The organism is Brevibacillus porteri (assembly GCF_003013475.1).
Lineage (GTDB): Bacteria > Bacillota > Bacilli > Brevibacillales > Brevibacillaceae > Brevibacillus > Brevibacillus porteri.
The window spans coordinates 1-57,671 of the sequence record NZ_PXZO01000023.1; the positions used below are offsets into that span (position 1 = coordinate 1).

Below are 57,671 nucleotides of genomic sequence, written 5' to 3' on the forward strand. Positions count from 1 at the left end.
TTCGACTCTGACACGCCAGCATGGGGGATTCACTGGCCGTCTCCACTAAAAAAAGGGACCGTCGAGCCAAAGCCACCCTACGGGCGGAAGATTCTCAGGGAAGAAGTGTTCGACAAGCGGGTCCCCTTTTTGAAGTTCCGACTGGGTTCGCGGTGTCAAGGTCTACGAGCCCTGTGCTTTTTCTTCTCACCAGCTTTGTTTGTTCATCGGTACCTTTTAAAATCTTTCCTATATGAAAATAAAAAAGAGTCCAGATCTTGTCTGAACTCTTCTTCTCTTCATTATCTTACAGTCCAAAGGAAACGAACTTGGTTTCCAAATACTCATCCATTCCGTATCGGCCACCTTCACGGCCGATTCCGCTTTCCTTGAATCCGCCAAACGGCGCTTGCGTCTGCGTAGGAGAACCATCATTGATCCCTACGATTCCGTATTCGAGGAGCTCAGCCATACGGAAGCAACGCTGATTATCGCGGGTGTACACATAAGCAGCCAAGCCGTAACGTGTGTCGTTTGCCATCTGTACAACATCCGCTTCCTCTGTAAAACGCACGAGTGGAACGACTGGACCGAACGTTTCCTCAAAGGAGATTTTCATATCCGTTGTAACGCCAGCAATCAAGGTCGGTTCGCAATAGAAGCCCTTCGCATAATCACCTTCAAGCAAACGATTTCCGCCGTATACCACTTGCCCGCCTTTGTCCTTGGCGTCCTCGATATGCTCGAGCACCTTGTTCAAGGCACGCTCGTTCACCAGTGGACCGATCTCTGTCTCTTTCTGGCGACCATCTCCTACCTTCGCACGCTTCAGACGCTCTATCAGTTTTTCTGTGAACGCATCTGCGACATCCTCGTGGACGTACAGGCGGTTCGTGCAAATGCACATTTGACCGGAGTTGCGGAATTTGCTCTCAAACAGACCTTTTACGGCTGCATCCAGATCGGCATCCGGGAATACGATGAACGGTGCGTGACCACCAAGCTCCATGCTGACGCGCTTCACTTGCTTCGCCGCGCCCTCCATCAGCAGCTTGCCGACACGAGTGGAGCCTGTAAATCCGATTTTGGAAAGCTTCGGATTGTCGACGAACTCTTTCCCAATCGATTCAGGATTTCCAATGACGAGGTTTACGACGCCTTTTGGAAAACCAGCCTGCTCAATCAGCTCAAACATACGAATCGCAGACAGCGGCGTGCTTTCTGCTGGCTTTAAAACCACCGTGCAGCCCGCAGCCAATGCCGGAGCGATCTTGCGTGCAACCATGTTCACCGGGAAGTTCCACGGGGTAATCGCCCCTACCACTCCTACAGGCTGACGCAGCACCATGATGCGCTTGTTTGCAACGGAGGATGGGATCGTTTCTCCGTTGACACGCTTGGCTTCTTCTGCGTACCAGACAAAGTTATCAGCGGCACCCAGCACTTCGCCTTTTGCCTCGCCCAAAGGCTTGCCCATTTCAGCAGAAATGATGCCCGCTAGTTCATCCCGATTGTTTTTCACCAGCTCGGACAAGTTGTACAAATATTTGGCGCGCTCGCGAGCAGTCAGTCGAGACCAGCTTGCAAATGCCTGATGAGCAGCGTCGATGGCCTTGTTGGCATCACGACCATCGCCGAAGGTTACTGTTCCAACCGTTTCGCCTGTAGCAGGATTCGTAATCTGAATGGACTCGCCACTCTCGGCAGTCACCCATTCTCCATTAATAAACATTTGCTTGTACTCTCCCATGACATTCGCTCCTCTCAATCTCTCTCAATAGATTGGTTTTAGGGCCTCAAACGGATTTTTGCAGTGCCGGCAATACAAAATACTTCGACAAGCAGCAGGGCCAAACAAATTTTCCATTTTTGTATACGGGGAATCACAGTAGGGACATGCCACTTCCCATGTATCTCCCTGTTTGAAGTCAAGCGGTGGCGGCGCGATGCCAAAGCTTTTCAGCTTATCACGAGCATCCAAGGCGATACGATCAGATGTCCAGGCTGGATCATAGACAAACGCTACCTGAACCTGATTGATTCCTTCTACCTCCACCAGCTTTTCTGTGATGTTCTTCTTCATGATCTCGAGTGCCGGACAGCCGACAAAGGTAGGGAGCACCTCGACGTGTACGACGTCTGCCTCGACGCGCACTTTGTGAATCATCCCCATCTCTACCATGCTGATCACCGGAATTTCGGGATCTGTTACTTGCTGCAGCAGTTCCCAGCATGTCGCTTCAAGCCCTTCATGCAGTTGCAATTCTTCTTGCGCCATGAGAGAATCACTCCTTTTACCAGCCTGCAGCCGGATCAATGCGATACACTTCAGACAAGGTAGCCAAAGCTTGCACCAGATCAGCAGTATGTTCACCGTGACGACCGCGCTCTTGTGGAACTCCTGGCTCACCCTGCCATTCGAGTCCTGCTTTTTCGAAAATGTCTTTGGTCAGTGTCAGCCATTTTTGTTTCAGTTGCTCTTCTTCTGCAATCAGGCCAAATTGAACGATATCGACCTGATTTGGTCCAAGATGAGGCAGCTCCCCGGCATCCTTCCAAACTTTTGCAATGGCTGCCTCCAGCCTCTGACGCGCATCAGGCGTACTGTTCGCCAGTTGCTTCAGCCAAACTTGCCAGTGCATCAGATGATAGCGATGCTCTGTCATCATTTTGCGACTAACCAGCGCGAGTGGTGCGTATGACGACTGCGCAAGTGCCTCCAAGCGAACCTGCTTGTATAAGCCGTACACATAGCTGCGAACAATCGCATAAGCCCAATCGTAATGAGGATGATCGTTGTATTCGCCGTCGCCGTTTTTACGCTCTACCAAGATCGCATTGGAAAACGCCTTCACCTCGCGCAGCTGTGCGAGATCGTCTGCTTTTCCTACTCCTAGTTGCTCCAGCATTTCATAAAACATCACGGCATGGCCCATCATGTCCTGGGACATCGAAGAAAAGGCCACATCTTCTTCAATATGCGGAGCAAGCCCAAGCCATTCCGATCCACGATAAGCCAATATAAAATCGTCATCAGCAAGCTGGAACAACAGGTCGGTTAAGGCTTTTGCGAATGCCGGGTTTTGTTTTGCTACTTCCACTGTTTCTACATGTAAAATGTCGCCCATGATTGTATCCCTCCTGCTTAACTGCCGTTGCCTGCATGCTTCTGTTTTTCTTCGTACTGCTCGCGATGGTGACGCCATCTCGACTGCAAGTCGCCGTATCCTTTGGTCTCCCGATAACTCTTGTTGTCGAGTCTTTCCAGGAAAGGACGCTCCTCTGGCGGTAGTCCAAAAATGTCGTCGCGCTTGACTACCCACAAATTAAAACAAGGCTCGCGGCGCAAGAAATTTTCCCTCGCCATGCTCAATGCGACTTCTTTATTGGGTGCCAACAAACTGAACTGTTGGACGAACGGAGCATTTACGCTTTTTTGGCTGAATACTTCATATATGAAAAAGTTTTCGTTGCTCATCCACATTCACCTACCCTACTTGTCGGCCGTACGACATGATCGCGTCACGCACCCATTTGGTTTCTTCATAAGACATTACCCGAAGATTCAGACGGTGAGCGGAGCGTGGTCCGTTCCCCTTGACGATTTGCTTGAACTCTTCCCAGTCAGGCTGTTGGTAGACCCATTTGTCTTCTGCCTCGTCGAAGTAAATCGTATCGTCTGGAACTGTGAAGCCAAGGTGAAAAATACGCGGCAAATACTTTTTCAGGAATACTTGGCGCAATTCTTCATTCGTCTGTGTACGAATCTTGTAGCGCATGTTGGATTCCTGATTGCTCGTAATGTTGCCGTTTTCCGGCGGTCCGAAAAACATCAAGAGCGCTGGCCACCAACGATGGATAGCATCTTGCAGCATTTGGCGCTGTTCATCGGTGCCTTCTGCCAACTCCAAGACGATGCTCTCCCCGTGTTGGGCGTGGAACTTTTCTTCCGCACAGATCCGATGCAGAGCACGGGCGTAAGGTGCATAAGATGTATCGAGGGACATCGATTGCGTAATGATAGCCGCGCCGTCAACCAGCCAGCCAATCACACCAGCATCAGCCCAAGTAGGCGCCTCCATGTGGAATACATTGTGAAATTTCAGTCTTTTTGTAAACAAATCATTCAGGATATCCTCGCGCGTCTTGCCCAATGGCTCAAGCAAGTCTTCTGCGACGCGAAGCAGCAATTGACCATGCCCCATCTCGTCCTGGACCTTCGCCATAATTGCCAGCTTTCTGCGCAGTGTCGGCGCCTTCGGTACCCATTCTTTTTCCGGCAAGGCACCCATGATCTCACTGATGCCATGCATCGAAATCAGCTTGATCAACTGGTTGCGATAGTCGTCTGGCATCCAATCGTCTGCCTCTATTTTTTCCCCGCGTTCGATTCTCGCTAAAAACGCTTCCAACTTTTCGTTTTCAGTCAGATCGGCATGTTCGAGCCTCATTTGCATGGAGAACGCCCTCCTTTTATCAGATATGCATTATGTTAAAATTATAATACGTTTTTATAACGCAATAATAACATAACGTCATACGTTTTTGCAATACGCTTACATTGAGACTCTACTATTCTCCGCGCCCAGTTATTTCTGCTGCCTTTTTCAATTGCTCGGCCATTTGCCGCAGCTCCTGCATGACTGCATCCAGCTCCTGTATTCGCGTTGACTGCTGCTCGCTGTGATTCATCGTCTTCTCCATTTCGCCCGTTACTGTCCCGACGAGTGCATTCATTTCATCTAATAGCTGGAAAATACCTTTCGCTGAAGTAGCGGTCGTCTGGGAAAGCTGACGAATTTCCTCTGCGACCACGGAAAAGCCGCGACCAGCAGCACCTGCCCGTGCCGCTTCGAGGACGGCATTCAAGCCGAGTACATTGGAGCGCGTCGAGATATTGCGGATCAATTCGTTGATTTGGGTCGTTTCTGCAATTTTCAGCCCTAATTGACCAGCTGCATCACTCAGCGTGTGGCTAGCTTGTGCCAAATTGTCCGCGTCCTTTGCCAGACTTTCTGTATGCTGTGCGATATTTTCCAGCGCGTCCGTCAAGTTTTGAGCCAAACCGTGCAAACGATCCTCTTGATCGGTCGTCACGCCTGTCGCCAAGCAACCAACTACACGCCCGTTTTCGACAAGCGGATAACCGACTGCGATATAAGGAATGCCGTAGAGCTCTTTGGAAATCTTCTTCACGACCCGCTTGCCCTCTTTTACCGCCGTCGCATTGATACTCCCCGGGCGCAATTCGTCTCCTACTCGAATCCCCAGGTTCAAGCCCTGTGCCGGATAATAGGCGAGAAACTTCTCTTTGTCGGTGACTCCTACCATACATTCAGACAAAAACGCCTTTTGTAAAATCGGTGCGACCATTAAGACGCTATTCAGCAATTGAGACATGCATGATCCTCCTACCCTTGTGATGAAAACAACGATTCCCCCCGCATTCTTCTTCACGACGCGGAGGGAACTAACTTCTTTCTCTTATTTAACGAGCTGGAATTTTCCATCCTTCACTTCAACCATGATCATGCTGTCTTCTGTCAGACCGTTATGATCATCAGCCGTGAACTTGAATTCTCCGGTTACCCCTACGTATTTCGCCTTTTCCAATACTTCGCCCAGTTTAGAGGTGTCGCCGCCAGCTTGCTTCAAGCCCTCCACGAGCAGATTCAAGCCGTCGTATCCGTATCCCGCGAAGCCGTCTGGCTGTGTATTGTAGGCAGCTTGATAACCATCCACGAATTTTTTGATGATGGCAGATTGCGGATCGTCTGCCGCTACTTGTTCAGGAATGAGCAGTTTTCCAGCTACCATCAGGACACCCTCACCTGCGTCTCCAATCAGTTCGAGGAATTTGCTATTCGCAGAGCCATGGCTGCTAATGATCGGAATAGTGAGGTTCAGTTGCTTGGCTTCCTTCACAATCGTAGCGGGTCCAGGATTCGTACCTGCCACAATCAGTGCCTGCGCATCAGTCCCTTTGATCTTGGTCAATTGGGAGCTCATGGACGGATCTTTTGTGCCGTACTTTTCTTCGGCTACAATCGTGATGCCGTATTCAGGCGCATATTTTTGCAATTGCGTGGTCCAGCCACTTCCATATGGATTGCTGTCATTGAGCGTAGCAATTTTCGTAATGCCTTTTTCCTTCAAATATTTGAAGATGCGCTTCGTTCCGTGTACGTCCGTGTGCGGCGTTTTGTAGATGCCTGCACGAACTGGATTGGTGATTTGGTCTGCCGCTGCCATCGAGATCAGCGGGAGCTTTTCTGCTGCGGCATACTCAGCCATCCCGAGAGACGGACCACTGCCCGAGGAACCGAGTACAGCTACGACCTTTTCTTTCGAAGCGAGCTTTTTGATTGCTTTTACTGCTTCCGTATTGTCAGACTTGTCGTCTTCAAAAATGACTTCCAACGGTCGACCCTCTACTCCGCCAGCGCCGTTGATTTCTTTTACCAACAACTCTACCGCTTGCTTCTCTGGTACGCCGAGCGGACTGTTCGGACCAGTCAGCGAGAAAATAGCGCCGACCTTGATCGGGTCCTTGCTGGCGCCACCAGTGCCCGACTCTGCCGCTGGCGTAGCGCCGCCTCCACAGGCACTCAAGAAAACGAGCGAAGCGACTGCTGCTGGAAATAGCCATTTTTTGAATGTTCGTTTTTTCATGGGTGTACCCCCTCAAATGTATGTGTCTATCTTAGTCAAACTGCTATTGGCTACACTGCCTCGTGGGAGCTTCCCAAATAAGCAGATTGCACACGCGGGTCATTGCTAATCTCGTCTGCCTTCCCTTCCAGCATGACGGTTCCTGTACTGAGTACGTAAGCCCGGTCGGAAATAGCGAGCGCTGCGCGAGCATTTTGCTCGACCAACAGCACCGTGGTGCCCCACTCCGAGCGAATCTCCTGCACAATCGTCAGGATTTCTTTGGCAATCAATGGAGCCAATCCTAGCGAAGGCTCGTCCAACAAGAGAAGCTGCGGTCGAGACAAGAGCGCTCTGCCAATGGCGAGCATCTGCTGTTGCCCCCCGGAAAGCGTTCCCCCGAGCTGCCATTTCCGCTCTGCCAAAATGGGAAAACGTTCATACACCGTCTCCATTTCTTTGGCAATTTCCTTTTTGCTCGTCTTGGGCATCCGATGCGAAGCACCCAGCCACAAATTGTCCTCTACGGTCAGCGTCGAAAAAATTTGTCTGCGCTCCGGTACATGCGCCATGCCCCGCGGTACTACCAGCTCCGCAGGAACACGCGTAATGTCCGCGTCACGAAACCAAATCTTGCCTTCCTTGTCGCCGTGCAGACCGCAAATACAGTTCAAAAGCGTCGTTTTACCTGCCCCATTTGCACCTAACAGAGAGACGATCTCGCCTTCGTTCACTTGTAAAGTAATCCCGTGCAACACTTCCACTGGACCGTAGCGAGCCGTGATGTTGTCTACTGTAAGGACTGCCTTCCCCATGTTTGTCCACCTCTTTCGCGCTTCATTCTGCACCCAGATACGCCGCAATCACTCGCGGGTTCTCCTGAATCTCACGCGGGGTTCCTTCTGCGATTTTTGATCCTTGATCCAATACAACGATGCGATCTGCAATCATCATGATCATATCCATGTCATGCTCCACTAGTAAAATAGCCGTTCCGTTGTCGCGAATCTCGCAAAACATGCGGCTCATCTCCGCCGTCTCGGTATGATTCAGACCCGCAGCAGGCTCATCCAACAAGAGCAGCCGTGGCTTGGCTACCATTGCGCGGGCAATCTCCATCAGCCGCAGTTTCCCGTATGGCAAGCTCCCAGCCAGCAAGGACGCTTCCTCTGCCAAGCCAACATTCTCTATCCACGTCTGTGCTTGCTCCTGCATCATCTTCTCTTCCTTGCGGGACTTTGCCAGATTCATGCCGCAGGAAAAGAGACTCGCGCTTGTCTGGGTATGCATGCCGACCATCACGTTTTCCAAGACGGTCATATCGTCAAAGGTTTGGAGGTTTTGAAAGGTTCGGGTGATGCCCAATCCGGCATATTCGTAGCCTTGCACACGTGTCAACGGCTGGTTGCTGAAGCGAATCTCTCCTTCCGAAGGCGGGATCACACCCGACACCATGTTGAGCACCGTGCTTTTTCCAGCACCATTCGGACCGATCAGCGCGAGGATCTCTCCTTCTCGCACCTGAAAATCTACTTGATTCACTGCTCGCACGCCGCCAAAATCACGAGAGAGCTTTTGCACATCCAAAAGTGTTGTCATGTTGCAGCCTTCCTTTCCACCTGCTGCTTTCGTTGTGCGTCGTCAGCCATGGCCTTCGCCTTTTTCGCCTGCCCTTTTTCGAAAGCAGCCCGGATGCGCGGAACCAATCCTTCTGGCATGAACATAATGATCAGCACGAGAATCGCACCGAACACAATCGTATCCACATCCCCCTGCAAGCCCGGCACCACTTCACCCAAGAGGATCAGCCCTTCACTGATAAAGCCAATCAGGATGGTCCCGATCAAAGCGCCCCAGATGCTTGTCATCCCGCCGATGACGACCATCGTCAGAAACTTGATCGACTCGTGCAGTCCGAACGGCTGCGGATCAAGAATTCCCATGTAATGGGCATACAAGCCGCCGGAAATACCAGCGAACATGCCGCTTACTACAAAGGCATTCAGCTTGAACTTGCGGACATCAATTCCCATCGAGGTCGCGGCAATTTCACTTTTGTGAATCGCCCGAAACGCTCTGCCGACGCGTGAATTCAAGAGATTAAGTGAGAAGAGCAGCACACAGGTGACGACTCCCCAAATCAGAAAGTACATGGATAGCTCGCTTCCACCGAAGAAAGTCATCTGCGGAATGCTGATCATCCCGTTTGCTCCCCCTGTGACCGACTCCCATTCCGTAATCCCGATCTGGACGATGTAGCCAAATGCGAGAGTTGCCATCGCGAGGTAGTAGCCTTGCAGCCCCGCTATCGCTCGCCCGAGGATAAAGGCGAATAACCCTGGAACAACCGCAGCGGCGATGAGACCGACAAATGGCGGCAGACCGTACTTCGTCGTCAATACAGCCGACGTATAGGCGCCTATCCCCCAAAACGAGGCTTGCCCCAGCGAAATTTGTCCAGCCAGCCCCATCACGAGGCATAGCCCGATGGTTACGATTGCTTGAAGACCGATAATAATTCCGACAGATCGATAGTATTCATCTGGCATAACGAATGGGAAAAGAATCATCAAAAACAGGTAGATTCCTATGCTTTTGCCCCACTTATCGATGATCTGCTTCATCATAGCCCTCCTTTTCCAACGCTACGTTCTCCAAAGATGCCGGATGGCTTAATCAACAGCATGCCGATCAACACCAGAAAGGCGATCGCGTCTTTCATACCCGAGCTGATGTAACCAGCTCCTAGCGACTCGACGATCCCGAGTAAAAAGGCGGCTACGGCTGCACCCAATGGATTCCCCAGTCCGCCTAGAATGGCTGCGGAAAAGCCTTTGATTCCGAGCAGCACGCCTATATCGTAGGAGGTTACGGAAAGCGGCGCGATCACGATTCCTGCTATCGCTCCTGTCGCTCCACTGATGGCAAAGGCCAGCATACTCATCTTTGTCGGGCTGATCCCCATCAAGCGAGCTGCCATTGGGTTGACCGAACAGGCGTTAATTTTTTTGCCGAGAATCGTCTTGTCCATCAAGTACCAAAGTAGAAAAAGAATGATAAGAACAGCAGCCAAAATCCAGATACTTTGTTGCGCGATCATCACGCCGCCGATCGAGATCGGCTCATTGCTCGTAATCGGTTCGAGTGCAAACGCATCTTTTCCCCAAATAAAGCTGGCAATGCCGCGAATGAGTGTCGAAATCCCTATCGTCAAAATAATCAAACTAATTGGATTAGCCTTTTTGACGTAAGCGATTACGTATTTCTGCATCAAAACACCGATCAAGGTGACCAGGAGGATCGCGAGCAATGCCGCCAACCCATATGGAAGATTCATGCCAATTAAGGCAACTGTGACCATTCCGCCCAGCATCAAAAATTCACCCTGTGCCAGATTAATGACCTTGCTTACGTTGTAAATCGTGATGAAACCAACCGCTACGATCGCGTAAATCCCGCCACTGACGAGGCCGTTTGCAACGTACTGTAGCAATTCCGTCATATTCGTGCTGTACCCCCTTTGTTTCGAGTCCACTAAACTACACCCAAGTAAAACGCTTACATTTTAAATAATGGAAAATAAATTGAATGAAAAAGACCCTAGACGTGCTAGGGCCTTTCCTTCGCAGCTATCGCCTATGCGGATGGCGCAGCTTCATACACGGTCTCGAAGAATCGTACTGCCCCTGGATTCAATAACTGGTAGTAATTTTGGAACAACTGATCCGCCTCTTTGCCCAACCACAGCTCTGGCAACAATTCCTGCGGCAAATCAGGATCGATGAACAAGAACTTGCGGTATTGGTGGACGAGCTTTGTCTTTTCCACGAAGCAATGGCTATCTGGAACCTCTTCCCCATTGCTAAGTTTTGCTGAAAGCTGCTCGTATTCTTCTCGGTAGGCATCGATGAAGGCCTTGTATTTTTCATTGATTTCATCGATATCCCAGCATTTCTGCACGAGCTGCTTCGGATCGCTCCAGCCCATATGCTCTGATGTAAAAATCTCGACATACTCTGTAATCTCGTGTGCTTCCGTCAGGTCCTTCACGCGATCACTGAGGTTATTCGGGCTGATCCATGTGCTGGTCGTCAGCATCCCGAAGCCCATCCAGCCCAGCTCCTTGCGCAGTTGATCACGCAGCGCTCGACGCTCCTCTGGGATGTTGTAGCTGGCAATGCACCACTTGCCGTCCCACACATCTGTCTCGACCTTATAAATACGTGCCGCTGCTTCTTCCAGCCGCTTTTTACCGCGCTCGGATACCGAGTAGAAGCTGCGGTTCCCTACTTTTCGCGATTCCAGCCAGCCTTGGCGAAGCATCCGGGAGATTGCTGCACGAACAGCCGGCTCCGACAGTCCGAATTCCCCCATCAGCTTGGTCAGACTACCAATCCAGATTTCGCTTCCATAATGGCGGACGTATTCCCCGTAAATTGTAAAAAGCATGGATTGTGGCTTCACGTTTCTTCTACCCCCAAATCGATTCATACCTATATGCTGTGTGAAATTGTACCATATTCTGTAGGAAGTGCGTGAATCGATCGAGAGTATATGACGATAAAATCATATAACGTAATTTAAACGTAATTATAGTAAAACATTTTAAAAGAGTCAATTTATTCTGTCATATTTATGATTTCCCATTTACTTCCTGGTTGATCTCTGCTTGCAAGGCCTCAAATCGGCGCTTGATTTCGTCCTTTTTGAAGATGGCTTGGACGAACGTACCGAGTCCTACACGATTACGCGTAGTGTCCGCCGTAACCTCGCACACTACGCGTTTTTCGGTGACCTGCACGCAGGTAGCCCGGAATGTGACCGCTTGACCAATCACTGCTGGGCCGACATGCTTGATGTCTACAGCAAATCCCGAGCCCTCTTCATCAGCTTCCAGGTACGGTAAAATGACGCGTCTTCCCGCCCATTCCATGTAATAAATCATGCTGACTGTCGACATCACGGGATGCACGACTTGGCCTTCAAAAACAGGCAGCATGTCCTTTGTCACTGTCACAGTAAATTCTTCCGTCGTACCTGGCTGCAGTCTATCTATCAAGAGTACCTGCCTCCCTATCTACCCAAGCTACACACGTTCGATAATCGTCGCAATTCCCTGTCCAACTCCAATGCACATCGCAGCCAGCCCGTAACGAGCATCACGACGCTCCATTTCATTCAGAAGAGTAGTAAGGATGCGCGCTCCGCTACACCCGAGAGGATGGCCCAAAGCAATTGCTCCGCCATTTACGTTGACCAGATCAGGGTTGACCCCCAGCTCACGTACGCTCGCTACTGCCTGCGCCGCAAAAGCCTCGTTGAATTCGAACAGATCCATCTGCGTAAGCGACAAGCCTGCCTGCTTCAGTACTTTGCGCGTAGCAGGTACAGGTCCAATTCCCATCACGGATGGATCGACACCTGCGACTGCGGATGCAACGATTCTTGCACGAGGCTTCAAGCCGGCTGCAAGAGCCGCTTCCTGTTCCATGATGAGCAGAGCGCAGGCTCCATCGTTTAGACCGCTGGAGTTGCCTGCTGTGACGCTGCCATCTGCTTGGAATGCTGGTTTCAGCTTTTGGAGCTGCTCGATGGTCGTCTCTGGACGTGCATGTTCATCGTTCTCAAACAATGTAACCTCGCCTTTGCGCCCTTTCAGTTCTACGGGAACGATCTCCGCATCCCACTTTCCTTCTGCTAAGGCACGTGCGTAATTTTGCTGACTGCGCAAAGCAAACTCATCCTGCGTTTCACGGCTAATGCCGTATTGCTCCGCTACCTTCTCCGCTGTTTCCCCCAAGCTGATCGGCGGATACATCTCTTTCATTTTTTCGTTAACCAATCGCCAGCCCAATGTCGTATCGACCAACTGCTGATTGCCGCGCTGAAAAGCCGTGCCTGGCTTCATCATCACCAGCGGAGAGCGTGTCATGCTCTCTGTCCCGCCCGCGATATAGACATGACCTGCTCCGGCTTTGATTGCATTCGCGCTTTGGTTCACAGCCTCCAGACCTGAACCGCACAGACGGTTCACTGTCACTCCCGGCACTTCGACAGGTAGTCCCGCCAACAGAAGTGACATACGCGCGACATTGCGGTTATCTTCCCCAGCCTGATTGGCACAACCCATGATGACATCATCAATCGTCTTCGGATCGATGGAGTTGCGTTCCAGCAGCTTTTGAATCACCAATGCGCCCAGGTCATCCGGGCGCACATCCTTCAACGCACCACCAATACGACCGATTGGCGTGCGCACAGCATCTATGATGACAGGTGTACTCATTCTTCCACTCCTCCCATGCACGAGGGCTTTATTTCTATAGCGCTTCTACTAACGTGGCCAATCCTTGACCGCCGCCTATACACAAAGAAACGATTCCGTATTTCTTTTGGCGACGTCTCAGCTCGAAAAGTATCGTACCTGCCAGTCGGGCACCGCTCATTCCGAGTGGATGACCCAACGCGATTGCTCCACCGTTTACATTCGTTTTCAAAGGGTCCAGTCCCAGTTCGCGCATGCAGGCGAGTGACTGGGAAGCAAAAGCTTCATTCAACTCAAATAGATCAATTTGATCTACGGTCATGTTCGTTTCTGCGAGCAGCTTACGAATCGCAGCGACCGGACCAATGCCCATAATGCGCGGATCAACACCAGCACTAACAAAATGAACAATGCGCCCCAAAGGAGCGATGCCTGTCTTTAGCAGCATTTCTTCATTCATCAGCAGCAAGGCCGCTGCGCCATCGTTGATACCGGAGGAGTTGCCTGCTGTGACGCTACCATCTTTTCGGAAGGCAGGTCGCAACTTGGACAATGACTCCACACTAGAATCCCTTCTTGGGAATTCATCCGTATCAAACAGCGTTTCTTCCCCTTTTTTCCCAGTTAACTTGATGGGAATGATCTCATCGCGAAACAGACCTGCCTCTATTGCGTTGATAGCCCGAGACTGGCTCTCTGCTGCAAAACGATCCTGATCCTCGCGACTGATGCCAAATTGCTCCGCCACGTTTTCCGCTGTATCTCCCATGGTCAGATCGCCATAAAGCGAGACAGGAGCAGAACGAGGTCCGCCAAAGGACTCGATCAGTATCTGTCCCCCACGTTGATACGGCTGCTCGAATTTTTCCATGATGTACGGTGAACGAGTCAAATTCTCTACACCGCCTGCCAGCATGACCTGACTATGTCCTGCCTGGATAGACTGCGCAGCCAAATTGACTGCCTCTAGCCCAGATGCACACACCCGATTCACAGTCAGTCCAGGTATGGTGTCAGGAAGCCCTGCTTTCAACAAACCAACGCGCGCAATGTTAATAAACGGTCCTGCCGATATGACGTTACCCATGATGACCCCATCAACAATCTCACCGGATTGTCCTGCCTTCGCAAGCGCTCCATTCAAGACAATGGCTGTCAGGTCGTCGATGGGGGTGTTCTTCAGACTTCCGCCCAGCTTGCCGATTGGTGTACGTACTGCTGTTGCTATGTACACCTTCTTGGTAGTCAAGCTCATGCCTCTACACCTACTTTTTCTTCGTACGTGTAAAAGCCTTGCCCACTGCGTACGCCGACACGCCCTGCCAGCACCAGCTTGCGTAATAGCGGCGCTGTGCGATAACGCTCCTCGGCCAGGTCGCGCTGCAAGCCTCTCGATATCGCAAAAATCTCATCCAACCCGATACGATCTGCCCATTCGAGAGGGCCATATGGGTAGTTGGTTCCTTTTTTCATCGCGATATCGATATCGGTAGCGGTTGCCGCTTTTTCCATCAGCGTAAAGGTAGCCTCGTTGATAATGAGTGTTAAAATGCGTGGGAACACGAGACCTACCTCGTCATTTACGGTCTCCGTTGCTTTCCCGAGTGATTGAAAGAAGCCTTCCGTTGCTTGAATCGTATCCAGCTCCGTTTGCAGGGCAGGGGCAATCTCGATCAGCTCCCGTTCAACCAAGGGCACGAGCGTTCCAAATCCGCAAACACGTTCAGGATGCTGTGTCCATGACGCTACCTCCGTCGCTGTAATTGCGAGCGAAGTCGTGATAATCGGTACGTTTGGTGGCAATAGGTCATCCAGCTCGCGTACCTGCCTCTTTTTCGCCTGCAAATCGACGCTATTTACTTCCACAGCCAATTCAATCAGCTCAGGTTCAGCCATCGCTTCTGCAAGCGTAAGCACCTGATAACCTCTTTCCACCATCAAATGATTCAACTCTGCGTACAGCGGGCTTGTGCCCACGAGCAATACAGCCTTATTGGTTGTAATCATAGAAGCCTTCCCCCGTCTTTCTGCCCAAGCTGCCGGATTGAACCATTTGTTGCTGAATCCGGCTAGGCTTAAATCGTCCTTCATGGAAGAAGTCGGTATAGATCGATTTGGTGGTGGCAAAATTGATGTCGATGCCGATCATGTCTTGCAACTCAAACGGTCCCATTTTGAATCCGCCAGCCAGCTTCATAATGCGGTCAATCTGTTCCACACCCGCCACATGATCGCCCATGATACGCAATGCTTCATTATAGTAAGGCCGCGCGATTCGATTGACGATAAAGCCTGGGGTGTCCGTCACCAGGACAGGCACCTTGCCCAACTCTTGCGCAAATCGATACGCCACCTCCACATTTTCCTCACTCGATTTTTTCCCGCGAATAACCTCAACCAAGGGCATGACGGGTGCCGGATTGAAAAAATGAAATCCGAGAATGCGCTCGGGATGCGAAAGCCCTCCTGCAATCTCCGTAATCGAGATGGAGGAAGTATTCGTTAGTAAAAGGGCATCCTCTCTGCAAATCACAGAAAGCTGGCTGAAAATGCTTTTTTTCAAATCAAGACGCTCTGGCACCGCTTCGATGACGATATCGCAGTCTGCCAATTGCTCTATTTCCGATACGAGATGGACCAGCTCTAGCGTCTCTGCCATTTCTTGTTCACTGATTTTGCTTTTCTCCACGTCTTTTGTCAGGATCGATTCCAAATAGACAAGCGCTTTGTCCAGCACCGCCTGATTTGCATCCAGCAGCATGACCTGATGTCCTTTGCGAGCACAAACGAGAGCGATCCCCGCTCCCATCGTTCCCGCCCCGATGACGCCTACTGTTTTTATACTCACTTGGGCTTGCCTCCCTTCGCCTCTAACGGCCTGTAAAACGAGGCGCACGCTTTTCCATGAAAGCGGTGACCCCTTCCTTATGATCCGCTGTGCTGCCAGCCGCCTCTTGTGCAAAAGCTTCATATTCCAAGGTCTCTTCCAACCCCATCTCAAGCCCTTTGTACATCGTGCGCTTGATTAAACCAATCCCCTTCGTCGGCAGTGACGCCAGCTTGCGCGCATACGCCAACGCATCCTCTATGAAGCTCTCCGCAGGGTACACCTGATTGACCAATCCAATTCGCATTGCTTCCTCAGCAGATACTTTTTCCCCTGTCATCGCCAGCTCCAACGCCTTGCCGATCCCGACGATGCGTGGCAAGAAATAGCAGCCTCCTGAATCAGGAACGAGCCCGATGTTGACAAAAGCATTGACGAAGGATGCCTTTTCCGATGCCAGGCGAATATCGCACGCTAGCGCAACACTCATGCCTGCACCTGCTGCTACACCGTTTACTGCTGCAATGATCGGCTTCTCTGTTTTTTGAAACTGAAGGATCATTGGATTATAGCGATCCCGCAAGAAACCACCGTAATCCACATCTCCCCCTCCAGAAACGTCACTGAGATCCTGACCGGCATTGAACGCCCGCCCTGCTCCGGTAAGAACGATGCAGCGCACATCCGCATCCTTCTGCGCTTGCTTCAATGCATCGGTGATTTCCTTGTTCATGACGGCTGTAAACGCATTGAATTTGTCCGGACGGTTCAAGGTCACTACTGCTACGCCTTCAGACACTTCATAAAGAATCGTTTCGTACATGGCCGCCTCCTAATTTCCCGTAAAACGGGGTTTGCGCTTCTCCAGAAAAGCTTGCATGCCTTCTTTTCGATCTTCGCTTGCCAAAAGAAGATAAAAGCTGTTTCGCTCGTAATCCATCCCCTCTTGAAGGGGAAGATCACCAGCTTTGTACACAGCTTTTTTGATTACCTGTACCGCGAGCGGCGGTTGCTGGGCGATTTGCTTCGCCAGCTTGAGCGCTTCCTGATAGTACGCCTCCACTGGCACTACCCGATTGACCAGTCCGTATTTCAACGCTTCTTTGGCCGAAATCGGTTCACCTGTGAGCAGCATCTCCAATGCTTTTCGCTCACCTACCACACGCGTCAGACGCTGTGTACCACCAGCCCCAGGCATGACTCCAAGCTTGATTTCCGGTTGACCAATGACGGCTGTCTCCGAAGCGATCACGATATCGCAGTTCATCATTAATTCACAGCCACCACCGAGCACAAAGCCGCTGACGGCACCAATAATCGGCTTGGAGATAAGCGAGATGCGATCCCAAACCGCGAACTGATTGCGCTTCATGATGTCGATGGCTGATGCTTCCGCCATTTCATTAATGTCGGCACCCGCTGCGAACGCCCTCGCGTTGCCAGTCAGGATGATCACCCGAATATCCGGGTCGCGGTCCATTTGCTCCATCTGTTCAACCAATTCGTCGACGAGCTGCAAATTCAGTGCGTTTAGAATCTTCGGTCGATTCAATGTAATGATACCGACACCATCTTCACTGGCTACGCTAATATATTCATAGGCCATGAACTGTCACACCCTTTTTTTACAGGAGTTGGTTTAAATAGCTGCCTGTGATTTGTTCCGGTTATCCACGACACGAATCGCTTTTCCTTCGCTGCGCGTCAAAGAATTCGGCGGTTGCACCCGCAGCACCACGGACACGCCCAACGTATTTTTGATCTGATGGCAAATTTCTTTCACCAATGGCGAGAGAGCAGAGCTGTCATTTCCACTGATCTCATTTGCATATGCTGGTGTCAGCTCGCAGTGCACCTCAAAACGGTCGAGGGCACCATCGCGTTCAATGACGACCTGGTAGTGTGGAGCCAATTGGTTGAACGTAAGCAAAACGGACTCGATCTCTGTCGGGAACACATTGACCCCGCGAATAATGAGCATGTCATCTACACGCCCTTTGATGCGCGACATACGCATGGTTGTCCGTCCGCACTTACAGGGCTCAGAATTGAGGGAAGCGATATCACCCGTACGGTAGCGCACAACCGGGAATGCTTCTTTCGTCAGTGACGTGAATACGAGCTCGCCTTCTTGTCCATATGGGAGCACTTCTCCAGTGCTTGGATCGATAATTTCTGCGTAGAAATGGTCTTCTGCGATATGCAGGCCATCCTGCCCTTCATGACATTCAATGGAAACACCTGGCCCCATCACTTCGCTCAGCCCGTAAATGTCCACCGCTTTAATGTCGAGCTCATGCTCCAGTTGTACGCGCATTTCTTCCGACCACGGCTCTGCACCAAAAATCCCGTATTTGACACTCGTCTCACGCGGATCGATTCCTTGCTTTTTCATCTCTTCCACGATGTTGAGGACATAGGATGGCGTTGCTGCAATGCCACGTGGCTTGAAGTCCTCGATCAACGTAATTTGACGGGAGGTATTGCCACCGGATACTGGCACTGCAACTGCGCCCATGTGCTCGATGCCGTTGTGCAGACCCAATCCGCCTGTAAAAAGGCCGTAGCCATACGCGTTATGGAAAATGTCTCCCGGCTCTCCGCCCGCACAGCAAATGGCGCGCGCCACGATCTCCGCCCAATTCTCCAGGTCTTTTTTGGTGTAGCCGACAACAGTCGGTTTTCCTTTTGTCCCGGATGAACCGTGAATGCGTGCTACTTCCTTCATTTCGACTGCAAACAGATTGAATGGATAATTTTCTCGCAAATCTGTCTTTTTCATAAATGGAAGCTTCTGTATGTCTTCGATCGATTGGATATCTTCTGGTTTCACACCAGCTTCATTGAACGCCTTTGTGTGGAAAGGGACGCGCTCATATACGCGTTTGACCGTTTCTTTCAAGCGTGCCAGTTGCAGTTCCGTCATTTTCTCTCTTGGTAGCGTTTCCATTTCTGTATTAAAGATCATGTCGCTTCCCTCATCCCCTTGCGTTATGACTCGGTAGGAGTACTTGTTTGAAAATGTTACTCACCCTTAAAAACTGGTTTTCGCTTTTCGCGAAAGGCTTCCAATGCTTCCAGACGATCTGTCGTGGGAATAATCACTTCATAACACATTGTTTCGATATCTAGACCTGTCTGCAAATCGACACTGCTTCCGCGATCAATGGCTGATTTTGCCTGATACACAGCCAGCGGAGCATTTGCTAAAATCTCGTCTGCCAGCCCCATTGTCAGCTCACGCAGCTCCTCTGTATCTTTTGCAACAGCATTTACAAAACCGATTTGATACGCTTCCTGCGCTTGGATGCGCCTGGCAGTCAGGATCAGCTCCTTTGCTTTGGAGGGTCCGATTAAGCGAGACAACCGCTGCGTACCACCCGCACCAGGAATGATGCCCAAGCTCACCTCTGTCAGACCCATTTTGGCATCTGCGACGGCATAGCGGAAATCACAGGCCAGCGCCAGTTCAAAACCCCCGCCAAACGCAAATCCGTTAATCATGGCAATCGTCGGCTGCGGAAGCCTCTCCAACGCAGTAAATACATCGCGGATTTTGCGGACATTGCGGCGTACCTGCTGTTCCGTCAGTGTACGGCGCTCCTTCAAATCTGCCCCTGCGCTAAATGCTCGCCCTTCTGCCTTCACGATGACCACGCGAATCTCTTTTGCATCCAGACGTACCTGCTCAATCAAGTTTCCCAGGCGCTCCAATGTATCGTAGTTCAGCGCATTCAACTCATCTGGGCGATTCAGCGTAATCAGTCCTATATGTCCTTCACGTTCAAATCGAACGCTCTCTTCCATCATCAACGTCCTCCTTGTGCAGGCGGGTTAACCCGTGCATACGTTCCGGTAGCAAAAGCCACAAGCTTGCCATCACAAGTCACGCGTGCTTCCATCACGATCAAGCTTTTTCCTTGTTTCAATACATGGGATTGTGCCTCGAGTACCTCACCGCGAGCTGGGTGCAGGTATTGAATCTTGCTCTCCACCGTCACACATTGCTGTACACCATCCACATGAGGTGCTGCCCCATGCCCCATTGCCACATCGGCTAGTGTCGCCGTAACACCTCCGTGTACGACACCTTCGATGCTATTGAACAGCTCGGGGCGAATTTTCAGTGCTACCTTACAGCCCTGTTCATCTCGGTGCACAACTTCTATGCCCAGGTAGTGATTGAATCGATTACGGATCTCCACTGACATCTTTGCCCCCTTTCTCGTATCGTCTTGAAACAGTGAAAGGAGCCTAAGCACGTGGCTTTTGGCATCCTTTCTCCGTTTTATTTTCGCTGTCAGTTATTCGTTTTCGTCGATTTCGACGAAGTAATCACTTTTCCGGTAAGCCAGTGCATCCAGTGTCGCTACCAATCCATGCTCCGTTTCTACGCGAATACGGTACCAGGCTGTTCGATTGTTTTTCTTCTCTTCGGTCGCGGTTGCCACCAAGCGATTCCCTTTCATGGCAGCAGCCAAAAATCCGATGTTCATCGACAGTGCTACAGACGTTTTGCCATAGGAATTACAGGCCGCTGCAAAAACAAAGTCTGCCAGGGAGAAGATGATTGCGCCATGAGCGGTGCCATGTGCATTCAGCATATGCTCGGCAACAGTGACTTCCGCAGTCGCCGTTCCTTCTCCCAGCTCAATCAGCTTGATGCCTAAAAATTGCGCAAATGGATCTTGCTTTAGCTTCTCACAAATCTCTGTGTAATGCTTCTGATGGATCGCTTGTTCGTCTATCAATCTTTTCGTGGTCATGATTAAACTACTTCTGCAAAATGCATGGACACAATTGGTCCAGCGAAACCACGGAGGTCTTTTCCTGCTGCGCGACCTTCAGGCGATGACAACGCTTCCATCAAGGCTTCTTTTGATTCAAAGTACATTTCTGCCATCAGATGCAGGTCGGATTCTCCCATTGGTGTTCCATAGATTTTGCTCACTTCCATTTTGATTAAGCCAGGCATTTTCTCTGCCAATGGGCCATGTACCTCGAAATAGTGCTTGTCAAAAGCATCGATATCTTCGGGCTTGCGATAAATCGCTACCAATTTCACCATCATGATCCCTGCTTTCCTCAGATTATAGTTGTAATGTGTGACGACTAATTCATATAACGTTATTTTAACGCATGTTAATATTTTTATTATATAAAGCCTTTGTGACAGGTGCAAGTATTTTTCAAAAAGCAAGAAAACTCTGCCTGTTTTCACGCTCCCTTCTCTTTATGTTTATGACTGGGAAAAGGCTGACAGAATAGGCTTCGATGAGGTGTCTTCCATCTTTTGTGGTCGGGGGAAGCCCTGCCACATGTTTTCCAGTCGCCTATATCCTCTCTGCGTTCGGGCGGTCTCCTTCCAAACATGTGACAGGACTTTCGTACAGCTGTGGTTGCCTTCGATTATTCAAAACATTTGTTGGGGAATTTCAAGGAGTCCTCGTTGAAATAGCTTTCTCGGAATTTAATAAAAGCCCCGTGGGAAGAAGCGAATTTCCAGTCCAAGCGCCTCTGGAGCCCGACCCAGCGGAGGGATGAATGGCGGGAATGGTTTTAGCTTCAGCCTCTGCTACCCCTTCTTCGAAACTGCTACTTTTGAAGCGTTCCCGCCATTCATTCCGGAGCGGACAGTTCCACCCCCTTGCAGGGCGTAGGCCGAAGCGTAGACTGGAAATTCGCTTCTTCCCCTCCACTACAGCTCCTTAAAACGCAAAAAAGAGGACAGACCCAATGTCTGTCCTCTTCTATTCGCTCCACTTCCTAGACCCAAACCCAGAAAATAAAGACGAAAATTGCCAACAGGATTACGAATAACCCTGCAAAAATACTGATACGTGCAAACTCATGACCTTTTTGATCCATGTGCATCCAGACATACAGCTGGAAAAACGCTTGAACGAAGGCCAAAGCAACGATGAATGGTACGGTAAAACCTGATGGAATTGCTTCATACGCCACTGCAATGAATGCCAGTGCAGTCAATACGAGAGATCCGATGAAAGCAACTAGGTGTCTTTTCGGACCCTCGTGTTTGACTTTCGGCTTGCGTACCTCTTCATTATGAGCTTGTGCTCCCATAGATTATCCCACCTTTCCACCGATCATACCCATGAGATATACCACGGTAAAGATGAATACCCATACAACGTCGATAAAGTGCCAGTACAGACATGCCAGATAGAACTTCGGTGCAGTTACTACCGTCAGGCCCTTTTTCGTCGCAGATACTTGCAAAAGGATGATCCAGCTAATCCCGAACGCTACGTGAGCTCCGTGGAATCCAACCAAGGTGTAGAAGGCAGATGAGAATGCACTTGTTGACATTTTCAGTCCTTCATTCACATAGTGTACAAACTCGTAAATCTCCAAAGCAAGGAAGCCGAGACCGAGCAATACAGTGATGGTCAGCCAAAGCTGAATCTTCTTCAGGTCTTTCTTGTGCAGAGCCAGCGTAGCCATAACACTTGTCATCGAGCTGGTAAGCAAGAGAAGTGTTGCCACGGCAACGAGATTCATGTCAAACAATGATTGGGATGTCGGTCCACCATTTGCCTGATCACGAAGAGCGATAAATGTTGCAAACAAGGAACCGAAGAGAACTGTCTCTCCACCGAGGAAGAGCCAGAAGCCAAGAACCTTATTCTTGCCTTCAAGGGTGGCTTTTTCCGGTTCGTCAGGCAATACTGCATGTGCATGATGGTTAGCCATTAAGCCTTTACCCCTTTCTCGTCGAGTTCATCCTCATGAATGTGATAACCTGGATCGTCTTTCACAGAACGGGTAAACATGCAGCCCAGTGTAAAGAGCAATCCAATAACTACGACCACGTAGTTGTGGTAGATAAAGCCATAACCTGCAATGAACAGACCGAGAGACATCAAGAATGGCAGGAACGATGGTGATGGCATGTGAATGTCACCGATTGGTTCTGCAGGTGTCATACCTTTGTTACCAGCCATCTTCTCAACCCACAACGCATCCAAACCACGAACGAGAGGGGTTTGAACAAAGTTGTATTCTGGTGGCGGCGAAGGAATCGCCCATTCGAGTGAACGTCCATCCCATGGATCTGCAGGAGCGCGTTTGGAGCTTTTCGCTGCAACGACTACGTTGATCAAGAATAGGATGGTACCGATCGTCATACCAAATGCACCAATCGTACTGATAAAGTTCCCCATATCCAAGTTCTGATCTTTGAGGTATGTAAAGACGCGGCGCGGCATCCCCATCAGACCCAGGAAGTGTTGCGGGAAGAAGGTAAGGTGGAAACCAATGAAGAACGTCCAGAAGTTCCATTTACCGATTGTTTCGTTCAGCATTTTACCGAACATTTTCGGCCACCAGTAGTAAAGACCAGCGAAGAGACCGAATACGAGCCCCCCTACGATAACGTAGTGGAAGTGAGCAACTACGAAATAACTGTCATGATATTGGTAGTCAGCTGGCGGAACCGCAAGCATAACCCCTGTCATACCACCGATTGTGAACGTCGGGATAAATCCTACTGCAAACAGGTTTGCGGTAGGGAAGCGGATTTGACCGCCCCACATGGTCAACAGCCAGTTAAAGATTTTGATACCTGTAGGAACAGCAATCAACATGGTTGCAAGTCCAAACAGCGTGTTGGCAATTGCGCCCAAACCTGTTGTGAACATGTGGTGAGCCCACACCATGAAGCCCAAGAAACCGATCAGCGCAGTTGCAAATACCATGGAGCTGTAACCAAACAGACGCTTTCTTGAGAATGTAGAAACCACTTCAGAAATGATACCGAATGCTGGGAGAATCAAAATGTATACTTCGGGGTGACCGAAGATCCAGAACAAGTGCTCCCAGATAACAACATTACCACCTGCGTCAGGGTTGAAAAAGTTTCCGCCGAACAAACGGTCAAACATCAACAGAACCAAACCAACCGTAATCGCAGGGAATGCGAAGAGGATCAAACCGGATGTAATAAAGGACGACCAGGTGAACATTGGCATACGCATGAATGTCATACCTGGAGCACGCATGTTGATGATGGTAACCAAGAAGTTAATACCACCAATCAGCGTTCCGAGACCGGCAATTTGCAAACCGAGTACGTAGAAGTCTACGCCGATTCCACTGTATTGATTCAAAGCCAAAGTTGTATACGATGTCCAACCAGCATCAGGTGCGCCACCCAAGAACCAGCTTGTGTTCAGTAGCACTCCCCCGAAGAAGAATAGCCAGAATCCGAGTGCGTTAACAAACGGGAATGCTACGTCGCGTGCACCAATTTGAAGGGGAACAATCGCGTTCATCAAAGCAAAAATGATCGGCATAACTGCCAAGAAAATCATCGTGGTGCCGTGCATCGTAATTAATTCGTTAAACGTCTTGGCACCAACCAATTGAATCTCTGGGTACATCAACTGCAAACGAATCAGCAGGGCTTCCAAACCACCGGCCAAGAAGAAAATTCCACCTGCAATCAGATACAGGATCGCAATTTTCTTATGGTCCACTGTCGTAAGATAATCCCACAGCCCCGAGCGATTTGGTGCATGAGAAGCATGTGCAGACACGGGTTTACCTCCTTTTTAAGCGTCACTGCCTATGACGATTGTCAATGCAATAAGTTTTATGAGGCTTTACTTTACTTTTTTTCGCTTACGCTCAATGTCTCCATGTACTCTACAAGCGCTTTCACTTGGTTTTCTTCGAGATTGAGGTTAGGCATTTTGTTGCCCGGCTTCATTTTTTGCGGATCTTTCAGCCACTCTGCAATGTTTTGAGGCGTATGTGCTTTGATACCTGCTACACGTTCGCGATCTGCAAAGTTAGTCAGGTTTGGACCCATCTTACCGCCTTTACCTGCCACAGCGTGACATCCCAAACAGCTCTTATCGAAGATTTGTTGACCTTCTGCAGCCAGTGGAGAAGTTGCCGTTACAGGCTCTTTTGCCTGAACGCCCTTCATGTTAGCTACCCAAGTGTCAAAATCTGCTTGTTCCTTTACTTCTACCTTGAAGTCCATCAAGGCATGGGACGCTCCACAGAGCTCCGCACATTTACCGTAGTAAATGCCTGTTTTGTCTGCTTGCAGCCACAATTTGTTTTCTTGCCCTGGGTTCGTATCGATTTTACCGCCCAATGCAGGAATCCAGAATGCGTGCTTAACATCAGACGCTGATAATACGAATTGAACCTTTTTGCCAACTGGTAATACCAAGTCTTGTGCAGTCGATACGCCAAGATCAGGATACTCGAATTCCCACCAGAATTGGTGAGCGGTAACCTTTACTTGAACTGCTTCCTCTTTCGGGTACTCCTTGTGCAGTGCGAATCCGGTAGTAACAGTTGGAATCGCCATGATGATCAGGAGCAAGAAAGGAATTACCGTCCAAAGAATTTCAAGTGCATGATTTCCTTCGACCTGCTTAGGAATACCTTGCTGTCCGGGACGCTTACGATAACGGATAAGGACGTACGTAAAGATCGTCATAACGACAATGAAGACGCCGATCATGATAGCGGAGGACAGCTTCATCAGGTCAAACTGCATCGCAGCTACCGGACCAGAGGGCTTGAGCGCTGAGAGCTCATCTTTGCCACACCCGGTTAACACTAGCGCCAGCAGAGCAAACAGGGAAAACTGACGCCAATACTGTTGCCAACCCTTCATACCAATGAACCCCTCTTTCTTCGTGTTGGTAACGTTCTAGCCACGCCTACAACTAGAAGTTTTCGTACTTTTCTATCTGAATGAAGAAATCGCATTCAATACTTTCCACAACTATAATGCCCAAACAGGAAAAGTATTAGCAGCAATTCCAAAAACAAACAGGAAAGTAAGGGGCAGTATTGCACACTTCTACCCAAGCGTGGTAACCATTTAAGTATACATAAATTTTCCTTAATACAAAGGCTATTTGTTATGATTTTGTTAACAAATTTATGAACAAATTTGTGAACTTTGCAGTTAAACCCTACCATAACTTCCAAATCAAAGGAGAATTTCATGCAAAAAAGACCAGTTGCACTAGTCACTGGTACCTCAAGTGGCTTTGGCAAGCACGCATCAGTCGCTTTAGTCAAGGCTGGTTTTCAGGTAATTGCTGCTATGCGTGATCTAGCAAAAAGAGACCCTCTTGACAAATTGGCAAGCTTGCATATAGATCCTGAGCATCTTGAAGTCCTTTCCCTTGATGTTACGCTTCCGGAACAAATTCAGGATGCGATCTCCTCCATCATTGCAAAGCATGGGCGCATTGATCTGTTGGTGAACAATGCCGGCTACGCGTTGGGCGGCTTTGCGGAGGAAGTCTCTTCTGAGGAATGGCGCAAGCAGTTTGATGTAAATGTGTTCGGACTGATCGACGTCACTCGGGCAGTCTTGCCTTATATGCGGGAGCAACAATCTGGACGAATTATTAACCTAAGCAGCATCAGTGGGCGATTTGGATTCCCCGGTCTCTCGCCGTATGCCGCATCCAAGCATGCAGTCGAAGGCTTCAGTGAATCACTTCGCCTTGAAATGCTACCCTTTCAAGTTCAAGTCGTCCTTGTTGAGCCCGGCTCCTTTCGTACAGCAATCTGGGAGAAAGGCATGCAAGACCAACAGCTTGAAGAAGCCTCTCCATACGCCTCCCAAATGAAACAACTGATGCGTCACGTAGAAGCGATCATAGAAAAGGCACCTGCTCCCGACGCAGTCATCTCGACGATTGTCCATGCAGCCACCACTCCCAAGCCACGATTCCGCTACCCGGTTGGCCGAGGCGTGGCGCTCACGATCGCCGCAAAAAATTGGCTTCCGTGGTCATGGATTGAGCGAATCGTGACAAAGCGATCGTGATGTTTTGTTTATGCATAAAAGAACACACCCCCGTAAGGAGTGTGTTTGCACGTTGAACACTATACACTTTCCGTTCGTCCTGTGCGTATCAGCCAAACATGTTGGATATATTCAGCTACACCAAAAAATATCGCAACAAAACCGGCCCCGATTGCGGCGATTTGAGCCGTCGGCAAAAACACAATGCTTCCATAAACGATCAAAAAGCCGATAATCAAGTCAAACATGGTCGTCAGCCAAAGACTCCCTGATGTAAGAATCGCCCTATCCAAAAAATATCCGGCGACTGCCAAGACAAATCCGACTCCGACAGACTGATATAGATTTGCGAAATTCACTTCTGGAAAGAGAGCATCTGCCAAAACGACCAACACCGGACTAACGAGCAGCTTCATCAAAAGACCGTCCACGTCTATTTACTCTCCTTTACTGGGGGTGTACTCAGTATGCCCCTTGTTTACTTCAGCCATGTCATGACTCCGTCGTATACCGGCTTGTAAACCATTTCCACCCAATAAACAGGATTGGGGACAACCCCTTTTTCGGCTCCTGCGTACAAGCCCACACTGATGACAAGCAACCCGAGAAAGACAGCGATCTCTTTGCGCTGCCGCTTCCGAATCAATCGGGGTAGCTCGTATGCACAAACGATTATGGATACAACGATGACAGTAAATGTCGACATACAAACTCCCCCTGATCCTGTTGCACAATCACTTTTCGTCAAAGGCATTATTGATGGTTCCTAAACGTCTGATTTTCACATCAGCTATGACATGTACAGGCAGCTTGGTGAATTCCTTTTCCCAATTACTCGCTATCTTCTTCCATACTTTCGGGTATTTTCGATGGATCGCTTCGCCGAATCCATAGATATCTATGCCATTTTTCTTGGCATTGGCAATTGCTTTTGTCGCTAATGCTTCCATTGATTTTTCCGACTCTTTTTCCAGGTCTTTAATCGTATCCATGTCAGTCAGATCGAGTTTGCATTGCACTTCCCCAATATCATTTTCCAAATCGATGCGAACGATGATTTCAGGCCTGCCATTTTTCATGGTAGCCTCGATTTTAGCGTCGGCGCGCATGACTTCCATCGTCAAGAGGCCTCCCCCCTTGCAAGGCATGCTTCCAACCGTGCTTTTTACTTTGCCTGTAATGTAACTATACGCTTTGCTGTCCGCTTCACTCAGCCAGGTGATCAGCTTATCCCCCCGGAACGTAGCCAATGTCGTGTATTGAAGCAGGACAGGTGTATCTATTTCTTCGACATTTTTTCGTTCGTCTCCCTCACTTCCTGGCCCAGACAAGCGGATACCTGTCAATACTGCTTGCTTTCCCTTGCTGGTAAAGTCGGTAATCAATTGATCCATCGTAATTGCTGCGGTAGGCGCCCATACTTTGGAAGATGTCTCCAAAGAAGCAAACATTTCTGTGGAAGGAATTTGTTCAAGCGGTGTGATCACTTTCAAGATATTGCGGGCCGTTGTTCCTCTAGCTACGGCGATATAAAAATCAGTTCGAAACTCATGGTCGCGTGAGACAAAATCAGTGATTGGAGAGATCCCTTCCCTGGCCACCTCCTCGCCAAATATGAGCATCCTGGTGTGCGCCATGTATATTTTACGCGGAGATACCGTGGTCATTTTACGCACAGCCTCAAAGATGGTCGGAGCGTTCATGGTAAAGAGCGTAACGGGCGAACGTCCAGGCTTCCCTTTGTTGGCTGCGACCTCTGCCGGGTCTACAACTTGAACGGAAACTTGATAACCTCCTTGCACTTTATCAATACCGATCCCGACAGCAATAGCCAAATCGTTTAGTTCTTTGCGATCCCAACAACCAGCTAGGATAATAACGAGCACGATGCAGAGAAGAACTTTTATCCCTTTCACTGGTGCCCACTCCTTTACATGCTGTGAAAAGCCTATTACTTCTGGGGTGGTAATGGCTTTATCCCTTTAGATTGGCGACGCAAATTGTTTTTGGTAATCGATTCAGGCCGTTTGTCCAAGGCCCAGCGAGGCAAGCGAAGGATCGTGTCTTTTTGCTCTTTCAAGGAAAACGGAGCAAACGATTCCATATACGGTACGCCAAATGAGCGCAGACTGCATAAATGCAACACTAAGGCAAGCATCCCTACAATGACCCCGTATATGCCAAAAGAAGCAGCCAGAACCATCAGGGGAAAACGAAGAATCCTCACGGTAATCGACATATTGCTCGCTGGGAAAATAAAGCTGGATATTGCGGTAATCGAGACCACAATGACCATCGCGGCCGAAACAATCCCGGCTTCCACCGCTGCTTGTCCGATAACCAGTGTTCCCACAATGGAAATGGCTTGACCTACTGCACGCGGCATGCGGATTCCAGCCTCTCGCAATATCTCAAAAGCCACTTCCATCATGATCGCCTCAATAAAGGCTGGAAAGGGCACTCCTTCTCGCTGTGCCGCCAAGCTAATTAGCAACTGTGTCGGGAGCATCTCTTGGTGGAAGGTCGTAATGGCGATATAGAGGGAGGGAGCAAGCAACGCGATTAAAAAACAGGCAAACCGCAGCATGCGAATCAACGTACTAAAATCAAAGCGCTGATAGTAGTCTTCCGCTGAATGAAAAAACTCAACAAAAAGAGAGGGCACGGTCAAAACAAAAGGAGTCCCATCTACAAGAATCGCTACGCGTCCCTCTAATAGATTCGCGGCCACTACATCCGGACGCTCCGAGTTAGCGATGGTTGGGAAAGGCGTGTAAGCTTCGTCCTGGATCAACTCCTCAATCATTCCGCTTTCCATGATGCCATCGATGCTGATTCGATCCAGTCTATTGCGTACTTCTTCTACAACACCCTCTTCTACAATCCCTTTCATATACACAACCGCGACTTCTGTCTTGGTTTCCTCGCCAATTCTGTTGATTTCAATCCATAGCTTTTCGCTGGAAATCCGTCTCCGTAGCAATGTAATATTCGTACGGAGTGTCTCCGTGAAGCTTTCCCGCGGTCCACGAATGACTGTTTGGGATGACGGCTCAGTGACTCCTCTATCCCTCCACTCCTGCAAACCAATATGAATTCCTTGCGAGCAGCCATCTATGAGAATGATGACACAGCCGGACAGCAATGCTGTAAACAATGTGGGAAAGTCGAATAAATCCCCCATATCCCCAACGGTCAGGACCGATTCTTTTAAAAAGGGAACGAACTCGTCCTCGCGTATCCCTTCCCATTCCTTCAAACGCGTCTTGTATAAAAGACTATCGATTAATACGGCTTGTACCAAATACGAATCAACCATGCCATCCGCATACAAGACAGCTGCCCGAATGGGTTCTAGGCTATTTAGGACTACCTCTCGAATCACAATATCATTGCTGTATCCGAGCGATTCTTTAATATAGTGAACGTTGTCGTCTAAGCTGCAACCAATCTGAGCCATTCGGATTGCTCCTCACATCGGCAATTATGAACACAGTTTCTCCGATTGCTCCCATTACTAAACAAAACGCTCCTATCCGTTTTCACAGAAAAAGACCTCGCACTCATTTAAGAGGACAAGGTCTTTTGGTATATGTTCTACACTATGGAGCAGGTGTTTGTGCATCACCTGGCACTGGTGCATCGTCAAAGGATGGGTCGTGCCATTCTACTTTATGTTTTTCCTGAAGCGTATTTAACCAGGTACCGTAGTTCTGACTGCGATTTTGGTCAGTCAGCATTATCTTGATCTGATCTTTGACTTTATCAAACTCAGGTGCCGGTGACCCCAGCTGTTCTTTATTTGTATCGTAGTAGGTTTTGATTTGCTCCTCGGTAACCGGGAATGCTTTATCCAACAACCTATCCCGTGTCATGAGCACGCTCAACTTATCCCGTAGCTGGGCCTCGGTCATTCCCATACTCTTCAAGTAGTTTTGGAATGCCTCAGGTGAACCTACCTGTTCTTTCATCGAATCAATCTCTTTATCCATATCTTCTTGCGTCACCGCAATGTTTTGCGCCTTGGCTTCCTGCTTGATTAACGATTCCGCAACAAGTTCATGTATCGTTTGTTTTCCGTACATTTTTTTCATTTCACTGTAAAGCTGATTTTGTGTAATGGAGGTATCGCCAGCCGTTACCAATACAGGGTCATTGCCTTTTGCCCATGATTGATAAAACCCTAAAACAGCTAACCCCGTTAATAATATGGCAACCGAAAGCATGGAAAGATCAAACTTCTTCACTTGGATATCCTCTCTTTCTATAATCTGCCCTCCAAGTATAGAAAGAAGTTACGGTAGAAAAATGGAAAGCGTATTACACAACTTTTCCACATTCTAAACATATTATGCGCTACATAAAAAATCGGGTAAAAAAAGAGGAGAGAACGGAGGCGATGACAGGACCTAAAACTGCCCAAACCTGTAAAAAGCGTTCTTGTTTCCTGTCTTTTTCTACTTCCATGAACTGAGCGAGTGCTTCCTTATCCCGAGTATCGTTCTCCAGTAATTGCAGGATAATATCTTTGTCTTTTTCCGTCTTCTCTGCTTTCATTTCTAACTCGGTTTGCAACTTGTTCAAAACTTGCAGTACATCATAACGCACATCCTCCATGCGTCCCAATTGATGTTCAATTCGTTCCAACCACTTCGTGACTACTATCATTTGTCCCTCAAGCTGATCGATTCGTTCTTCGAATTTGTCTAATTTCAAATAGATGCGCTGTATATGCTGATCTATATTTCTCTGATTTTCATATGGTCCCGCTGTCATAGATTCCACCTCCCCCGTCCGTCCTTTATACTACTTGTTTATGTAGCGGAGAGAAGCATTGCTTGTATGGTTATCCCTCTTTGTTCAGTCTCGTGAAAAAAAGGCGGCAAACAAATGTATTTCCAAATCCTGAATTCAGCTAAAATAGATGGAAGACTATCTAGCATTTCTCTCAAATAAACGGGGACATGACCGTTTATTCATAAAGGAGGATACCATGACAACCTTGTTGGAGGTAAAAGGGGTAACGGGTGGGTACTCTTACAACCACGCTGTAATCAAAGACATCTCCTTTCACATACGCGAAAAGGAAATTGTAGCGCTAATCGGGCTGAATGGCGCAGGCAAAAGCACGACCATCAAGCATATTTTAGGACTCTTGGAACCAAACGCAGGCGAAATCAGCATTGCGGGGAAGACCTTTCAATCAGACCCTGAAAACTATCGTTTGTCTTACGGGTATATTCCCGAGTCACCCATTTATTACGAAGAGCTTACGCTGTGGGAGCATATCGAGTTAATGGCCATGAGCCACGGGCTGGACCAGGAAGTTTTTTATGAACGGGCACGTCCTCTCTTAAAAGAATTCCGCATGGAAGAAATGAAAGACCGATTTCCCCAGCAGTTTTCCAAAGGCATGAGACAAAAGCTCATGATCATGATGGCGCTGCTCGTACAACCGCCTCTGTACATCGTGGATGAACCGATCCTGGGTCTGGACCCTCTGGGGATTCGTTCTCTTCTCACGTGGTTAAACCGTTGCAAGGAGCAAGGGGCTGGCATTCTGATGTCCACACATATTTTGGCCACCGCCGAAAAGCATTGTGACCGATTCATCATTTTGCACAAAGGCGAGATTAGAGCCCAAGGAACGCTAGAGGAGCTTCGGGGTATTACAGGGCTCCCAGATAGCTCCTTGGACGACATATACTTGCATATCGTAGAGGATGACGGCCAGTGAAAATAGACGTAGATCAATTATTTCGCAAACGGTTCCATGCCTTTTCAGTCGAATTCATTCGATATGCCCAGTACATGGCCAATGGCGGCCTGATGTTCGTCGCGATCTTTTTGATGGGCTTGCTCGCCTTCTACTACCGCAGCATCATCGCGATGATCCCACCCTGGTTCCCTTTGCCGTATGCCATGGCTCTCGTAATTGCTTTTGTCGTTGTGAGAAGCCCCCTACGCACGTTTTTATTGGAAGCGGATTTGCTTTTTTTGACACCGCATGAAGTAAGGCTGGATCGCTATTTCCGAAAGGCGCTTGTCTACAATTTTGCCACTCAGAGCAACGTGGTGTTTATCGTCCTGCTCCTGCTCATGCCTATGTATACAGAGGTCGTAGGTGCACAAGGCGTGCAGCTGTGGGTTTATTGGTGCATTCCCCTGCTCTTGAAGGGGTGGAATGTTTACAGCAGTTGGACGTTCTTACGTTTGCCAGATCAGAAGAAGATCGGATTCTATACGCTCGCTCGATTTGCCTTTTCGTATATCCTCCTCGCTTGGGTATTGAGTGAAGGACAATTCTTACGCGTGGGTATGATCCCATTTGGTTTTCTGATCTGCGCTGCGCTCTTGATCTGGCTCCATTCGCGAATGTTGACCTATAAGAAAAAACATTCCATACAATGGTATCGCCTGCTGGCCATCGAGAGCGGCTTGCGTCACCGCTTTTATCAGTTCATGAACAACTTCCGGGATGTCCCTGCCATCCAGCACCAGGTGAAGTCACGCTCGTGGCTCATTGCCCTGACGAAGCTGCTTCCTTACCGTCAATCAACAGCAGGACGTCATTTGTTTACCAAAAAATTTATTCGATCTGGTGACTTTGCGGGCATATACTTCAGGCTTATCCTTCTATCCGCCTTCCTGGTCCTGATTTTGCCAGGCCCATATGCAAAAATCATTGCCGGCCTGCTCTTTCTCTTCATGACTGCCAGCCAGATCGGCACCCTCTGGCGCCACCAGCAAAAGCGAAACGGGTATGCGATTTTTCCGATTCGGGATAGTCAGTTGAAACAGTCATTTAGCTGGCTGCGCATGATTCTGTTGGGTTTTCACGGTGTAGTTCTTGTGCTCATTGGAATTTTGTAGTGTAAGCTTCCCGTTTACATGAAAAGCTGCTTCTTCCCCCCACTACAGCTACAAAAAAAGCAGCTCTTCATCAGTAGAAGAGCTGCTTTTTTATTTATTGATAAAGTAATTTGTCTACAGTCGGAACGTATCCACCTTGCTGCGCAGCTCCTGAATGCTGTCTGTCACCTGCTCCGTTTCAGACACGAACTGATCAACGTTTCCACTGACCTCATGCATCGTAGCAGATACTTCTTCAGTAGCTGCTGCTGTTTGTTCCGAGATGGCAGTAACCGTCAACACGGATTCATTCACCTTGTTCTGACCTTGCTTCATCGTCTCTACGCTCGCCATGACATTCGCAAGCGACGTCTTCAAGGTATGCGTCATGTCAGACAGAGCCGTTATGCCTTGTGTAACGGAATCCAAACGCTCTGTACCCGCGTTGTATCGATCCAGCGTCGCATTTGTCTTTTCCGTAGCTTGTCTTACCTGATCTTGAATGTCTTTGATGCTCTCCTGAATGACGTGGGTTGCCGCACCTGTCTGTTCAGCCAGCTTGCGAACTTCTCCCGCTACCACAGCGAAGCCTCTGCCCGCTTCGCCAGCACGCGCACTCTCGATGGCTGCATTCAGCGCCAACAGATTCGTCTGTCCGGCGATTTGCTGAATCGTTTCAATCACGTCGTTAATTCGGCTCGATTTTTCTTCAAGAATCGCCATTGTATTTTGCACTTCATGAAATTGTTTGTTCGTCTCTGTTCCATCTGCCAAAAACTCTTGCAATACTTTGTAGCTGCTCTCTCCGATATCGGACACGCGATTGGATACTGCATCCATCTCGTCCATCGCTGTATTCAATTCAGACAGCTCGCTCAAGAATTCTTGAACCGTTTGCACCGTCATCTCCATCGCAGTTGCTGTCTGCTCATTCCCCTGCGCAATCTCTTGGCTGGTAACCACGATATTTTTGTTTTGCTCGCGGACAGAGTTGGCACCTTCCCGAATGGAATTCGCCATGCTGTCGATATGCTCGGTTGTCTCTTTTACACCGCCAATGATTTGACGCAGCTGTGTCGTCATCTCTCCAAAAGCAACGACAATTCGGCCAATCTCGTCTTTTTTATTGGAAACAGCAATCTCTGTAGACGTGAGATCACCAGAAGCAATGCGCATAGACGCCTCTTGTACAACTTGCAGTGGACGCAGCATCTTCTTGATCAAAAAGAATACAGCAACCAAAGCAATAATCGTTACGACAATCATAGAGAGAATGATCCGTGGCATGGTCTCGTCCAAAACCTGATCATTAATCAGTTCCACTTTGTCTGCCGCAGTATCTACACCTAGCACCGCAATCACTTGACCAGATGGATCTTCAATCGGTGCGAATGCACTTAGGTAGTCCCCGTACACAGGGTCTTTGACGATTGGCGTACTGTTCGATCCGCCTTCCAGAGCAGGAGCAATATCAGCAATACCGGTAGAGGTCGTCTCTTGACCGATTGCAGATGCTCCCTCTGCTCCCTTCGCTGTTCCATCCACCATAATCCTTACCTTTTCACCGTCTGCATGAAGAATATAAACATAAAGGGCACCTGTTTTTTCGGTGTAATCAAGCAACAAATTTCGGATAGACCAATAGTCGTCAGATTCTTGTGGCTGAGATATAAATTTCGCTATCTTCTCTGAGTCAAGCCCTTGGGAGATATGCAAGGCTGTGTTGATGCTTGAGCGCGAGAGTGTCTTTTCAACAGTGGTTACGCTATTTTCGTAAATCATGATAATATTGATTGCCATCATGACGGCAATGATCACCGCTACAAGAGCAACGACCCGTGTTGCCAAGCTCTTACTCATCCTGTTTCACTTCTCCTTCGCCGGTTACGATATGTGTATTGCGGACCACCCACCTGGGAGGACGCATTGTTGCGGGAGGTTTTGCCTTTTCGTAAAAGGATCAGCATTGCTGTTCTCACACGGTGCTACTCGATAAAAAAAGCACCCAAAAAGGGTGCTTTTCCTAAACACTCCCTACCAGTCTTATCGACAATCGGTAGTGATTTAATTAGGACTTTTGTTGGGCAATCAGGAGAAATCGATGGGTAGGAATATCGATATACCCAACCGCTTCGATTTTTTGGTGCAGATCGAGCAAGGCATCCGCGTACTTTTCTACAGTAAAGTCGCGAATCTGCCATTCGATCGCCTTCAAGTAGTAAACAATGGCACCGATATCGTAAAAACGCGAAAAGCTCATTTCCTCTCTTTGCTCCACAATCGTAAGACCGACTTCCTTCAGCTCGTTCACTGCATAGGCAAGATTCCAGTGCAAGTAATCAGGCGAAATTGGAGCGCCCAGCAATCGATTCAGGTCGAGATTGTCTTGACCGCCTACTTGCTGAGTGACAAATGTGCCCCCTGGCTTCAACAGGCGCTTCATTTCAGACGGCAAATAAGCTTCATGTCGATTGATAATCAAGTCGAGTGACTGATCCTCAAAAGGCAATATTCCTTCCCCGTCTACTGGAAACACACGAACACCCAAGGGCTCCAGATTGGCTTTTGCCACCGCTACATTCGGCTCATAGCCTTCTGTCGCATACGTCTCCACAGGGAACGGCGCAAGCGTAGAAAACAGTTCTCCACCGCCTGTTCCCATTTCCAGCATAGAGCGAATCCCAAGCATGTTCTTTTTCACGATATTTACGTAGTTCCAGCCAAGTGGTGCATCCTGCATCCTGCCTGTCGCAGTCAATCTGGCAAAATCCCACCCAGCGAATGGTGCCTCCACTTCCTCTTGAAAGCTTTTGATCCAATCCTTATTTTCCATTTCTGCTTCTCCTCTCATTTATACCAGTCTGTTCATTTCCAAACCAGACGAGGCAGGAGGAGCTCGAGCGCGTTGTTACGTTTGTACAAAATCAAAGGACATGAGAAAAAGCCGCCTTCCCAATATTCTAATAATCCGAAAAAGATTACTAAAATTGTAATGTATATCCTGTATGTAGATCAAGCGCACTTCTCCGACTTAAGGCGGAGTGAAAATACTGCCTCGGTACGTTTGGTCTTCAGCCGTTTCTCTATATCATTAGTATCGAACTAGTAAACAGGAGGAACTGATCATGGCTGATTTTGAAGTGCTTGCCGGGATTCATCAAGGATTGTTTCTGGTCCTTCTCATCGTCATGCTGGTCCCAACAATCATGGCAAACCAGCTCGTTTTCCGTCCGACGAAACGGGCTTTCATAAGCAGTGCTCGCATCACTTTATGTTTTTCATGGTCGGCCCTTTTTGTATTTGCTGGGCATTTAGTGATGACATGGGTTTTGTTTGAATCCTTTGGTTGGCTTTACATAAAGGATACGTTGCTTGGCTTTTTACCTTTTATTTTTGTTCCATTGCTCTTTTGCCTTCTCTCTACTTTTCCACGATTGTGGGAGTTGACCGGGAAAGGCGGCAGAGAGTCAAGGCAGTCACAAGTAGATACGGATTATACCCGCATTTTGTTACAAGAGAAAAATGTTAGGTCTGCAAAAGCAAACTCGCCAGATCTAAACGACGCATTAGATGCAGAGTGGCGAGGAGACGCATCTTGCCCCGAATTGCTCGTTCCGCTACAAGCTAGCGTCTTGAGTTGTCTGATCGCACTCTTTCTTCAAGTCTTTTTTCCGGCTGTTACACTGGAACCGTCCATTTTGTTTCTCGCTTGGGGCGTATTATTAGCCGGGGTCTCCCTGCTCTGGATTCGGCAATCGTGGCAGCATCAATACCATTCCACTGCGGAAATTTGGGTAAAACCACGCCGCCTGCATCGCTTTATCCGTTTTGCCGCGTTTCTTCTGATGACTGCTTTACTTGCGACGATCTGGGGAAATCAAGTGATGATAGCGAGTCGCCTTCCCGATCATTCACCTTTGGGAGGTCAAAATCAGGACGATCACGCTTTCCCCGATTTCGTTTTCCCTGTAAAGGCGAGTGCACATTCGATGCCTTCCACAGGGAAACGTGGAAGTGTCGATGGGCCAACAGAACCAAAACAAGAAACCCCTGATCGAACGATTTCGCTGAACGCACAGAAAACAACCATCCTTCAAGCATCGGGAAAAACCGTAGAAGCATGGACCCTGAATGGACAATATCCCGGGCCTGAGCTGCGTATGAAGCAAGGGGAGCTCGTCGAAATCATCCTTTTGAACAAGGATATTTCCGAAGGGATAGACATCCACTGGCATGGCATGCAGACTCCCGCTAGCTATGATCGCATTGCAAAAGGAGAAAAATCTGTTTATCGTTTTCGCGCAGAACAAACAGGAACGTATTGGTATCATTCTCATCAGCAAATTCCTGAGCAAGTAGTGAACGGACTATTCGGCGCCCTTGTGATCGAGCCAGCCGAGGCTACGACTACAGGCGCACCCATCCGCGACATCGCCATGATTCATCACAAGGACGAAAAGGCAGGCGCGATGTTAAACGGCTCACATACACGAAAAATCGAAACAGTTACTCCTGGCACAACGGTTCGCCTTCGCTTTATTAACGCAGAAAATGCTCCTGTCACCTATTTGCTGCAAGGAACTCCTTTTCAGGTAGTAGCGATTGACGGAACCGAGGTAAACGAACCGAATTTAATTGCCAATCAAGCCTTGCAGCCGGGGGCAGGCGGTCGATACGACATTCAGTTTACGATGCCTAATCGTCCCGTGCTATTTGCTCCAGCTGCAAACCAGCAAGACAAAGGGCTACTCTTACGTCCAGACGGGTCCGAAGATGCTGTGCCCTTCTTAGATGCAGAGCTTTCTGTCTTTGACCCTGCACGTTACGGCAGTCCGATTGCGCTTCCTTTTGATCTCTCTTCCCATTTTGATCGGGAATATCAACTGCTCATTGATGGTCAGTACGGATTTTATGACGGTCAATTCGAGCGTTTGTCGACGGTAAATGGCGACTTGCTTCCTGAGACACGAATGATGATGGAAGAAGGGGATCTCATAAAGCTGACTTTCGTCAACCGCAGCTTCCAGGATCAATCGATATATCTGCATGGTCATCACATGCTCATCTTGAGTCGAGACGGCAAAAAGGTGACAGGAAGTCCATGGTGGACGGACACTCTCCAGGTAGCGCCAGGTGAAACCTATGAAGTTGCTTTCCGCGCGAATAATTCTGATGCATCAATGGAAGAGAGCCTGCCTACAGGTGACACTGCTTTTGGTATAGCAATCCCGCTCGTGTATGAAGAGCATCTCTAAAAAGAAAACAGCAGTCCGTAGCGATTTTCGCCAGGCTGCTGCTTTCTTTTTTGTCTGTTACTGAGACTTTTTCCGGTTCTTGGCCGCCAATAGTCTGTTTAGCGTTTCGTCAGGCTGTGTTTGCTTCTCCTGCTTCTCTTTTGCCTGCTCGTTCTTGATTGCTGCTGGCTTCACCCGATTTCCAGCCGTCCCTACCGGATGAATAAGGGGAGCAGATACGACTTTCTGGTCATCTATCCGCTCTTCACGTGTCCGTCTTGTCGCAGAGCGCTTCTCGCCGAGGCGAGACAATACTGCCTGTTGTTCAGAATCGGCAGACGTGGACTTGCGCAATCTCCATAGACTAGATAGCCTTGCCCACCATTGATCCGGCAACTGCAAACGGCGAACGGCGATATCGATTGGCAGCAGCAAAGCCGCCAACATCAGCAACCACTCACTGATTGACTGTGTGTCCCATTTATCAGGAAGCGTGCCGCCAAAAGCTTCTTCCGGTTTGGTGATCTGATTCCCTCCACCGGCACTTAGCCACTCTTGAAGTTCTTTCTCTCCATCAGCATGTATTCCGTATTCGGGTGAATAGGAAACGGTCAATCCAGTCGTTTGGCTCGCCATGACTCGGCCTTGATTTTTTTGTGAGATCTGAATCATGTAAGTGCCCGGATCAGCTGTCTCGAATTCACCCTCCATGACGCCTGGCGCAACCGGCTTAAGCTTGATGACCTCTCGCTTCATCTCTTGATTGAGAACCACTGCCTCCATCTCTTGAGGCATGCTTCCACCAGCTGGCATCGTAACCCTCACATTGCCTTTTGCACCGTTCACGCTCGTAGTCGTCTTCCAAGTGCCTTCTGTAATTTGTGGGAAAGTCCATGCCACGATTTCGTTCCACAGACGGCTGTTTCCTCCCCAAGCCACCCAGTCCGGTGACCACTTCCCTTCCAGATCACTCGTCCAGGCGACAGAACGCCCCAGGCCGTACTGCCAGCGGGTGAGAATCGGATCATCGTCAGCACTCATCAAGGATGATTCAGCTGTTTGCTTCGGTGTTGTTGCTATATACGCTCGCACTGGAGGTAATGTATGCTTCAGCGTAGGCCATGCTCCCATCCCTGTATAGCCTGGTATTTGGGGCTTCTCTACAATAAACGTGCGACTGGCTAACGCTGTTTCCTTACTGAAGATTTTCGGGATAGATTCGGCATCGTTGGCAAAGTAATATCTGCCCTTTCCTAACTCGGCAATCATCTCCAGCAGCGACCTATCCGAATCATCACCCAGCGCCACAGTTGAAACGGTAATATTTTCAGCCGTCATTTGTTGTAGCAGGCCCTCGTAATCATCGCCGATTGCAGACTGCCCATCTGTGAGCAAAATAACATGCTTGCGCTGGGTGTTCATCGCCTTTACACGTTCGTAGCCCAGCTGTAAGGCAGGGAAAATATCGGTCCCGCCATCCGCTTGGATTTTGCTGATCTGCTGTTGGATTTCATCCAGCTTCGTGACAGATTGTGGCGCTACGACATCCCATGGCGCATCGTCAAATGCGATCACCCCGATGTAGTCCTGTGCATTCATCATGGTTGTCGCTCGAATTGCGGCTTCTCTAGCCAGCGCCATCTTATCCGCACCTCTGGCATCGGCACTCATACTGCCCGATTTGTCTATGACCAGTTGAAGCCCGAGCGTAGGGAGCTGTTCCTTCCCTTTCAAATCCATGTGAACGGGCAATGCCTCTTCGATTGGTGTCTGGAACCAGCCACCCATGCCGAAGCTATCTTTCCCCCCTGTCATAATCAAACCAATGCCCAAATCACGTACAGCGGTCCGCATCCGTTCCATATCCGCATCAGTCATGCTGGTAGCAGGCACATCTGCCAGTACGATGGAGGCAAATTGCTTGTAGCCCTCAAGCTCCTTTGGCAGCAGTGCAAGATCGCGCAGCTCCACCTTGATATTGCCCGCTTCCAGCGCTTGAATGAGGTTGCTGGCGGCACCTGGATGCCCTTCGGCTACGAGCACGATTGGTGCCCCGGCTACCTGTGTATAGGCAGTAGCCTGATTGTTCGCCGCTACGGTATCTTGTCGCGGCTCGATTTCCACGCGATAGCGATGGAAGCCCTGCTGCATCGCTTTTTGCGAAAAAACGAAGCGATTGTTGCCCTTACCGATCTGTACCGTTTGCTGGCCCGCCTCGCGATTGCCTTCATACAGGCGTAGGGTTGCCTCGGTTGCTATTGTACTCTCCACATCAACGGTGATGCCGTATTCCTCTCCCGCATACAGTCTTTGCGGTACCTGTACAGATGAAAGAACGACCTCATCCCCGTGTGGCTGCTGTAAGGAAACAGCCTCTACAGCGATTCCTCGCTCCCTCGCCAGTCTCGTCTGCCGTGCCGCATCTCCGTTTGTTTCCTGACCATCTGTCAGCAAGACGACTTTTCCTCTGGCATTGGTAGGGATCATGGCAGACGCCAATCGGATTCCTTCTGCCAAATTGGTTGCATTCCGGTTGACATCCACGCCCAAGGGCTGTACCTCTTGGCGTAACGTCAACGGTTGATCAACCGCTGCCTCTGCACCTACTGCAATGACAGCATACTTATCTGCTGCTTGCTTTTGCCCGATCGCCTCGCGCAGAAAGGAGAGAACCCGCGGATCGTCCTTCATAGAAGCGGATCGATCTACAACAAACACAATCGTTTTCGCCTGAACAGGTGTCAACAGCTGTGTCCCTGCCAACGCCAAAACCAGAAGGAGGAACAAGAGCGAACGAATAGTTGCAATTGTCGCCTTTCTGGCGATCGGCATTGGCTTTTGATGTCGCCACCAGCTGATGATGACGTACGCAACGGGAAGCAATAGCAACAGGAATAGCGGTTGTATAAAGTTAATACCCACGCTGATACACCCTCCATTCCACCAATAACACCAAGAGAGCAAACGCCGCCAACCAATAGGTCAACTCCTTCGTTCCCAGTGCTCCTGTTGTGTCAGTCGCTGTTGCTTCCTCACTCTCCTTTTGTTCTTCGGCATTCTTCCGGGCAACGCTCACAGACTTTGGTGTAATATTCGATTCTTCCTCATTCATTTGGACAGTAAAATACGTACTTTTGGTCCCGGTATCTACCCCTTCGTCAAGACGATACAGTCCAGTCAGCTCCGGTAGCTGCATCGTTTTCGACGTGGCGTCCTCCGTAAGAGACTGCTGGTGTCCATTCGGATACGTCAAGGTACGTGTTGTCGCTCCAGGTGAGAGTGGGATGGTCAAGACCTCTCCCGGATGTGCCGTGGGGATTGGGGCTATTTGACCAGGTGACAGCCAATTGACGATATTTTGCATGAAAATCGGAAAAGCAGGACGTAGAGGAAAGTCCGATGCATGCAAATCAAATCCGATGATGACCATTCGACGACCGTCTATGATCCCGGCTCTGACCAGATCGACATCGCCTGCGCGTACCAATGGCTTCATACCAGGCATCTCGTCCAATACGTATCCTTTGGCGACGTGCACATCCCGCCAATCTACGTGCTTGAGCAGAGGGTCATCCGGGGAAACTGGCCTTGGCTGTTGATCCAGTTCTTTTTCCCCAGCAAGCGGTAACCACTCTGTTTTCTTGTTCGGAGCAATCAACAAAATGTTTCCTTTTGGCAACTGTTCTGGCACGACTCCGTCAAAAACCCACAAGTCACGCGCAGCCGCCGCTGTAACCGGTGCCTGCTGAATCGTTTCCACCTCAAGACTTCCGACTGTCTGCAATACTTGATGGAGGAAGCGGTTCCCCTCTGGCGAATACAACGCTGCCTTTCCCCTCCCGGCAGCGAATGGCACGCTCCACATGACATTATCCTGGGAAAGTCCGTCCTGCTCCGGTTCGATGACTGCACGATAGACGCTAGACACCGCCAGCTTCTGAAACGAAAATGTCTGAGAGCTACCTGCCCCAATCGCAAAAGAATCGGTATCCAGCAACTTGTCTTGCTCATCAAAAACAGTGACTTTTCCTTTCGCAGGCATACTGCCGTGATTGTCCACCCGCAGCAGTCCCTCTACCCCTTTTTCCGTTGGCTGGGTCACAAAAACACCGATTGCGGGATTCTCGCGGGTGCTTCCCATCTGCATAAACTGAAAGCTCCCGGAAAAAGCAGGAACTGGGCCTCCATCCAGCTTGCGTTCCCCGCTTCCGTCCCCCATCCAAACCACTCCACTGCCTGGTTCATTCTCTGCAATAGCTCCCGCTAATGACAACGCAGCAATTTGATCGGATGTCCCGGAAAAAGGCGCAAGCTTTTCGATAGCTTGCAAGAGCGGCTCTTTGTCTGCACTTTTGGAAACCAAAACATTCGGCTCACGCCCTGCCTCGATGAGGGTCATTGTCTGGCTGCTTCCCAGCTTCTCTACGAGTGCTTTTGCCTGTGAAACGGCTCGTTCTAGCCGCGTCTCGTTCCCTTCCTTCGTCATCATGCTCCCTGATGTATCCACGACCAAAATCGTATGGTCGGATGTGATTCCCTCAGTGGGAACGGCCGGTCGTATCAAAGCCAGCACGAGCAAGCAGGCAACGAGCAGTTGCAGCAGCAACAACAGGTTACGCCGCAGCCTTTCCCACGGTTTCACCGCTTCCCAGTTTTGCATCGTGCGCTGCCACAGGAGTGTACTTGGTATGACACGATCCTCTACTTTTCGCTTGAGCAGGTAGAGGACGATGATGGCCGGGATAATCAGCGCAAACCACAAGTTGCCCAAATCCATCCACTGCATGTAGTCTCTCTCCTCTCTAGCGAATCAAGCCGGCCTGACGAAAGACATGGAAGACAATCGATTCCAGCGATTGTTCCGCCTCTACAGACACGAAGGCGATCCCTCTTCCATATGCAAACGCGGACAGTTCTTGTTGATAATCTTGCAAGCTCTTGTGGTACTCTTCCATCAAAAGGCTGGTCAGGGATACTTCTTTTGCTTGCCCGGTCTCTGAATCTATCAACCGCAGCTCTCCCGCATACTCGGGCGCAAGCTCTTCTTTGGAAAGCACCTGAACCAGCGTGACCTCTTGTTTGGCCGCCTGCAAATACGCGATGCCTTCCGTATAGCCTGACTCGAACAAAAAGTCCGACAGCACGATAGATGTGCCAGCTTTGCCGCTGACAGCCCCAGGCTGACGCATTGCCGTTTGAATATCACCTGCTTCCCCTTCTTGCAGGGAAGATAGGAAGCTGAGCAAGCGATGTGCCTGACTCTTTCCTTGCAGCCCGGTAAGTGCTGACGTAATGCGGCTGTCAAATGCATAGACCGACACATGATCGAGATGGCACAGGGACAAATAGCCAAGAGCCGCGGCAATCTCGACAGCACGGGCCATTTTGTTCGGTTGCCCGTAGCTCATCGAACGACTGCAATCAATATACAAGTTCACATGAAGCTCTGTTTCATCCAAGTACTTTTTCAAAAACAGCTTGCCTGAACGAGCATACGCATTCCAATCGAGCTGCCGCAAATCATCGCCGGGAACATACGCCCGAAAGTCCGCGAACTCCATGGAGCTGCCCAGCTGTCTCGCCCTTCGCTTGCCTGCCTGGCTACCGCTGACCGCTTTGCGGCTAGCCATCTGCATTCGCTCCAGTCTGGCGAGCCATGACGGATCAAGCAGGTGTTGATTCATACTTTCTGCGTCCCCAGTTCGTCCAAAATATCCATAATGACGCGGTCTGGTCGGATGCCGTTTGCCTCTCCTTCAAAATTAAGGAAAATGCGGTGGCGCAACGCTGGCAGAGCAACTGCTGTCACGTCCTCGTATGCCAGATTGTATCGGCCAGCCAATAACGCACGTACCTTTGCCAAGGAGACAATCGCCTGCACGCCACGTGGACCTGCACCGTTGCGCACATATTTGTTCACGGAAGCAATCGCCTGTTCCCCCGGATGCGTCGCTAAAAGCAGCTTCACGGCGTAATCTAGTACCGCATCGGCAACCAACACTTCACGCGCTGCCTGCTGAATCTCAGCAATTTGCTCGGCTGAAGCCACTTTTTCCACGGTGATCACCTGGCTCGTGGTCGTTTGCCGCACGATCATTTTCAGTTCTTCTTCCGTCGGATACGGCACGTCGATCTTCAATAAAAAGCGGTCCATTTGCGCTTCTGGCAACGGGTATGTCCCTTCCTGTTCCAGCGGGTTCTGTGTCGCGAGAACGAAGAATGGCGCCGGCAGCTGACGAGTCACACCGCCGGCAGAAACGGTTCGCTCCTGCATGGCCTCCAACAGGGCGCTTTGCGTCTTCGGCGTCGCCCGGTTGATTTCGTCAGCCAGCACGACATGAGCGAAGATCGGACCATGTTGGAATTGGAAAGACTGCTGACCCTTCTCGTCGACCAACAGGATGTTCGTTCCAGTAATGTCTGTCGGCATCAGGTCCGGTGTGAACTGAATACGCTGAAACGACAGCTCGAAGGCTTGAGACAATGTTCGAACAAGCAGCGTTTTGCCCAATCCGGGTACGCCTTCCAAAAGCGCATGTCCACCTGCAAACACGGCCCACAGAAGTTGCTCGACCACATCTTTTTGTCCTACCAATACTTTTCCAATCTCCTGCCTGACAAGCTCTACTCGCTGCAAGCAATCCTCTAGCGTTTGCTGCGCCATCGCCGTGTCTCCTTCCTGTTGTTGAATGATCTAAGGCTCAATTTTGCTGAAATAATCCTTTACGATCTGTTGGTAATCGCCGGGAATACTGCCCTTTTCCATACTTTCACGGGCAAATTGCTCATACTGGCCGTACACTTCCTCATACGGCAGTGTTCCACCGGAGGAGACTTGTGTGTTTCCGCTTTGCTGCGACTGGGAAGGTCCTGACCCGAGTGTGCCTCCGACTGTATCAACAGGTCCTTTATCTCCACCTATGCGATCTGCCGGGACGGTAACGAGCTCGTGTTTGCCTTTTCCTAACCCGGCCCCGCCACCTTGACCGCTTCCTTGACCGCCGTTTCCATTTCCATTACCGTTGCCATTACCGTTGCCATTACCGTTTCCGTTTCCATTCCCTTGCCCCGAGCCATTATTTCCATTCCCGGACTGGTTTGCCGGGTTCGTCCCTTGATTGGGATTGGTACCTGTTCCCGGTGTTGCCGCAGTTGGCTGATTCCCGGGTGTCCCCGATGCTGGAGTCGCCTGGCCTGTTGCCGCCGTACCTGCCCCATCTCCACTCGCTCCAGCATTTTCTGCTTGTGCGCCTGCACTGGCAAGCGTCATCTGCGACTGATTGAGCGAAGCAGCGGCATGTATAGCTGCGAGCATGGCTTGCTGAGATTGCTGGATGCCCGTCATCGCTTGCATCAAGCTGTTCTCGAGCGCAGTCATCGCTTGAGGCATTTGTCCTTGTGCTGTTTGCTGGGCTGCCTCCGCCAGTTGTTTGGCGATATCCTCCAGCTCCTTCGAGTCGGCAGACTCTGCCTCTTTTTTCAATTGTTCTGCTGCACTTGCGAGTTCGCGGGCGATCTCTTCCCGCTCTTTTTGCGGCATGCTTTCCATGGCTTTTGCCATTTGTGCCAGGGCCTCGGTCATCGCTTGTCGATCTTTCGCTTCCATCGCGCCAGCCAAGGATTTGGTCCCTTCTTGATTACCCAAGCTGCGCTGGAGTGCTTGCAGCGCTTTTTCTTTCTGCTGCTCTGCATCTCTGACCTTCTCCAATTGTTTTTCCGCAGCGCGCAATGCATTTTGACGTTCTGCCGGATCGTCTGCTTTCGCCAGAGCCTTTTTTGCCTGCTCCAGCATTTCCTCCAGCTGCTTTTTCTGCGCGTCGGTAAAGCCTGTATTCTTTTTCACGTCCTGTTTGATTTCCTCTACTTCTTCCTCGACCTGCGCGATTGCTTTCTTTTCCTCTGCTATCTGGGCCAGTCGCAAGTCTTGCGGATTCGGCCAAAGAAACAGCACCAGGCATACCAATAGCAAGCTGCTTGTGACATACACCTTTCTTTGGACCAGCGACCAGATGCGGACGCGCTCTACGATTTGCGGCAAATTTTTTCGCAGATGCTGCAGGGCGTCTTCCCTCTGCATACCTGCTACCATCGACTGATTCTCTTGATTCTCCCATGCTGTGACCACTCGCTGGGCCAAACCATTACCATCTGCCACTTGCGCACAGTGGAGCCATGTAGGGCGCTTCCAAAGCGCACGCACCATGCCTGTGACTACAACAAGCACTGGCAGCCCAATCACGATCCATTGGTAAAACGGAATCGGCCAGATGCGGGCAAGGAGGAGGAGCACGACACTCGCCGCCATCCCCCACAAACCATAGACCGTTAGCTGCTGTATCCATACACGCAAGCCCAGTTGCTTTCGAATGGGTGAAAGCAATAGCTTCAGCTCGTCGTTCGCTTTAGCGGTAAACATAGCTTATTGCTCCTCTTTCACTTTGCGAAATCTCGGTTTCACTGGCTGAATGAGATAGATGGAGAGAAACAGGCAGAACAGTGTAATGGTTCCGAAAAACAGGCAGTAAACCGCGTACGGGTCCACATTCCCAATCCTGATCTGCGGCCCTTCCTCAAAAATGTTCAACATCGCAAACAATGGGTTAAAATTATGAATGAGATTGGGCCAGTCCGGCATAGTCGCAGATGGCACGCTACCGGAACGGCGCTGGTACCGAATGAACTCTTTGATAATTTCCGCCAGTATGCTCGACCCGATCGCAGATCCGAACACCACGGCATAAGTGACAACCGTAGAGATACCAGTCCGTTTGATCAGCGTAGACATGAGAACACCAATGCTGCCGATACCAAACATCGTAATGACGTAAAAACCAAACACCTTGATCACTTGTGCAGGTGAAATTCCTCCATACAAAAAGACGATGGCATAGAGCGGGATGGTCGCAATGACCAGAAAGGTCATGAAGCTGAGCGATGCCAGCCATTTGCCTAAAATCAATCGTGTGGCACTGACATTCGTGGTCAACAGCACACTCAACGTCTGGCGTTCGCGTTCACCGGAAATCACACCTGCCGTCAGTCCCGGCACGACGAAGCCGATCATCCCGAGCTGAAACACAGACAGCATCATGAACAGCTCGCGTGTATCATTTGGGTTGTAGTAGCTGCCACCGTTTGTCATAAAGAAAATTATCGTCAGCGTCATTGCGCCCAAGACGAGTAAATATAACAGGATGATCCACGGTGACCGATTGGTCCGCATCCGCATTTTCCATTCATTGAACAAGACAGGGTTGTGAAATCGTCTCAAGTCGCTCATGAGCCCACCCCTTTCGTAATTTCCAGGAAGATTTCTTCCAAATCACCTACTGCCTCATTAAACGCGGCAACAGGATAGCCTGACACCGCAAGCTCCCGCAGCAGCTCAACCTGTTCTTCGTCATTGCCTGAAAAGCCTGCAACGACCCAGTTCCCTTCACGTGTCACCCTGGTAATGACGGACATTTCACGCAGGCGCGTCATTGCTTCCTCAACCCGATCTAACAGGCGAATGCGCAATACCCGCTGTTCTTGCATTTTCGAGTAAATCTCATCGACTCGTCCAAAGGCAACCAGATTGCCTTCCTCCACAATCCCGATGACGTCGCACATCTCCGCTAGCTCAGGCAATATGTGCGAGCTAATGATAATCGTCTTGCCCATGTCCCGCAGTTCCTTCAAAATCTCCCGCAGCTCGATGCGTGCACGCGGGTCCAACCCAGAAGCTGGTTCGTCCAAAATGAGTACTTCCGGATTGTGAACCAGCGAGCGAGCCAGCCCGAGACGCTGCTTCATCCCCCTCGACAACGAGTCGACGTAGGCATCCCGCTTGTGCGTGAGATTCACCAGCTCTAATAACTGCGGAATGATTTGTTTTCGCTCTGCTGCCGGAATATCGTAGTTCGCGCCGTAAAAATCAAGGTACTCTTCTGCTGTCAAATTGTCATAGACTCCAAAAAAGTCTGGCATGTAGCCGATCAGCTTGCGCACTTCCTTTGGATGCTTGGTCACTTCGTAGCCGCCTACGTATGCCCTCCCACTGGTCGGCTCCAATAAAGTCGCCAAAATGGACATCGTCGTCGATTTTCCTGCCCCGTTCGGACCGACGAAACCAAAAACGGTCCCCTTGTCAATTTCGAGCGAAAGTCCTTTTAACGCTTCCATTTTGCCGTAGCGCTTACGCAAATTTTGGATCTGGATCACTTCTTGCTCACCTTCCCTTCCACACTGACACTTGGAACCCCAATGTGGCGATCATCCTCAAATTGGTGGGCAAATTTGATGCGGACAATGCCGTCGCCCGAAACATAAGTAGTAGTCTTGTCGCTTGTCATCACGTTGTTCATGAATGCTTTTTCAAATGGTTCGAAAGCTTTTGTCTTCCAGTTGTATACCTCTTTTTCAAATGTCGTATTGTCCTCTGACCAGGTGTACAGATACAAATTGCTGATGGTAAGATCCTGTCCTTCCTGATTCAGATTGATGTCAAAGGTAATATCCCCGGCAGGCAGCCTAAAGCCATCTCCGTAGTCATCTACCGGAACAGAGCTGCCCGACATCGTCACATCAAACGATCCCGTCGGATAATAAATGTGTCCGTCCTTGGATGGATTCACTTGCAGTGTCGAAGTGACCATCGCAAGGCTGCTGTTCTCCGTATTTTCGTTTGGTACGACAGCCGCAACAACTTGCTCTTCGGTCCAGCCTACGAGTTTTACCACTTCAGACTGACCACCACGTCTATCCATCATGTCTAGCATTTCCACAATGACTTGCTCACGCGTTTGTTTTTCATAGCCATTCGATTGCATGTACTGTGGCAGTGCATGCCCCGTATTCATCCGATGTTGGTTCCGCCTTGCTTGTTGTTGAGGGGCAAACGGCAAGTTCACTTCGACACTGCTGCCAGCCGCCAACTGTGGAAACTCTTGTACCTGCATACCAGTAGAGATCGTCACATCTCGCAGCGAGTACTTCGTATGGTTCGTCACGGTTCCTTTTAGTGCGCCGTTCTCATACGACAGGTTCGATTCTATTTTTCCTACGTCCGATAAGGATTGCTCCGTCGCAACCTTGCGCATCGACCAGAATTCTACATCTCGGAAATCAATATGGGTCTGATCCGGCTGCATGGAAATCCACGTTTTCGGAATTAGATCGACATAATCTCTTTCAGTGACGGGTTGGGTTATACCCTCTCCCTTTATAGTCAAACGATAGTCGTCATTACTCGGTACGAATAATGCGGTTACACTCATCGCATTCGCCTGTCCGTTGTTTTGCAGCTCAATATAACCTACCTGGTGCAGCTTTACACCCACCCCCCGCTGGATGGCACCAATCGAGAAGATTCCGATTCCCGCCAACACCGAAATGGCAGGGACGATCACCCACATATAGCTTTGCTTACGGCCTCTCCGCAAAATATAGAAAAGAACTGGCCCTACAACCAGGGCATAAATTCCGAAAAATACTGCGAACCAGCCAACCTCTGGAATTTTCAAGGATGGGACTCGATCAGCAGCATCCCGAAGCGGCCATATGTCGTCGATCATGCTCCTATTTGAAGCGTTGATAGAAGAACCAAAAGCCTTTACTAATGTATCTGCCCAAAAGCGACTGTTTCCTGCCCAGCTGGCTACTGGTTCCGCGGCCAGATCATAGGCGACGTACAATACTTTTCCGACTCCCACGTTATGTACAGCCATCAGCGGAATATTTCCTTCGCTGTACAGAACCTTCCCTGCCTTCAATGTCCCATTGCTTACAGTAAAGGGTGATGTCAGTGCAATCGGATTGGTCTTATCCACTTTTAAACTAGAGAGTGTCTGTACACTCGTCACTCCAGTCACTTCTACTGGCGACAAGTCAGCCAAAATGCCTCCGGCTTTCTTGTACTGTGCTCCTCCGGCTAAAATCAGCATCCCGCCAGAATTCGTCCAATCCCGAATCGCTTTGATCTGCTGTTCATTCAATGAATCCAAAGCAAAATTGTTGATGACGAGCATATTGATCATCTGGAGCTGAGTACCTGTCAAAGGCATATTACCTGCCTTCATCGTCAAGAGCTGGACAGGGTTATGAATGGAGCCTTTCGGCAGTACACCAAGGAAGTTAGCAGTGTCGGGATTTTCTGCCAACACACCGATCATCAACGTATCCTCGTCGTATGAAACGCCTGTTACCGGAGTTTGCGCGATGATCTTATCATTTTGCATCAAGGCTACAAAAGAACTGCTATACAGCTCTGAGCCAGGAACAAGAATCGTTACCTGCTTAGTCACTCCGCTTGCAATCGAAACCGGCTGATAATTGGCAACTGTGAAGCGACTGTCTCCCCGTTCCCCCGTAGCGACAAAAAGATCGCCTTCAATATCCGCCCCTCCATTTCTCACCGTGACCACAACGGGTACCATCCCCGTATTCCTGTACTTTCCTTCAATTCCGACTGTTACTCCTAGCTGAATGCTTCCCTCTGCCAAGGCTGTTCCCGTTAATCCTAAAGGAACACCTGCTACCAACAGGAGGAACGCACAGAAGGCCAGGAGCCATCGCTTACACTGCGCCGTTTTCATTCGTTCAAAACCTCCACGGACCATTCTTTTTTCTTCCTATCTTTTCTTCTCATACAGTTATTGACGTTATTTCCAGACAAATAGCTACATTTTTTTTCAAAATGAAGCTGATTGATCGACAAGTGCGAAAGGATTGGAATTTGCGTGATGATTTGCATGAATTTGATCTCAGGGAATCACAGGCAAGCCCAGACGTATGGGGAAACCGCGAAGCCCTTTACTTGGAAGGGATGGGAGCTCCTGTTTTCCTTCGTCAGGCTCGTTTTTGGTGCGCGAGATACGCATATGGGTCTATGACGTGGCAAATTTATAATGGCCCTCGCTATCAAAAGCCGTTGTCTTAGTCTTACACCACGGGGGAATGGAAGAAGCTTGCTGTGGAGATTCAAGCAAATGGGGCTGCCGTATATTTGGGAGAAGACCCTGCGCCACAGTTGGTCATTTCCAATCTACAGCATGGAGCGTCGATTGAGAAAATCGGTTTCTGGAACTACTTACCCGCCTTCATTCGGAATCTATCAGTAACAGAAATCGCGCCGACCAATGTCTTGCCTACCGAGACAGATCGGCAACAGCTCGATCATGAATCAAGAGCAGTTTGGCTGGGGAATTTGTGTCAAGGCAAGACATAATGAAAAATAGAAAAAACGTCAGGATCATGCTCTGACGTTTTTTCGTAATCCTTCTATGACATGCCATACCCTACATCCTGAAGTCTAGCCGTATCAAACATATCGGCTATCGCCTGATGCACATGAGGCGGGTGCTCCGCCAGTCGATGACACAAGTACAAGTACCACTCTGTCCCATATGTGAGGTACAAGCGCACTGGAACCCCTTTTTCTCGCAAAACATGAGCCAGCTCAGGGCGAACCCCGTATAACAGCTCTACCTCTACATTCGGTCGATGCAAATAGTCTCGACCGTCTAGCTCGTCTACAATCGCTTGGTCGTGCGTGGCGAGTGAGCATTCACGCCCAGCTCGTACACACATATCGGCCAGCTCCAGGTATCGTTCGTTCAACTCCACTGAACGCCCCAATGCGACTTCCTGAGGCTCCTTGAATGCGCCTTTAACCAAACGAATTTTCCCCGGGAGTCCGAGCACCCGTTTCACATCATCCAGCGAGCGGTGCAAATGTGCTTGAATCGTAATGCCCACATTTTCATGTCGCTGTGTCAAGCGCTCATACATGCTGATGATCGCCTCTGTTTTCGTCGATTCCTCCATGCTGATCATCAAATAGTGGCCGCTATGTCTCGCCCGCTCCGCCAACTCTTCTACGTGGGCAAACGCCAGCTCTTTATCCAGTAACAAGCCGAGATGGGACAGATCAAAGGAGATTCCGACTGGTGTATGTAGTTGGGAGCAATCCGCAGTTAGCCCCAGAAATTCCCGTTGCGCTTCATTTACAATCTGCGAATCCAGTGTATTTTCACCAATGTGTTCAATTGATAGACGGTAGCCCATTTTTTCCAAGCGTTGGGCTATTTTTATTGCATCGGCACGCGTTTCACCTGTCACATAACGTTTCGCAGCAGTCAAAAGCAACGGATATAGCAAGGGCGATGTTCTGACCACTTCCTTGATTCGTTCATCACGGGCGATTGTACGCAAAATCTCTGCTGTTCTTCTCTCTTCTGGTGTCATCCTTCTCTCTCCTTTGGCAGTGGCATACCTCTTCTCTTCTATCACCCTACCATGGTACGCTTGTATGGATTAGGTCCAGTTTCCCACAATTTCGAGAGGACCAGTTGCGAAAGGAGGCTCACACGGCTTGCTCTGGATAACCATTGACCGAGAGAAACCGATTCCGTTAATCAGACAAATTTATTCTGAATTGCGCACAAAGATTTTGAGCGGAGAACTGACAGCCGGCTTCAAGCTTCCATCTACCCGAAAAGTAGCAAGCGAACTGCACCTCTCTCGCAATGTGGTACTAGATGCGTACGAGCAGCTACTAGCCGAGGGCTACATCGAGAGCAGACGCGGCTCCGGGTATTTCATTGCCTCGGGCATTTATTTGGAACAGCACGCCCGGATGACAGAGGCAGGGGCTGGGTTGCCGAAAGTGGATCAGCATTTCAATGAAGCAGAAAGCAAGCTAATCGATTTTCGTTCTGGTGTTCCTGCTCTGGAGCGCTTTCCTCGCAACCTCTGGGGCAAAACTGTACAGCGTGTCTGTCAGGAAGCGCCGCTGTCAGTCTTTGGTTATAATCGTCCCGAGGGACGCACGGAGCTGCGCACGATTTTGTGTCGCTATTTGTATCGAACGCGCGGCGTGCAATGCGACCCCGAGCAAATCATTATGACATCCGGGGCTACTCAGGCGCTCACCCTGATTGCCAATGTGCTTCTGCGTCCTGATAGTCACGTAGTCATCGAGGACCCGATCACGCACGATATCCAGAGTATTTTCACCAGGACAGGCGCTCGTTTACTGCCTGTTCCGACAGATGCCTACGGGATGGATATGGAACAGCTACCGTCATTATCTGCCCATCACCCCCGCTTCGTATTTGTCACGCCTTCTCATCAGTTCCCGCTCGGCGGCACCATGCCCATCCAGCGAAGACTGCAACTCATTCGTTATGCACGGGAAGCTGACTGCTACATTGTCGAGGATGATTACGACAGCGAGTTTCGTTACGAGACTGCTCCCATCAGCTCCATTCAGGGACTTGCCTCGGAGCGTGTTATCTACATCGGTTCCTTTAGCAAAATCCTTTCTCCCGGACTGCGTCAGGGATACCTCGTCCTGCCAAAAGCATTGGTAGCTTCCTATCAGCAAGCAAAATGGCTATCCGATTTGCACGCCCCTTCGATTGATCAGCTTGCCCTCGGGGTTTTTATCGAAGAGGGGCATCTAGAGAAATACGTGAATCGCGTAAAAAAGCTGTACAAAAAACGCCGTCAATGCTTGATTGATGCTCTTCAACTGGCTTTTGGTGATGGTATTCGCATTTGGGGGGAGGCCGCTGGACTGCACATCGTAGCTGCTTTTCCCACGATTCACTTCACACCTGACGTCCTGGCTGCGCTGGAGCAAGCCGGAGTACGTGTCTACCCGGTCGAGGAACACGCCATTATCAAAGGCAATCATACAGATAAAATCATTCTCGGATACGGCAATACCAATGAGGCACAGATCGAAGAAGGGGTCGAGAGGATCAGGGCTGTTTTAATGAGAATGCTTGCATCTCTTGATTCTCCATGATTTTCCTTCTCCATTGCCCAAAAGAAGAGCCAAATCTCTCGAATCCATCTCAAGATTTGGCTCTCATACTACTACTTATCTGTTAGCGAAAGCGTCCGCAGCAGCCAGGAGGGCACCAACGACAGTGATCCGGGCATCTCCGTCTGTGGTCAAACTCCCAACTTCGGTAAGGTCTCTGCCATGCTCCTCCACGATCCCATCCTGGTGGCCGTTCTCGATCTCTTTGCCAAGGGTAATAAGAAGAATGTCCTTCCCGCGAAGAATACGATGATTGCCATTGAGAGCTTTGATAATTCACGCAACCGCCTTCTTTCCTCTTATTTTTTGCTGACTATATGTGTATATGCACGGTGGCGTTCATCCGCATAGACTACTGACATCCCTATAAATAAAAGGGTATCTACCTATCAAAAAAACCGGTAATCCTACGAACAGGAATGACCGGCTTTTGACTACCCTAATATGTCCTTATGATTTCGTCCACAGCTCTCTGCGAGAAGTGGTTACAGATGTCGCACCGGCAAGAATAGCGCGATCCACATCTTCCTTTGTACGAATAAATCCTCCAGCGATAACCGGAATGCTGGTTCGTACAGTAATTTCTTCGATCAGGTGGGGAATGATTCCTGGCAAAACCTCGACGTAATCCGGTTTGGTTCTCGCAAGCTGGGTAAGGCTGCTGTCTAATGCCATCGTATCAATGAGAAACAGTCGTTGGATGGAAATGAGCCCTTTTTTCTTGGCGGCAAGAACGGCACTGTTCCGTGTGGTGATGATTCCTTCGGGCTGGGCTTCTTGCGCAAGAAACTCCATCGCATATTCATCAGACTTCAAGCCGTCTATGAGATCAGCATGGATCAGCAGTTTTTTCCCGAATGCTCTGGCCCGTTTTCCCAGTGGCTTTACTTGCGCAACATGAGCATTCAGCAAAATAATGCGCTCGTAGCAGCTTTCCATGAGTTCATCAAATTCTTTTAATGTCCGGGCGGCAGGAAGTATTTTTTGATTGATCAGGTTTGCCAATCACGAATCACCCCTATTGAAATGTTTTCGCAAGATGATATTCCTCTTCAAACGCTTTTATTTCATGTTCTTTCCTCTCATCCGACCATTGCAGCTCATGAGCGAGCTCTTCTCCCACCATTCGATACACAGGCTCCAGTGTATCCCTCTCGAAGAATAGTCTGCCACTACGACGAATCAGAAAATCACTCATGGTCATGACCATTTCTTCCTTTACAGCGTAGCGCAGTTCTGCTTTCAGCAGTGCTTCGATTGGAGACACATTTTGAGCATTTTGTGTCAAAAACTCCAGGCACATTGTTACGATTTGCTCACTGTTGCTTCCATATTTTCCGACCAGAACGCGGATTTGTTCCTCGGTGATTCCCCATTGGCGAAGTCGCTCTGCCTGTGCTTTCACAAATACAGGAATCTTGGCTGCGGAGTCAAATTTTCCGCCAGCGAGGACGATTTTGTCTGTCCGACAAGCTTCAAATGCTCTGCCCTCTTCTTCCGTCAACTGCTTGGCCACCACATCCACAATGCGCTCGGCCATTTTGCGGAAGCCCGTCAATTTTCCACCTGCGATCGTAATCAGCCCGCTTTTGGAATAAAAAATCTCGTCCTTGCGTGACAATTCGGATGGGGACTTGCCATCTTCATGGATCAGCGGTCTGAGTCCTGCCCAGCTGGAGCTGACATCCTGTTCCGTCAGCTTCACAGAAGGGAACATCTCGTTCGCGGCATTCAATACATACTCCATGTCTTCTCTCGTCACTGTTGGCCGCTCCAGCACACCTTTGTAATTCGTGTCAGTGGTACCGATATACGTACTGTTATTGCGCGGAATGGCAAACAGCATGCGCCCATCGGATACATCGAAATAAACGGCCTGCTTCAAAGGCAGTCTGTTATATGGCACGACCAGGTGGACACCTTTTGTCAGGTGGAGGCGCTTACCATACAGGGAGTGGTCCTTTTCTCGAAGCTGATCCACCCAAGGACCTGCTGCGTTGACGATTTTTTTGGCATGGAGGGAGTACTCTGTGCCCGTAAGCAAATCCTTCGCGCTAATTCCGATGACTTTGCCGTTTTCATAAATAAAGCCAGTGGCTTCGGTATAGTTCACGCAAAGCGCTCCGTGCGAGCTTGCTGTTTTCATGACCTCAACCGTAAGTCTAGCATCATCTGTCCGATACTCGAAATAAAGCCCGCCGCCCTTGAGAATATCGCGGCGCAAAAGCGGTTCTGCCTCCACAGTTCTCTCTTTGTTCAGCATGATGCGTCGTTCTTTTCTTTCGACTCCAGCCAACACATCGTAAACATACAAACCAATAGAGGTTGCCAGCTTGCCATAGGTACCATTTTTCACAATGGGCAAAATCATTTTTTCCGGGATGACGATATGTGGCGCATTGCGATACAAAATAGCTCGCTCCCTGCCTACTTCCCGCACCAGCTGCACATCGCCCTGCTTCAAATAGCGCAATCCTCCATGAACGAGCTTGGTAGAGCGACTACTAGTGCCCGCAGCGAAGTCCTGTTTTTCCACGAGTCCGACACTCAGACCTCTCGCGGCTGCGTCGAGGGCAATACCTGCTCCCGTCACCCCACCGCCAATAACCAAAAGATCGAGTTGTTTCGTTGCCATTTTATCCAGACAAGCCTGGCGTTGACTTGATGATAATGCATGTTGATCGTTCATCGTTCTTCTCATCCTCTCTAAAAGAAAAAGACAGCCAATATCCAAAAGAAGCAATGCAATGTCATTGCTCTTCTGATACTGGCTGTCTCCGTAGTCTCCACAGCATGATTAACTTATCTTTAACTTTAGACCTCTTTTACACAAAAATCAATGCCTAATCTTGTAACCCATCGTTGCCGTAACAGCTTGCTTCCAGCCTGCGTACAGCTCCTGGCGCACTTCCTCCGCCATATCTGGTGAGAAGGAGCGCTCCACCACTTTGTTATTCACAATATCTTCCTTGCTGCCCCAATACCCGACGGCAAGCCCTGCCAGGTAAGCTGCTCCCAGCGCGGTCGTTTCATTGACACGCGGACGCTCAACCTCTGTATTCAGGATGTCAGACTGGAACTGCATTAAAAAGTTATTCGCCACGGCTCCACCGTCTACCGCCAGCTTTTGCAGCCGGATGCCAGAATCAGCCTCCATCGCTTCAAGCACATCCCGTGTCTGATAAGCCAGAGACTCCAGCGCTGCCCGAATCAAATGATCTTCCGTCGTTCCGCGAGTCAAG

The 57,671-nt window shown here is 49.6% G+C and carries 54 protein-coding genes (1 of these 54 running past the window's edge); 6 read left to right on the forward strand and 48 right to left on the reverse strand.

The annotated features are described in order from the left end of the window. Window positions 1-286: 286 nt before the first annotated feature. The 28 genes from C7R92_RS13635 to coxB form a co-directional block, all read right to left on the reverse strand. A complete protein-coding gene (locus tag C7R92_RS13635; RefSeq protein WP_106834638.1) occupies window positions 287-1,729 on the reverse strand; it encodes an NAD-dependent succinate-semialdehyde dehydrogenase in 1,443 nt (480 codons plus the stop codon). Between the two features lie 24 nt (window positions 1,730-1,753). Next, a complete protein-coding gene (paaD, locus tag C7R92_RS13640) occupies window positions 1,754-2,257 on the reverse strand; it encodes a 1,2-phenylacetyl-CoA epoxidase subunit PaaD (RefSeq protein ID WP_069849005.1) in 504 nt (167 codons plus the stop codon). 16 nt (window positions 2,258-2,273) lie between these two features. Further along, entirely contained in the window at window positions 2,274-3,107 is an 834-nt protein-coding gene (paaC, locus tag C7R92_RS13645; RefSeq protein ID WP_106834639.1) for a 1,2-phenylacetyl-CoA epoxidase subunit PaaC, read from the reverse strand. Between the two features lie 17 nt (window positions 3,108-3,124). Beyond that, window positions 3,125-3,457 (reverse strand): 1,2-phenylacetyl-CoA epoxidase subunit PaaB, encoded by a 333-nt coding sequence (gene paaB, locus C7R92_RS13650; protein WP_015893218.1) that lies wholly within the window; start codon window positions 3,455-3,457, stop codon window positions 3,125-3,127. Between the two features lie 10 nt (window positions 3,458-3,467). Next, window positions 3,468-4,436: a 1,2-phenylacetyl-CoA epoxidase subunit PaaA gene (gene paaA / locus C7R92_RS13655; protein WP_106834640.1), complete on the reverse strand. Its 969-nt coding sequence runs from the start codon at window positions 4,434-4,436 to the stop codon at window positions 3,468-3,470. A gap of 115 nt (window positions 4,437-4,551) precedes the next feature. Continuing rightward, window positions 4,552-5,379, reverse strand: a complete 828-nt coding sequence (locus C7R92_RS13660; RefSeq protein WP_106834641.1) for a methyl-accepting chemotaxis protein — start codon at window positions 5,377-5,379, stop codon at window positions 4,552-4,554. Between the two features lie 84 nt (window positions 5,380-5,463). Further along, window positions 5,464-6,651, reverse strand: a complete 1,188-nt coding sequence (locus C7R92_RS13665) for an ABC transporter substrate-binding protein (protein WP_069849014.1) — start codon at window positions 6,649-6,651, stop codon at window positions 5,464-5,466. A 50-nt stretch (window positions 6,652-6,701) separates the two neighbouring features. After that, entirely contained in the window at window positions 6,702-7,445 is a 744-nt protein-coding gene (locus C7R92_RS13670) for an ABC transporter ATP-binding protein (protein ID WP_017251564.1), read from the reverse strand. Between the two features lie 22 nt (window positions 7,446-7,467). Continuing rightward, a complete protein-coding gene (locus C7R92_RS13675) occupies window positions 7,468-8,229 on the reverse strand; it encodes an ABC transporter ATP-binding protein (RefSeq protein ID WP_106834642.1) in 762 nt (253 codons plus the stop codon). Continuing rightward, the gene (locus C7R92_RS13680; RefSeq protein WP_238144536.1) at window positions 8,226-9,257 is read right to left on the reverse strand and encodes a branched-chain amino acid ABC transporter permease; all 1,032 of its coding nucleotides are present in this window, start codon (window positions 9,255-9,257) and stop codon (window positions 8,226-8,228) included. The genes C7R92_RS13675 and C7R92_RS13680 overlap by 4 nt, the downstream gene beginning before the upstream one ends. Continuing rightward, entirely contained in the window at window positions 9,254-10,132 is an 879-nt protein-coding gene (locus C7R92_RS13685; protein ID WP_017251567.1) for a branched-chain amino acid ABC transporter permease, read from the reverse strand. The genes C7R92_RS13680 and C7R92_RS13685 overlap by 4 nt, the downstream gene beginning before the upstream one ends. 134 nt (window positions 10,133-10,266) lie before the next feature. Continuing rightward, window positions 10,267-11,094 (reverse strand): phenylacetic acid degradation operon negative regulatory protein PaaX, encoded by an 828-nt coding sequence (paaX, locus tag C7R92_RS13690; protein ID WP_069849018.1) that lies wholly within the window; start codon window positions 11,092-11,094, stop codon window positions 10,267-10,269. Window positions 11,095-11,263: 169 nt separating this feature from the next. Beyond that, window positions 11,264-11,689 (reverse strand): thioesterase family protein, encoded by a 426-nt coding sequence (locus tag C7R92_RS13695; RefSeq protein WP_106834643.1) that lies wholly within the window; start codon window positions 11,687-11,689, stop codon window positions 11,264-11,266. Between the two features lie 27 nt (window positions 11,690-11,716). Continuing rightward, complete coding sequence (locus tag C7R92_RS13700) at window positions 11,717-12,916, reverse strand: thiolase family protein (protein WP_106834644.1); 1,200 nt, start codon at window positions 12,914-12,916, stop codon at window positions 11,717-11,719. A 34-nt stretch (window positions 12,917-12,950) separates the two neighbouring features. Continuing rightward, complete coding sequence (locus C7R92_RS13705; protein ID WP_106834645.1) at window positions 12,951-14,150, reverse strand: thiolase family protein; 1,200 nt, start codon at window positions 14,148-14,150, stop codon at window positions 12,951-12,953. Beyond that, window positions 14,147-14,902 carry a 3-hydroxyacyl-CoA dehydrogenase family protein gene (locus tag C7R92_RS13710; RefSeq protein WP_069849028.1) on the reverse strand — a complete coding sequence of 252 codons (756 nt, stop codon included), beginning with the start codon at window positions 14,900-14,902 and terminating at the stop codon, window positions 14,147-14,149. Before C7R92_RS13710 ends, C7R92_RS13705 begins: the two co-directional genes overlap by 4 nt. Beyond that, window positions 14,886-15,743 (reverse strand): 3-hydroxyacyl-CoA dehydrogenase family protein, encoded by an 858-nt coding sequence (locus C7R92_RS13715; protein ID WP_069849031.1) that lies wholly within the window; start codon window positions 15,741-15,743, stop codon window positions 14,886-14,888. Before C7R92_RS13715 ends, C7R92_RS13710 begins: the two co-directional genes overlap by 17 nt. Window positions 15,744-15,765: 22 nt before the next feature. Beyond that, window positions 15,766-16,545, reverse strand: coding sequence for an enoyl-CoA hydratase-related protein (locus tag C7R92_RS13720; RefSeq protein ID WP_017251574.1), 780 nt, complete (start codon window positions 16,543-16,545; stop codon window positions 15,766-15,768). Between the two features lie 9 nt (window positions 16,546-16,554). Next, entirely contained in the window at window positions 16,555-17,328 is a 774-nt protein-coding gene (locus tag C7R92_RS13725) for an enoyl-CoA hydratase-related protein (protein WP_069849035.1), read from the reverse strand. A 33-nt stretch (window positions 17,329-17,361) separates the two neighbouring features. Beyond that, a complete protein-coding gene (gene paaK, locus C7R92_RS13730) occupies window positions 17,362-18,690 on the reverse strand; it encodes a phenylacetate--CoA ligase PaaK (protein WP_106834646.1) in 1,329 nt (442 codons plus the stop codon). 56 nt (window positions 18,691-18,746) lie between these two features. Continuing rightward, the gene (locus C7R92_RS13735) at window positions 18,747-19,532 is read right to left on the reverse strand and encodes an enoyl-CoA hydratase-related protein (RefSeq protein ID WP_208636207.1); all 786 of its coding nucleotides are present in this window, start codon (window positions 19,530-19,532) and stop codon (window positions 18,747-18,749) included. Further along, window positions 19,532-19,933, reverse strand: coding sequence for a PaaI family thioesterase (locus C7R92_RS13740; RefSeq protein WP_016741459.1), 402 nt, complete (start codon window positions 19,931-19,933; stop codon window positions 19,532-19,534). Before C7R92_RS13740 ends, C7R92_RS13735 begins: the two co-directional genes overlap by 1 nt. Window positions 19,934-20,026: 93 nt before the next feature. Beyond that, entirely contained in the window at window positions 20,027-20,488 is a 462-nt protein-coding gene (locus C7R92_RS13745) for a PaaI family thioesterase (RefSeq protein WP_017251578.1), read from the reverse strand. Window positions 20,489-20,490: 2 nt separating this feature from the next. Then, entirely contained in the window at window positions 20,491-20,790 is a 300-nt protein-coding gene (locus C7R92_RS13750) for an EthD family reductase (protein ID WP_007723387.1), read from the reverse strand. A gap of 698 nt (window positions 20,791-21,488) precedes the next feature. Continuing rightward, window positions 21,489-21,806 carry a cytochrome C oxidase subunit IV family protein gene (locus tag C7R92_RS13755; RefSeq protein WP_106834647.1) on the reverse strand — a complete coding sequence of 106 codons (318 nt, stop codon included), beginning with the start codon at window positions 21,804-21,806 and terminating at the stop codon, window positions 21,489-21,491. Window positions 21,807-21,809: 3 nt separating this feature from the next. Beyond that, window positions 21,810-22,436, reverse strand: coding sequence for a cytochrome c oxidase subunit 3 (locus tag C7R92_RS13760; protein WP_017251582.1), 627 nt, complete (start codon window positions 22,434-22,436; stop codon window positions 21,810-21,812). Next, a complete protein-coding gene (gene ctaD, locus C7R92_RS13765; protein ID WP_017251583.1) occupies window positions 22,436-24,280 on the reverse strand; it encodes a cytochrome c oxidase subunit I in 1,845 nt (614 codons plus the stop codon). The genes C7R92_RS13760 and ctaD overlap by 1 nt, the downstream gene beginning before the upstream one ends. Before the next feature lie 71 nt (window positions 24,281-24,351). Next, complete coding sequence (coxB, locus tag C7R92_RS13770) at window positions 24,352-25,380, reverse strand: cytochrome c oxidase subunit II (protein ID WP_106834648.1); 1,029 nt, start codon at window positions 25,378-25,380, stop codon at window positions 24,352-24,354. Window positions 25,381-25,716: 336 nt separating this feature from the next. On the opposite strand from coxB, the gene C7R92_RS13775 reads away from it, so the two are divergent. After that, window positions 25,717-26,553: an oxidoreductase gene (locus C7R92_RS13775; RefSeq protein WP_106834649.1), complete on the forward strand. Its 837-nt coding sequence runs from the start codon at window positions 25,717-25,719 to the stop codon at window positions 26,551-26,553. A 59-nt stretch (window positions 26,554-26,612) separates the two neighbouring features. On the opposite strand, the gene C7R92_RS13780 is transcribed toward C7R92_RS13775, so the two are convergent. The 6 genes from C7R92_RS13780 to C7R92_RS13805 all read right to left on the reverse strand — a co-directional run bounded on the left by C7R92_RS13780 (window position 26,613) and on the right by C7R92_RS13805 (window position 31,308). Continuing rightward, the gene (locus tag C7R92_RS13780; RefSeq protein WP_017251586.1) at window positions 26,613-26,963 is read right to left on the reverse strand and encodes a DUF2512 family protein; all 351 of its coding nucleotides are present in this window, start codon (window positions 26,961-26,963) and stop codon (window positions 26,613-26,615) included. Between the two features lie 47 nt (window positions 26,964-27,010). After that, window positions 27,011-27,238 (reverse strand): hypothetical protein, encoded by a 228-nt coding sequence (locus tag C7R92_RS13785; RefSeq protein ID WP_106834650.1) that lies wholly within the window; start codon window positions 27,236-27,238, stop codon window positions 27,011-27,013. 28 nt (window positions 27,239-27,266) lie between these two features. Further along, window positions 27,267-28,448 carry a Ger(x)C family spore germination protein gene (locus C7R92_RS13790; RefSeq protein ID WP_106834651.1) on the reverse strand — a complete coding sequence of 394 codons (1,182 nt, stop codon included), beginning with the start codon at window positions 28,446-28,448 and terminating at the stop codon, window positions 27,267-27,269. 35 nt (window positions 28,449-28,483) lie between these two features. Next, window positions 28,484-29,992 carry a spore germination protein gene (locus tag C7R92_RS13795; RefSeq protein ID WP_106834652.1) on the reverse strand — a complete coding sequence of 503 codons (1,509 nt, stop codon included), beginning with the start codon at window positions 29,990-29,992 and terminating at the stop codon, window positions 28,484-28,486. A 142-nt stretch (window positions 29,993-30,134) separates the two neighbouring features. After that, window positions 30,135-30,779 (reverse strand): SurA N-terminal domain-containing protein, encoded by a 645-nt coding sequence (locus C7R92_RS13800; RefSeq protein ID WP_106834653.1) that lies wholly within the window; start codon window positions 30,777-30,779, stop codon window positions 30,135-30,137. A gap of 109 nt (window positions 30,780-30,888) precedes the next feature. Further along, complete coding sequence (locus C7R92_RS13805; protein ID WP_017251591.1) at window positions 30,889-31,308, reverse strand: hypothetical protein; 420 nt, start codon at window positions 31,306-31,308, stop codon at window positions 30,889-30,891. A gap of 217 nt (window positions 31,309-31,525) precedes the next feature. Between C7R92_RS13805 and C7R92_RS13810 the strand changes: the two genes are divergently transcribed. Together C7R92_RS13810 and C7R92_RS13815 are read left to right on the forward strand one after the other, a co-directional pair. Beyond that, a complete protein-coding gene (locus C7R92_RS13810; protein WP_106834654.1) occupies window positions 31,526-32,269 on the forward strand; it encodes an ABC transporter ATP-binding protein in 744 nt (247 codons plus the stop codon). Beyond that, window positions 32,266-33,405 carry an ABC transporter permease gene (locus C7R92_RS13815; protein ID WP_106834655.1) on the forward strand — a complete coding sequence of 380 codons (1,140 nt, stop codon included), beginning with the start codon at window positions 32,266-32,268 and terminating at the stop codon, window positions 33,403-33,405. The genes C7R92_RS13810 and C7R92_RS13815 overlap by 4 nt, the downstream gene beginning before the upstream one ends. Window positions 33,406-33,519: 114 nt before the next feature. Here the strand turns inward: C7R92_RS13815 and C7R92_RS13820 are convergent, their stop codons facing one another. Then, window positions 33,520-35,244 (reverse strand): methyl-accepting chemotaxis protein, encoded by a 1,725-nt coding sequence (locus tag C7R92_RS13820; protein WP_106834656.1) that lies wholly within the window; start codon window positions 35,242-35,244, stop codon window positions 33,520-33,522. 208 nt (window positions 35,245-35,452) lie between these two features. Continuing rightward, window positions 35,453-36,217: a class I SAM-dependent methyltransferase gene (locus tag C7R92_RS13825; RefSeq protein WP_106834657.1), complete on the reverse strand. Its 765-nt coding sequence runs from the start codon at window positions 36,215-36,217 to the stop codon at window positions 35,453-35,455. A gap of 292 nt (window positions 36,218-36,509) precedes the next feature. On the opposite strand from C7R92_RS13825, the gene C7R92_RS13830 reads away from it, so the two are divergent. Next, entirely contained in the window at window positions 36,510-38,639 is a 2,130-nt protein-coding gene (locus tag C7R92_RS13830) for a multicopper oxidase family protein (RefSeq protein WP_106834658.1), read from the forward strand. Window positions 38,640-38,696: 57 nt separating this feature from the next. On the opposite strand, the gene C7R92_RS13835 is transcribed toward C7R92_RS13830, so the two are convergent. From C7R92_RS13835 to C7R92_RS13870, 8 genes are read right to left on the reverse strand one after another with little or no spacing between them, the layout of a single operon-like run. Then, entirely contained in the window at window positions 38,697-41,540 is a 2,844-nt protein-coding gene (locus C7R92_RS13835) for a VWA domain-containing protein (protein WP_106834659.1), read from the reverse strand. After that, a complete protein-coding gene (locus C7R92_RS13840; RefSeq protein WP_106834660.1) occupies window positions 41,530-43,404 on the reverse strand; it encodes a vWA domain-containing protein in 1,875 nt (624 codons plus the stop codon). Before C7R92_RS13840 ends, C7R92_RS13835 begins: the two co-directional genes overlap by 11 nt. Window positions 43,405-43,420: 16 nt before the next feature. Continuing rightward, window positions 43,421-44,302 carry a DUF58 domain-containing protein gene (locus tag C7R92_RS13845; protein WP_106834661.1) on the reverse strand — a complete coding sequence of 294 codons (882 nt, stop codon included), beginning with the start codon at window positions 44,300-44,302 and terminating at the stop codon, window positions 43,421-43,423. Further along, window positions 44,299-45,282 (reverse strand): AAA family ATPase, encoded by a 984-nt coding sequence (locus C7R92_RS13850; RefSeq protein ID WP_017251600.1) that lies wholly within the window; start codon window positions 45,280-45,282, stop codon window positions 44,299-44,301. Before C7R92_RS13850 ends, C7R92_RS13845 begins: the two co-directional genes overlap by 4 nt. Before the next feature lie 30 nt (window positions 45,283-45,312). Next, window positions 45,313-47,034, reverse strand: a complete 1,722-nt coding sequence (locus C7R92_RS13855) for a coiled-coil domain-containing protein (protein ID WP_106834662.1) — start codon at window positions 47,032-47,034, stop codon at window positions 45,313-45,315. Between the two features lie 3 nt (window positions 47,035-47,037). Beyond that, the gene (locus C7R92_RS13860) at window positions 47,038-47,898 is read right to left on the reverse strand and encodes an ABC transporter permease (protein WP_106834663.1); all 861 of its coding nucleotides are present in this window, start codon (window positions 47,896-47,898) and stop codon (window positions 47,038-47,040) included. Next, the gene (locus C7R92_RS13865) at window positions 47,895-48,821 is read right to left on the reverse strand and encodes an ABC transporter ATP-binding protein (RefSeq protein ID WP_106834664.1); all 927 of its coding nucleotides are present in this window, start codon (window positions 48,819-48,821) and stop codon (window positions 47,895-47,897) included. The genes C7R92_RS13860 and C7R92_RS13865 overlap by 4 nt, the downstream gene beginning before the upstream one ends. Continuing rightward, window positions 48,818-51,193, reverse strand: coding sequence for a DUF7408 domain-containing protein (locus C7R92_RS13870; RefSeq protein ID WP_244195747.1), 2,376 nt, complete (start codon window positions 51,191-51,193; stop codon window positions 48,818-48,820). The genes C7R92_RS13865 and C7R92_RS13870 overlap by 4 nt, the downstream gene beginning before the upstream one ends. Before the next feature lie 377 nt (window positions 51,194-51,570). Here C7R92_RS13870 and C7R92_RS13875 point away from each other — a divergent pair, with 377 nt between their 5' ends. Then, the gene (locus C7R92_RS13875; RefSeq protein WP_106834666.1) at window positions 51,571-51,825 is read left to right on the forward strand and encodes a hypothetical protein; all 255 of its coding nucleotides are present in this window, start codon (window positions 51,571-51,573) and stop codon (window positions 51,823-51,825) included. Window positions 51,826-51,878: 53 nt separating this feature from the next. On the opposite strand, the gene C7R92_RS13880 is transcribed toward C7R92_RS13875, so the two are convergent. Further along, complete coding sequence (locus tag C7R92_RS13880) at window positions 51,879-52,844, reverse strand: proline dehydrogenase family protein (protein ID WP_106834667.1); 966 nt, start codon at window positions 52,842-52,844, stop codon at window positions 51,879-51,881. Window positions 52,845-52,971: 127 nt separating this feature from the next. Here C7R92_RS13880 and pdxR point away from each other — a divergent pair, with 127 nt between their 5' ends. Continuing rightward, window positions 52,972-54,411: a MocR-like pyridoxine biosynthesis transcription factor PdxR gene (pdxR, locus tag C7R92_RS13885; protein ID WP_106834668.1), complete on the forward strand. Its 1,440-nt coding sequence runs from the start codon at window positions 52,972-52,974 to the stop codon at window positions 54,409-54,411. 468 nt (window positions 54,412-54,879) lie between these two features. Here the strand turns inward: pdxR and C7R92_RS13890 are convergent, their stop codons facing one another. The 3 genes from C7R92_RS13890 to glpK form a co-directional block, all read right to left on the reverse strand. Beyond that, window positions 54,880-55,434 (reverse strand): glycerol-3-phosphate responsive antiterminator, encoded by a 555-nt coding sequence (locus tag C7R92_RS13890; protein WP_017251605.1) that lies wholly within the window; start codon window positions 55,432-55,434, stop codon window positions 54,880-54,882. A gap of 13 nt (window positions 55,435-55,447) precedes the next feature. Beyond that, complete coding sequence (locus C7R92_RS13895; protein WP_106834669.1) at window positions 55,448-57,118, reverse strand: glycerol-3-phosphate dehydrogenase/oxidase; 1,671 nt, start codon at window positions 57,116-57,118, stop codon at window positions 55,448-55,450. A gap of 147 nt (window positions 57,119-57,265) precedes the next feature. Continuing rightward, a protein-coding gene (glpK, locus tag C7R92_RS13900; protein ID WP_069849081.1) for a glycerol kinase GlpK crosses the window boundary here: on the reverse strand, window positions 57,266-57,671 show its final stretch. Its footprint extends 1,094 nt past the window's final position; the window shows 406 of its 1,500 coding nt (coding positions 1,095-1,500); the start codon falls outside the window, past its right edge; its stop codon occupies window positions 57,266-57,268.

Bases quoted from the DNA above. Each gene is read 5' to 3' on its own strand.
- C7R92_RS13685 (WP_017251567.1), bottom strand. From the start codon at position 10,132: ATGACGGAATTGCTACAGTACGTTGCAAACGGCCTCGTCAGTGGCGGG.
- paaA (WP_106834640.1), bottom strand. From the start codon at position 4,436: ATGCAAATGAGGCTCGAACATGCCGATCTGACTGAAAACGAAAAGTTG.
- C7R92_RS13725 (WP_069849035.1), bottom strand. From the start codon at position 17,328: ATGGCCTATGAATATATTAGCGTAGCCAGTGAAGATGGTGTCGGTATC.
- C7R92_RS13850 (WP_017251600.1), bottom strand. From the start codon at position 45,282: ATGGCGCAGCAAACGCTAGAGGATTGCTTGCAGCGAGTAGAGCTTGTC.
- paaK (WP_106834646.1), bottom strand. From the start codon at position 18,690: ATGATCTTTAATACAGAAATGGAAACGCTACCAAGAGAGAAAATGACG.
- C7R92_RS13830 (WP_106834658.1), top strand. From the start codon at position 36,510: ATGGCTGATTTTGAAGTGCTTGCCGGGATTCATCAAGGATTGTTTCTG.
- C7R92_RS13670 (WP_017251564.1), bottom strand. From the start codon at position 7,445: ATGGGGAAGGCAGTCCTTACAGTAGACAACATCACGGCTCGCTACGGT.
- C7R92_RS13660 (WP_106834641.1), bottom strand. From the start codon at position 5,379: ATGTCTCAATTGCTGAATAGCGTCTTAATGGTCGCACCGATTTTACAA.
- C7R92_RS13705 (WP_106834645.1), bottom strand. From the start codon at position 14,150: ATGAGCTTGACTACCAAGAAGGTGTACATAGCAACAGCAGTACGTACA.
- C7R92_RS13845 (WP_106834661.1), bottom strand. From the start codon at position 44,302: ATGAATCAACACCTGCTTGATCCGTCATGGCTCGCCAGACTGGAGCGA.
- C7R92_RS13680 (WP_238144536.1), bottom strand. From the start codon at position 9,257: ATGATGAAGCAGATCATCGATAAGTGGGGCAAAAGCATAGGAATCTAC.
- C7R92_RS13805 (WP_017251591.1), bottom strand. From the start codon at position 31,308: ATGACAGCGGGACCATATGAAAATCAGAGAAATATAGATCAGCATATA.
- paaC (WP_106834639.1), bottom strand. From the start codon at position 3,107: ATGGGCGACATTTTACATGTAGAAACAGTGGAAGTAGCAAAACAAAAC.
- paaD (WP_069849005.1), bottom strand. From the start codon at position 2,257: ATGGCGCAAGAAGAATTGCAACTGCATGAAGGGCTTGAAGCGACATGC.
- C7R92_RS13810 (WP_106834654.1), top strand. From the start codon at position 31,526: ATGACAACCTTGTTGGAGGTAAAAGGGGTAACGGGTGGGTACTCTTAC.
- C7R92_RS13785 (WP_106834650.1), bottom strand. From the start codon at position 27,238: ATGTCGACATTTACTGTCATCGTTGTATCCATAATCGTTTGTGCATAC.
- C7R92_RS13720 (WP_017251574.1), bottom strand. From the start codon at position 16,545: ATGTACGAAACGATTCTTTATGAAGTGTCTGAAGGCGTAGCAGTAGTG.
- C7R92_RS13760 (WP_017251582.1), bottom strand. From the start codon at position 22,436: ATGGCTAACCATCATGCACATGCAGTATTGCCTGACGAACCGGAAAAA.
- C7R92_RS13635 (WP_106834638.1), bottom strand. From the start codon at position 1,729: ATGGGAGAGTACAAGCAAATGTTTATTAATGGAGAATGGGTGACTGCC.
- C7R92_RS13870 (WP_244195747.1), bottom strand. From the start codon at position 51,193: ATGAAAACGGCGCAGTGTAAGCGATGGCTCCTGGCCTTCTGTGCGTTC.
- C7R92_RS13710 (WP_069849028.1), bottom strand. From the start codon at position 14,902: ATGATTACAACCAATAAGGCTGTATTGCTCGTGGGCACAAGCCCGCTG.
- C7R92_RS13855 (WP_106834662.1), bottom strand. From the start codon at position 47,034: ATGTTTACCGCTAAAGCGAACGACGAGCTGAAGCTATTGCTTTCACCC.
- C7R92_RS13825 (WP_106834657.1), bottom strand. From the start codon at position 36,217: ATGGAAAATAAGGATTGGATCAAAAGCTTTCAAGAGGAAGTGGAGGCA.
- C7R92_RS13740 (WP_016741459.1), bottom strand. From the start codon at position 19,933: ATGTCAGTGGAGATCCGTAATCGATTCAATCACTACCTGGGCATAGAA.
- C7R92_RS13755 (WP_106834647.1), bottom strand. From the start codon at position 21,806: ATGGGAGCACAAGCTCATAATGAAGAGGTACGCAAGCCGAAAGTCAAA.
- C7R92_RS13750 (WP_007723387.1), bottom strand. From the start codon at position 20,790: ATGGTGAAATTGGTAGCGATTTATCGCAAGCCCGAAGATATCGATGCT.
- C7R92_RS13840 (WP_106834660.1), bottom strand. From the start codon at position 43,404: ATGCAGTGGATGGATTTGGGCAACTTGTGGTTTGCGCTGATTATCCCG.
- C7R92_RS13700 (WP_106834644.1), bottom strand. From the start codon at position 12,916: ATGAGTACACCTGTCATCATAGATGCTGTGCGCACGCCAATCGGTCGT.
- C7R92_RS13795 (WP_106834652.1), bottom strand. From the start codon at position 29,992: ATGGCTCAGATTGGTTGCAGCTTAGACGACAACGTTCACTATATTAAA.
- C7R92_RS13745 (WP_017251578.1), bottom strand. From the start codon at position 20,488: ATGACCACGAAAAGATTGATAGACGAACAAGCGATCCATCAGAAGCAT.
- coxB (WP_106834648.1), bottom strand. From the start codon at position 25,380: ATGAAGGGTTGGCAACAGTATTGGCGTCAGTTTTCCCTGTTTGCTCTG.
- paaB (WP_015893218.1), bottom strand. From the start codon at position 3,457: ATGAGCAACGAAAACTTTTTCATATATGAAGTATTCAGCCAAAAAAGC.
- C7R92_RS13895 (WP_106834669.1), bottom strand. From the start codon at position 57,118: ATGAACGATCAACATGCATTATCATCAAGTCAACGCCAGGCTTGTCTG.
- C7R92_RS13775 (WP_106834649.1), top strand. From the start codon at position 25,717: ATGCAAAAAAGACCAGTTGCACTAGTCACTGGTACCTCAAGTGGCTTT.
- C7R92_RS13665 (WP_069849014.1), bottom strand. From the start codon at position 6,651: ATGAAAAAACGAACATTCAAAAAATGGCTATTTCCAGCAGCAGTCGCT.
- C7R92_RS13880 (WP_106834667.1), bottom strand. From the start codon at position 52,844: ATGACACCAGAAGAGAGAAGAACAGCAGAGATTTTGCGTACAATCGCC.
- C7R92_RS13820 (WP_106834656.1), bottom strand. From the start codon at position 35,244: ATGAGTAAGAGCTTGGCAACACGGGTCGTTGCTCTTGTAGCGGTGATC.
- C7R92_RS13860 (WP_106834663.1), bottom strand. From the start codon at position 47,898: ATGAGCGACTTGAGACGATTTCACAACCCTGTCTTGTTCAATGAATGG.
- C7R92_RS13675 (WP_106834642.1), bottom strand. From the start codon at position 8,229: ATGACAACACTTTTGGATGTGCAAAAGCTCTCTCGTGATTTTGGCGGC.
- C7R92_RS13735 (WP_208636207.1), bottom strand. From the start codon at position 19,532: ATGATGGAAGAGAGCGTTCGATTTGAACGTGAAGGACATATAGGACTG.